Source organism: [Clostridium] aminophilum DSM 10710 (assembly GCF_000711825.1).
Classification (GTDB): domain Bacteria; phylum Bacillota; class Clostridia; order Lachnospirales; family Lachnospiraceae; genus Clostridium_R; species Clostridium_R aminophilum.
This window is the reverse complement of sequence record NZ_JONJ01000016.1, coordinates 1-57,671: the sequence shown is the minus strand read 5'-3', so window position 1 is coordinate 57,671 and position 57,671 is coordinate 1. Positions and strand designations below refer to the sequence as shown.

The following is a 57,671-nucleotide window of genomic DNA, read 5'->3' as shown; positions in this document are numbered from 1 at the left end:
ATGCTTTCCAACCTGGTTTCCCAGCTGAAGGCGATGAATCAGGAGTCCAAGTATGAGGAAGTTCTCAAGGAGATCCCGAGAGTCCGCGCTGATTTCGGTGAGCCGCCGCTGGTAACTCCGTCTTCCCAGATCGTTGGTGCACAGGCTGTGTTCAACGTAATGATGGGCGAGAGATATAAGATGATCCCGAAGGAGTCCAAGAAGTTCCTGAAGGGTGAGTTCGGTAAGACGGTTAAGCCGTTCAATCCGGAAGTACAGAAGAAGGCTATCGGCAATGAAGAGCCGATCACCTGCCGTCCGGCAGATCTGATCGCTCCGCAGCTGCCGGATTACGAGGCAAAGATTGCGCAGTGGAAGAGACAGGACGAGGATGTTCTGACCTATGCTCTCTTCCCGCAGGTTGCCGAGGAATTCTTCAAGAAGAGAGAGGCCGGCCAGACTACCTGATCGCGCTGACAGGACGATAATCGAATAGGATTCGGTAAGCCTGCTGTTTTTTCGCTTTCAAAAAAGCGGAAGAGCAGCAGGCTTTTTTCTGTCATAGGAGCTTTCTCCGGGCTCTTCTGCAACTTTTTCTAAATGAGGATCTTGTACGTGTTATTTCACAATCTTACAAAATTCTTACAAATGCGCAGAAAACGGGGGCTGGATTTTAAACATTTCTAACTCTCGTTGCACAATTCTACACAAAACTTTATAATGTTAGCGAGAAAACAATGCGCATTTTATGTGTTTTGTCTGCATTAAAACAGGAAAAGAATGCTGCCGGACAGGGCAGAACGGAGATATAAGATGAAAAAACCGAATTTGAAAGGGATCTGCGCGGTGCTTCTGAGCACGGCGGCGGTTTTCGCGCCGGCTTCAGAGTGCACGCGGAATCCGTTTGGCATTGTCGCCTATGCCGAGGAACGTTCCGGAACCGTGAACGCGACCAATCTGAACGTCCGAAAGGGGCCGGGAACGTCCTATTCCGCTCTGACAAGGCTGAACAAAGGCGCAAGAGTTGCCGTTCTTGAAGAGACACAGGGGACGGACGGCAACCGGTGGTATAAGATCCGCTACGGAAGCACCGTCGGATATGTATCTTCGTCCTATATCCGGATCGGAAGCACGGCCACCGTGTCGGATGCGGGATTTGACAGTCAACTGAGTTCGGAAGGTTTTCCGGAAAGCTACCGGCCGATGCTGCAGGAACTGCACGCATCCTATCCGAACTGGACATTCAAGGCATATAAGACCGGTCTTTCCTGGAATACGGTCATCAGTGAAGAGAGCAAAGTCGGAAGAAATCTTGTCGGGAGAGAAAACATTTCCTCCTGGAAATCGACCGAAGACGGCGCATACGACTGGAATAACGGAACGTGGACCGGTTTCGACGGTTCCACCTGGGTTGCGGCATCGAGAGAGATCATCGAGTACTACATGGATCCGAGAAATTTCCTGAATGACAGCTACATTTTCCAGTTTATGGATCAGAGCTATAATGAGTCCCTTCAGTCGGCGGAAGGACTGACGGAGATGGTGAAGGGAACCTTCCTGGCGGGAACGGTGTCCTCGTCGGGCACGTCTTCCGGCAGTTCGGCACCGGGATCCTCTTCCGGCCAGGCGACCGGCCCGGCAGCGGGACCGGGCATGGCGGGCGGCGGATTTACCGATTCGACGGTTCAGACTTCGCCGGATGCGCCGGAATCAGAATCCGGTTCCCAGCCGGGCGGGACTTCCGGTGAGACCTATGTCAGCATCATCATGGATGCGGCGAAGGAATCCGGCGTCAATCCGTATATCATCGCTTCCATGATCCTTCAGGAGCAGGGGGCACAGGGACAGGGCCGCAGCATTTCCGGTACCGTGACGGGATACGGCGGTTACTATAACTTCTTCAATATTGAAGCGTACACATCCGGCTCGATGAGTGCAGTGGAGCGCGGACTCTGGTGGGCTTCCCAGTCCGGTTCCTATGGGAGACCCTGGAACAGCGTGAGGGCGTCCATTGTCGGAGGAGCAAAATGGTACGGCGAAAACTATGTAAAACGCGGACAGGTCAATCTGTACCTCAAGAAATATAATGTGACGTCAGACGGAACCTACAAGCACCAGTACATGACCAACGCGCTGGGCGCCGCGGCGGAGGGCCTGAGTCTCGCAAAGATCGGCGCACTCAAAGAGTCGGCGGCAGTCTTCACCATTCCGGTATACAGCGATATGCCTTCGGAGCCGCGGCTGAAGCCGACCGGCGACGGAAGCCCGAACAACAAGCTGCGCGGCTTTGGCATCGAGGGATTCAGCATCACCCCGTCTTTCGTTAGAGATACGCAGGAATATGAGGTTTCGGTGAACTCCTCTGTATCGTCTCTGAAGGTGTGTGCGGCGGCCATCGATTCCTCTGCGGCCATCGCCGGAGCGGGTGAGATTCCGATCTCAGACGGCAGAAATTCCGTGTCGGTACAGGTTACAGCGGAGAATGGCTCTGTTCGGACGTATACGATCAAAATCCACCGTTCGGCAGACGGACCGGTGTATAACAGTGCGATTCAGCCGGATATGAATGCGGCCGCATCGAATTCTTCTTCGTCGAAGACTTCGTCCGCGGAAGGGTCCGCAACCGGACCGGGAATGTCTTCGGCAAGCTGGACGACCAGGACCAGTTCTTCTTCGGAGAGCAGTTCTTCAAACAAAACTTCCACCGGCAGTTCTGACAGCTCTGTCAGGGTTACGACAGGCTCGTCCTCGGGGCCGGCAGGAAGCGGTTCCACGTCCATTCAGCCGATCGAACAGTCCGCCGCAAACGGATCACCGACCGGGACAAATGCTGTGACAAAGGGACCGGGAGAAGGCGAAACAAAAGAAATTACCGGCTATCATGCCTGGCAGGTGGAAGGCCCGGGACTCGGGAAAAGAAACTGACGTCCGGCAAATAGAGTTTCCGGACGCTTTCCGGATATGGGCACGGGGAAGTGAATGATCACCTGCGGACATTGTTCTACAGAAACCAGAAAACGGTCCTTTGGGGAACGGACTGCACGGAAAAGGAAGAGGTTAGAACGCATGAAGATGAGATTGAATCACGTAAAGTTTGCCGCGGCGGCGCTGCTTGCCGCCGGCATACTTTCCGTCGGATCACCGGTTGGACGGATCACCGCCTGGGCATCCAGCGCTGTGATCTCATTCTCCGATCCGGACACGAAAGTCGGAGACACCTTTAACGTCAATGTAAAAATCACTTCTACGGACGGTACGCTCGGATCTTCCAAAATGATGCTCAAATACGATTCTTCCGTGATTGAGTTTCAGGGCGGAAGCAACGCCAGCGGCGGCGCGGGAGCAGTCAAACTCTCCGGAAGCGTCGACTCCACCAATGCGAAGTCTGTCACCTATCAGCTGAAATTCAAGGCTCTGTCGGAAGGCAGCACCACCATCAAAGTGGACGACTATGAAGTGTATGACGCAAATTCCAAGAATGTGGATGTCAGCAAGGTCGGAAAATCCAGCATTCGCGTGAAAAAGGGCAGCGGCAGCACTTCCGGGAAGACTTCGCTGAAAACGCTGAAAGTTTCCAGCGGATCGCTGTCACCGGCATTTTCTCCGGATATCACATCTTACACGGTGAATGTCGGAGAGGATGTCACTGATTTTACGGTGAATGCGGAGGCGGAAGACAGCTCGGCGAAGGTTCACATTACCGGAGACACGATTCTCAAGGACGGCGTCAATACGGTTGAATGCGAAGTGTCCTCACCGGACGGCGCGTCAACCCGCAAATACATTATTACCGTGAACAAGGGCGCGGCGGCGACGACGGCGTCTTCCGGCGAGAAGACCGCATCGGCGGTGCTGAGCAGTGAGAAAGCCACCGTGGACAGCACGGAGTATACCGTTGCGCAGTCGTTTGATTCCAAACTGATTCCGGCAGGATTTGAAGAGGGATCGGTCGAATATAAATCGGCCAGCATTATGTGCGCGAAATCGGACAGCCTGTGCCTTCTCTATCTGGTGGATGCGGCAGGAACCGGAAATTTCTACATTTATGATCAGCAGACCGACTCGTTCTCACCGTTTGTGACCATCAATGTAATCGAGAAGTCAATCGTAGTGCTTACGCCGGATGATACGGTAGCCATTCCGAAGGGCTTCTCGCAGACGACGATTCAGCTGAACGGAAACTATGAGGTGGTCGGATGGACGCCGGATTCCGGAGAATCGTCCTCGGATTACTGTCTGGTTTACGGAATGAATTCGGCAGGCGAAAAGGGGCTTTACAGCTACGATCTGTCAGAGAAGACCATGCAGCGGTATTTTGAGAAGCCGGGCGGTCTCTATGATGATGCGCAGATTGACGAAATCATCGACAAATACAATACGCTTCAGGACAAATACAATCACCGTTTCCTGATAATGGCGGCTCTCGCCTTCGGATGCGTGATCCTCTTCATCACCATCATTAATCTTCTCCTTCACCGGCATGACCGGATTGAGGAGGCCAGAGAAGAGGCGATGCGGAGAGATTACTCTGATGAGGACAAGGGGCGCAGGGGCCGCGGCAGAAGAACGGCGGAAGACGGACCGGAGATTCCATTTGCGGTGAAACGCCGTTCCGACGGTATGGACAGTGAGAAGCGAGAGAAACGGCTGGATCGAAGAACGGAGCCGGAATCGGTTCACACTTCCAAAAAGGCGTTAAAGACCGAATATGCGGAGCACCGGGCGGAAAAGGAATCCGGAAGCCGGAATTCGGCAGGACATGACACTGAGCGGCCGTCCCGATCCAGAGGAAAAACCGTTCGAAATCATCCGCATTCCGCTTCAGAAGATGATATGGATGTATTGGATCTTTGACGGATCCGGTCCGCGCTGAAACAGTGGCGCGGAGCAATGCCGTATCAGCGCGGTAACGGGAGAGACCGATGCAGAAGATCTGCCGCGGTCATGAAACCGGGAACTCAAGAATTCGGGAACTCAGGAATCTATGAAAGGATGAAGTTACGATTTCATCGATCCGTGAATCCCCAATATGACAGAATGACAGCAAGACAGGCCGCCTTCGGGCGGCCTGCTTTTGCGTTACAGAACATTTCTGCGAAGTTTCATAATACAATATGATCAGATTTTTCTCTGCGGATTTTTTCGTATTCAAACCCGTGTTATTGACGATACATATATTGGGGAACAGACGGGCAGATGAAAGTGACCGGATGTTTGTCAAGGTAGACAAAAACAGTTGATTGTTATATAATCAATAGAACAATTAATGGAGCCATGGATCGGTTCCCGTAAATTCAAAAGGGGGCGAAGCATGATCGTCGAGGTCGATTTCAATAGTGATGAAGCGCTGTATATACAGCTGCGAAACCAGATCATCGTCGGCATCGCCTGCGACAGGCTGTTGCCGGGCGATACATTGCCGTCCGTGCGCCAGCTCGCCAGTGATATCGGAATCAATATGCATACGGTCAACAAGGCATATGCGGTGCTGAGGCAGGAAGGATTTGTCAAGCTGGACCGGCGAAAAGGCGCAGTGATCGCCGTGGATGAAGATAAAATGAAAACGCTGGCGCAGATCCGCCACGATATGGGGGTTCTGCTGGCAGCTGCGTCCTGTAAAAATGTGACCCGGGAGGAGATTCACCGTCTGGTGGATTCCATCTATGACGAGTTCCCGTGTCAGTGCAGGAAATATCAGGAAAAGAAACAGGAGGACCAGACGAATGTTATGTGAACGATGCAAGATCCGCGAAGCGAATGTCCGTTACACAGAGATTATGAACGGCGTCAAGACAGAGCATAACCTCTGTATGCAGTGCGCCGGCGAGATGAATCTCGGACAGGGCGGTTTTGTGGTAGACGGCGATATGACGATCGGCAAGCTTCTTTCCGGACTTCTCGGGCTTTCCTCCGTGACAGACAGCAACGAGAGACTTCGTGAGGTTGTCTGTCCGACATGCGGTACGACATATGAGGAGTTTGTCAGCAACAGCCGCTTCGGCTGTGCAGACTGTTATCATGTGTTTGACCTGCTGATCGGCGAAAAGATCCGTCAGCTGCAGGACAACGGATCGCATAAGGGAAAGCATCCGAAGATGCGGCCGATTGCGCAGAAGGCAGGAGAGAAAGCACCGGAATCCGGGAATGAAAAAGAAAAACCGGATTCTCTCCGGGAGGAAATGCGCCAGATGGAGCGGGCGCTGAAAGACGCGGTGGCCGCGGAAAACTATGAGATGGCTGCCGTTTACCGGGATAAACTTCATGAACTTCGCGAAGAACTGGCGGCATCGGCCGGATCGGCGGAGGAATCGGGAAAGAAAGGCGGTGATCCGGCATGAGTACATGGATTGACTGTGTCAAAAACGATCCGTCCAATGTGGTGGCGAGCCGGGTACGGCTGGTCCGGAACTGGGACGAGTACCGGTTTCCGTCAAAGCTGACCGACGAGGAGGCGGATGAGCTGGTCCGCCGTCTCAAGGACCTGTTTCGCGATCTTCCCGACCGCGACGGAAAGGACTATGAGTATCACAGTTTCCGCAGTCTGAAGGAGATTGACCGGATTGCACTGCAGGAACGAAGACATCTGAATAAGACGCTGGTGGACAAAAAAACACCCGGGGGCATCATTCTCTCCGAGGATGAGAGGGTCGGGCTTGTACTGAATGCCGACGACCATATCCGCCTTTCCGTTCTCCATGAGGGGGCCGGACTTGAGGAATGCTGGGAAGAGGCGGACCGTCTGGACGATTATATCAACGAGAAGATCTACTATGCATTCAACGAAAAATACGGATATATGACGTCCTATCCGACGAATGTCGGAACCGGGATGAAGGCATCCGTGATTCTTCATCTTCCGTCTCTGAACGCGAGTCAGCGGTTTCAGGGATTTATGTCGGATATGTCCCGTTTCGGCGTGGGTGTCCGCGGTGTGTACGGAAGAGGAAAGGAAAACTACGGAGATCTCTACGAAATCTATAATCAGAAGACTCTTGGCGTAACCGAACAGGAGATCCTTGACCGTGTCGGCTATGTGGCGGGTCAGATCGCTGATCAGGAGCGTAAGATCCGGACGGGAACACTGCAGAAACATCATCTGATGATGGAGGATGAGGCATACAAGGCTTACGGCGTTTTGAAATACGCGCGGAAGCTGAGCGTAAAGGAAGCGATGATCTTCCTGTCCCACGTGCGCTGCGGAACGGAGGACAAGCTCCTGACGCTGTCCAGCCCGGTCAGCATTTACAGCATTATGATCGGAGTACAGCCGGCAAATCTTCAGCGGTCTGCGCAGAAACCGCTGGATCAGGATGAACTGGCAATGGAGCGCGCAAGATATGTCCGGGAAAAACTTCCGGACCTGGAATGATCATTGAGATGCATTGAGACAGAAAGGAAACGACATGTTTGATCGATTTACCGAGAGGGCGAAGGAGGCAATTCGTCTGGCGGTGGAAGCAGCACAGGAAACCAGCGGCGGTTATGTCGGAACCGAACATCTTCTTCTCGGCCTGGTGAGGGAAGGAAACGGAACCGCAGCGGTAGTGCTGAACAGTCACGGAATCACCGAGCAGAGAATTCTGGATGTGATGGAGAAACTGGTCTCTCCGGAGACACCGACCGCCGTGTCCGGCGACGCGGAATATACGCCGGGTGCCAAAAAGATTCTGCAGAGCAGTTATGAGGAGGCGGTCTTTTTCAAGGCACCGCTGGTAGGCACCGAGCATATTCTGATCGCGATCGTCAAGAGCGGAAGCTGTACCGCTTCCCGGCTTTTGTACACGCTGAATGTCAATCTTCAGAAGCTTTACATTGACCTGATGGGAGCGATGGGCGGAGATACTTCGGAGGACTCGGAAGACGGTGCGGCTTCCGGCCGTGCGTCCGCGCGGGCAAAGGATAAGAACGCCGGTTCCGACACGCCGACCTTGGACAAATACAGTGTGGATATGACGGAAGCGGCCAGAGAAGGAAAAATGGATCCGGTCATCGGCCGGGACAAGGAAATGCAGAGGGTTATTCAGATCCTCAGCCGCAGAACGAAGAACAATCCATGCCTGATCGGAGAACCGGGTGTCGGAAAGACCGCGGTTGCCGAGGGTCTTGCGGAGGCGATCGTGAACGGCGATGTGCCGGAATCGGTGGCGGATAAGCGACTGATCCGTCTGGATATCTCGAGTATGGTGGCAGGAAGCAAATACCGCGGTGAGTTCGAAGAGCGAATCAAAAAGGTGATTGAAGAGGTGAAGAATGCCGGTGACATTCTCCTGTTCATCGATGAAATTCATACGATCATCGGAGCCGGCGGCGCTGAGGGCGCCATCGATGCGTCCAATATCATGAAACCGTCGCTGGCCCGCGGAGAGATTCAGCTGATCGGTGCGACCACCGTAGACGAGTACCGAAAGAGAATCGAGAAGGATGCGGCTCTCGAACGCCGGTTCCAGCCGGTTATGGTGGATGAACCGGAAGAGGATGCCTGCATTGAGATTCTGAGAGGATTAAAGAGCCGCTACGAAGACCATCATCAGGTACGGATCAACGATGAGGCGGTGGAGTCCGCCGTGCGCCTGTCCAAGCGCTACATCAATGACCGGTTCCTTCCAGATAAGGCTATTGATGTCATCGATGAGGCGGCGTCGAAGGTTCGTCTGACCGGATACACCGAGCCGGGCGAGATCCATGAACTTGAGGAGGAACTCAAAGAACTCGAGGTGGATAAGGAACAGGCTGTCCGCGAAGAAGAGTTTGAGAGAGCCGGCGAGATCAAGAAGAAGCAGGCGGAAAAGACTGCAAGAATTCAGGAACTCCGCGAAAAGTGGAAAGCCGAGAAGGATTCACGGAAACTTGTGGTGGGAGCCAATGAGGTCGCGGATGTCGTGTCGGAGTGGACCGGCATTCCGGTGAGAAAACTCAATGAAGGAGAGGCGGAGCGCCTCATGAAGCTGGAGGAGGTTCTCCACGCAAGAGTTGTCGGCCAGAATGAAGCGGTCAGCGCGGTGGCGAAAGCGATCCGCAGAGGAAGGGTCGGCCTGAAAGATCCGAAACGTCCGATCGGTTCGTTCCTGTTCCTCGGACCGACCGGTGTCGGAAAGACCGAGCTCTCCAAGACGCTTTCCGAGTCGCTCTTCGGCACGGAAAATGCCATGATCCGTGTTGACATGTCGGAATACATGGAAAAACAGAGTGTGTCCAAGATCATCGGATCGCCGCCGGGATATGTCGGCTACGAGGAGGGCGGACAGCTGGCGGAGAAAGTAAGAAGACATCCGTATTCCGTAGTACTGTTCGACGAGATTGAGAAAGCGCATCCGGACGTATTCAATGTTCTCCTTCAGATTCTGGATGATGGACACATCACCGACGCGCAGGGACGCACGGTTGATTTCAAGAATACCGTGATCATTATGACCAGCAATGCAGGCGCAGCCAACATCATTTCCCCGAAGCATGTCGGTTTTGCATCGGAAAATGACGAGAAGGCGGATTACAATTTCATGAAGGGAAAGGTCATGGATGAGGTAAAACGGATGTTCCGACCGGAATTCCTGAACCGAATCGATGAGATCATCGTGTTCCATCCGCTGACGCAGGAAGACATCAGCGAGATTACCCGCATTATGATCCGGACCATCAATCACCGCACATCCGCCCAGCTGGATATGAATCTGATCTTCAGTCCGGCGGCTGTGGCATGGCTTGCCAGAAAGGGATTTGATCCGAAGTACGGGGCAAGACCGCTTCGCAGAACATTCCAGAACGAGGTGGAAGACCGGCTTTCGGAGGCTCTTCTGGAAGGAAAAATCAGCCGCGGCGACGATGTCCGCGTCACCGCGCCGAAGGATGCGCAGAAGCTGACATTTTCCAGGGCAAAAAAGAAATCCACTGGCAATAAAAAGGTTAGTGTGATAAGATAACCATACCAACAGATGACTGCGATGGCAGGAATACTTCAGGAGGACATGAGAGATGTCGGTAGTGAAAGATTTACTTCAGGTTGAGAGCGACGGAACCATCAGCTTCGGAAACTATGAACTGGATACAAAGCAGAAACTCTCCGATTTTGAATATCAGGGAGATATCTACAAGGTTAAGACCTATGCGGACATCACGAAACTGGAAAGAAATGAGACCTTCGTCTATGAGTCGGTCCCGGGAACCGCAGTAAATCACTTCAAAGTGGGAGATGGATTTGTCGAGTTTACGGTAGAAGGTGTTCAGGATGCGCAGATCACTCTTCAGATGCAGGAAGACAGCGAGTACAGTGTGCTGGTCAACGGAGAGGATGCAGGAAAGATGCAGACGAACCTGAGCGGAAAACTGGTGATCAGTGTAGAACTGGAAGCAGCGAAGCCGGTCTCCATCCGTGTAGAATCCAAATAATTCTGACTCGGTCAGAAAATGTTTCGGCGGTCAGCGAATTCCATGCCGGACACCGGAATAACTTAAAGGACAATCATTTCAGCGGATATCGGTCACAGATCGGTATCCGCGTTTTTGTTCTAATAGAGAACCGAACGCGTCTGCCAGGCCGGCATGAGCAGCTGTTTACACGGCGGAACCGTTCAAAAACCATATCTGCTTTCATCCAAAACCTGTCAAAAGCAGGGATGTGTTGTGCTGTTTAGAAACCATAATGAAATTTGACATAAAAAAGACAAAAAAATGTTTGCGGTTTTTTTACACATTTAACGAAAAGTAGGGTAAAATAACAAAGATGGTGTCTGCACATACTGTGCGCAAGGATGATTTGGCTTCGAGAATGTGGAGGATACATGGCAAAATCAAAAAAGACCGCATTCTTCTGCAGTGAATGCGGACATGAATCTGCAAAATGGATGGGGCAGTGCCCGACCTGTAAAGCATGGAATACCATGGTGGAAGCACCGGCAGAACCGGTGAAGATTGCGGGACATGCCGGAAGAAGCATTGCAATCGGCGGCTCCCATGCGGAGCCAATGCGGCTGGATGAGATCGATCTGGATGAGGAAGACCGCACATCGACCGGTTACGGGGAACTGGACCGTGTTCTCGGATCCGGTATCGTGAAAGGGTCGCTGGTTCTGGTCGGAGGTGATCCGGGAATCGGAAAATCGACGATTCTTCTGCAGGTCTGCCGGAATCTTGCGGGAAATGAGAAAAAAGTTCTCTATGTTTCGGGAGAGGAGTCTCTCAAGCAGATCAAGATCCGGGCAAACCGGATCGGAGAGGTAAAAGGGCCGCTGGCATTTCTGAGCGAGACCAATCTCGGTACGATTGCAGAGGTTCTCCGGAAGACCAGACCGGATATTGTGGTCATTGACTCGATTCAGACGATGTTTATGGATGAAGTTACATCCGCTCCGGGTTCGGTCAGTCAGGTCCGGGAGTGCACGAATGTTCTGATGCAGATTGCCAAGGGCGAAGGGATTACGGTATTCATCGTCGGTCATGTTACGAAGGAAGGCGTTGTAGCAGGGCCGAGAGTGCTGGAACATATGGTGGACACGGTGCTCTATTTTGAGGGGGACCGCTATGCGTCCTACCGGATTCTCAGAAGCGTCAAAAACCGTTTCGGATCCACGAACGAGATCGGGGTATTCGAGATGAGGGAAGACGGTCTCCGGGAGGTCGAGAACCCGTCGGAATTCATGCTGGAGGGAAGGCCGGAAGATGCATCCGGTTCCGCGGCGGCGTGTCTTATGGAAGGCACGAGACCGCTCATGCTGGAAGTTCAGGCGCTCACGACAAGGACCAATTTCGGAATGCCGCGAAGAGTGGCAGCAGGTGCGGACTACAACCGTGTGAATGTCCTGATGGCGGTTCTGGAAAAGCGCTGTCATCTGGAAATGTCCTCGTACGACGCTTATATCAACATCGCCGGCGGTATGAAGATGAACGAGCCGGCGCTGGATCTGGCGATCGTGATGGCGTTGGTGTCCAGTTATAAGGATATCCCGATCAGTGAAAAGACCGTTGTTTTTGGTGAGGTTGGTCTCGCCGGAGAGGTGAGGTCGGTTTCGATGGCGGAACAGAGAGTGAAAGAGGCGATCCGGCTTGGGTTTACAACCTGTATTCTGCCCCGTTCCAATATGACAAGAATGGATCTGCCCGACGGTATCGGACTGGTCGGCGTCAGAAATGTGCGTGAAGCTATTGATCTTTTGAAAAGAGTCTAATCAAGGGTGATATATGGTTGGAAAATTCTTACGGAAGTATGCGTACGCATTTTTTCCGGTGATCGCGGCGCTGGTTCTCAATACGGCCGGCTACGTGCTGATCGGCAAACATGCGCTCGTCGGTCCGCTGCATGATTTTTCAATTCCGCTGGATCACCGGATTCCTCTGGTTCCGGTGTTTATCTTTATCTACATCGGAGCGTTCCTGCAGTGGGCGATCGGATATCTGACAGCCATGGCGGAGAATCCGACATTTTGCTACAAAGCGTTCAGCAGCGAGATTTATGCAAAAATACTCGCACTGGTCTGTTTTGCCGTCATTCCGTCGACGATTATACGGCCGGAAGTGGACGGCGCGGGGATCGCGTGTGCGCTGACCCGCTTTGTGTATGCGAAAGACTTTGCGGTAAATCTGTTTCCGTCCATCCACTGTCTGGAAAGCTGGTTCTGTTTTCGGACGGCGATGGCGGAACACCGGCCGGACTGGTATAAGATTGCGATGGCCGTGATGACGGTTCTGGTGTGTCTGTCCGTCGTTTTTGTGCGGCAGCACGTGATTGTGGATATCATCGGCGGCATTGCCGTCATGGAGATCGGCTTTCTGATCGCACGGCGATGGGATCTGTCCTGGATTTTCCGCAGGATTGGAAGGAGAGTTTATCAAAAGCTCACGGAGCTTATGGATTAAAACAGAGTGAGACAAAGAGGGGGTGATTCGTTGCGGGAAGATGGTAAGGATCCACGATACGAAACGGATATCCTTCCGAAACATGATATCGAAAACAGAGCCGTAAACGGCGACGAAGCCACCGGCGGGACTGTTCCGAACGATCCGGCGGAAACGGATGAGGAAAAGGAAAATGTGATCGGCAGGGAACTGAAGCGAAAGGCACTTTGGAGTGTCGCGGCGCTCGTTCTGGCTGTTCTCAGTGTGTGGGCGGTGGCGTCACAGGCGAGAACCCTGACGGAGGGTTCGGTCATCCGTGATCTGAAGCATCTGAAGCCCGGCTGGACCGTCTGCGCGGCGTTTTCCATGATCGGGTTTATCTGGTTTGAAGGTGAGGCGATTCGGGCGATTCTTCAGGGAATGGGAATCCGGATTCCATATCGACGGGGATTTCTCTATGCTGCCGGAGACGTCTATTTTTCAGCCATTACACCTTCTGCATCCGGCGGTCAGCCGGCGAGTGCATTCTTTATGATGAAGGATGGAATTTCCGGAGCGATGACCACTGCGGTTCTGGTGATGAATCTGGTTTTTTATACCGAAGCTCTTCTTGCATCCGGGATCATCGGTATGCTCTGTTTCCCGGGAGTGTGGCAGTGTTTCAGTATTTTGTCAAAAATACTGATCGTGTTCGGCTGCATTGTGATTGTCGGACTGGCGATCGGTTTTCATCTGTTTCTTCGGATGCCCGGTATGTTGGAGAAGGCCTGGATGGCCTGTATTCACGTCGGATATCATTGGCATCTGATAAAAGAGCCGGACAAACACATAAAAAAACTGCATGAGACGATGGATCGCTACCGCCGCAGTGTCAGCATGATGGCGGGACAGAAGCGTTTTCTGACCAGGGCCTTCTTCTGCAATCTGGCGCAGCGAATCTCCATGATCTCCGTCACCGCCTTTATCTATCTGGCACAGGGCGGAAAAATCTCCCATATTCTTCAGGTCTGGTCTGTCCAGTGCTTCGGGACCATCGGAAGCTATTGTGCGCCGATTCCGGGAGGAATGGGCGTCGCGGATTTCCTTCTGCTGGACGGGTTTCAGGGAATTCTGAACCGGGAGGCGGCGGTTCGTCTCGAAATTCTCAGCAGAGGATTGGCGTTTTACGTCTGTGTTCTGATCAGTGGCATTGCGGTCGCGATCGGAGCGGTCCGGCGCTATCGGAGAGAGAAGAAAAAAGAAACTGATAACAATATTTAATGATAAGAGTAGGGATTTAACATGATAGGATTCTGGGATTACACTGTGTGGCTTACATATTTGTCACTTCTTTCCGCTTTCTGCGGAGTGCTTGTCACACTTCACGGAAACGGTCATCCGTTTATGGGCGCATTTTTTCTGATGTTTTGCGGCCTTTGTGACTCATTTGACGGAATGGTGGCAAGAACGAAGAAAGACCGCTCACAGATGGCGAAGGATTTCGGTGTACAGATCGACTCCCTTGCGGATCTGGTTGCATTCGGATTTCTTCCGGCTGCGATCGGTGACGGAATGCTCAGAGCCGGAGCACAGCTCTCGGATGTGCCGCACATCCGGAGCGGTCAGCCGACCATATTCCTGTTCGCTATTATGATGTTCTATGTGCTGGCTGCCATGGTGAGGCTGGCATACTTCAATGTCACGGAAGAAGAGCGTCAGAAGATGACGGTGGGATCGAGAAAGTATTATATCGGTCTGCCGGTTACCATCTCCGCGCTGATCTTTCCGACGGTGCTGCTGTTCCAGTATGTGCTTCCGCAGGATGTGACGTATGCATATTTTGCGGTTCTTTTGATCACGGCTCTTCTTTTTCTTGGAAAATTCCGTGTGCCGAAGCCGAAGCTGAAAGAAATTCTGGTTCTGGTCGGAATCGGCGGAGTTGAGTTTGTGATTCTTCTGATTCTTCGCATGATTATTTCCTATCGCGGGAGGTAATGAATGACATCACTGGAATTTCTTTATCACACCGTTTGGGGACGCCGTATCCTGAAAATACTGACGGCGAGAAAACTTTCACAGGCAGCCGGGATATTTCTGGATTCTCCTCTCTCGGTACCGCTGATTGCGCCGTTTGTCCGTATGAATCATATCGATCTGTCGGTCTGTCAGAAGCGGCATTTCCGGAATTTCAACGAATTCTTTACCCGTGAATTAAAGGAAGGAGAGCGTCCGGTCGACATGGATCCGGACATTCTGATTGCGCCCTGCGACGGACTTCTGTCAGCGTATGAGATTAAGGATGACACGGTGATCCCGGTGAAGCAAAGCCGGTATCGTATTCCGGATCTCCTGCGTGACCGTGAGCTGGCAAAACGGTTTCGCGGAGGAACCTGTCTGGTGTTTCGGCTCTGTGTTACGCATTATCATCGATATTGTTATGCCGACAGCGGCGTGAAGGGGAGGAACATCTTTCTTCCGGGCATTCTTCATACGGTTCAGCCGATTGCTCTTCGGGAGTTTCCGGTATTTACCGAGAACTGCCGTGAATACACGTTGATTGAGTCGCCGAATTTTGGATCCATGATCCAGATGGAAGTCGGTGCAATGCTGGTGGGGAAGATCCAGAATTATAAGGAATATGGTCCGGTGACCCGCGGAGAGCAGAAGGGACGGTTCCTTTACGGCGGTTCCACGATTATTCTTCTTCTGGAGAGGGGCAAAGCCCGCATCAGTCCCCGCGTTTTTGAGCAGACGGCCGGCGGACGGGAGATTCCGGTCCGTATGGGGCAGATGATCGGAAGACGTGCGCAGGGTGACAAATGATCTTCGGCGATGATGCTGCAAAAGGAATCATGACATGAGGACTGCACGAGCGTTTGAAATAAATTTCTGAATTATACGGAAAAAAGATTTGACAGATACAATTCAATGTGGTAATATACTCAAGTCGGCACGAAATGCCGACAATACGGGAATAGTTCAATGGTAGAGCTACGGTCTCCAAAACCGCCGATGGGGGTTCGAATCCCTCTTCCCGTGTAAATTGTGAAACCGTTCAACTGAGCCATGAAGCTTGGTTGGGCGGTTTTTTTTGCTTTGAAATGTGATTTATTGCAGAATAAAACGTCAAAAATGCGGTATTTTGGTATCATCTGAACCACAACTGAACCAAAAAACAGATCAGGGAATCAAAGCGATCCAGGATCTTTCAATGTTGTTTCGGAAAGCCTGATTATTCATAGTGGCCACGACAGGAGATGATTCGCAATTGCTCATCTTTGTACTCATAGACAAGTCGATCTGCATCATTGATCCGTCTGCTCCAATATCCGCTGAGATTTCCCTTCAATGGTTCTGGTTTTCCAAGCCCGGTGAAAGGCGTTCGCTGCGCGTCTTTTATAAGCAAATTGATTCGCTTTAATATTTTCTTGTCTTCAGACTGCCAGAAAAGGTAGTCTTCCCATCCTCGGTCTTCCCACAGTATCCCCATTAGTCATCGTCCTCCAGAAGTTCGTGCTCTGCGAAATGAGCCTTACCGGTTTTGATGTCATTCACGATGGTGTTCAGGTATTTCATATTGCTTTCTGAATAGAAAGGATCTGCCGAGACTTCAAACGGGATGCGATGTTCTCGGGTCATTTTTTTTGCGAAAATGGTAAATGCAGTGGTCATGGACATGCCCAGTTCATCGCAGAGCTTCTCCATGCTTTTCTTCAGTTCAGCATCCATTCGGAAATTGATATTTACAGCGTTGGACATATGATTAACCTCCGTTTATCTAAGACCTTTTGAAATAGCTTATAATTCTATTATATGTATAGTTCATTAGGAATCAATGATTTTCTTTATATTGTAATGAAAAATCATTACTTCTCTGAGCGGTAAGCGGATAAAATTCGAAAGGAATTTTTAAAATTCTATATCCGAACGGAAAAATTCAACATTTTATGTTCGGCTCGTTATCAGGATTTCCTGAATTCGGATGTCTACAAAATGATTGAGTTTTATGAAATTCAAGAAATCGGAGTTATACATATTGTTTATCTAGATTCAAGTCGGAACTTGCGAAAACTGGATATAATAAAGCCATCATCGAGTGGAAAAAGTATTCCGGAATTGTGGAAAAACTATTCGCCGCGAATGATGATAGTGCGCAGTGTTAAAACAGATTGGCGATATATAATCAAGAGAGATCCAATTAAACAATACGAGAAGTATAAACGTGTATATGGATACAGACAGAAGCAAAAAGATAGCAATGTTTTTTTGGAAAAACCTGAATGGATTAAAACAGGAACAGAGCCATGTTGGGTATGTGAATCATTCAATAAGTTGTAAATATTGGAGAAAGATTTTTATTAGGATTCGTCGGATTAGGAATTGTAGGTAAACGAACCGGAGTGAAGCTATGTGGCTATTCGGACCTGAGAAATACGTTTAATAGAGTTCATGTTGACGGAATAGAAAAAAAATATCAGCACTCACTATTGACGAGTGCTAACAAAAGTGCTATACCATAATTGAACAAAGGAAAGAGAGAACAGACATCCGGAAACGATGAGAATGGGTGTACCGATCCGATCTCCCCTTTGTCCGAAAATACAGGAAGTCAGGAAATGTTTTTGACCGTACAGAATGGAGGAATGATGTATGTTAATGCCTAGTATTTTTGAAGACAGCTTATTTGATGACTGGTTCGATTTCCGTATGCCGAAGATGCCGGATGTGGATCAGACTTTGTATGGAAAGCACGCCCGCAATCTTATGAAGACCGACGTTCAGGAAAAAGACGGAAACTACGAGATCGCGATTGATCTTCCGGGATTTAAGAAAGAGGATGTTCACGCGTCTCTGGAAAACGGTTATCTGACGATATCCACGGATAAGTCTCTGGACAAGGAAGAAAAAGACGAGGATAAGAAATATATCCGAAGAGAGCGTTATGTCGGGGCAATGTCCCGGAGCTTTTATGTCGGCAGCCAGGTTCGGAAAGAAGATATCAATGCGGAATTTAGGGACGGTGTATTGCATCTGACCATGCCGAAGGAGGAGCCGAAGCAGATTGCCGCACAGAACAAATATCTGGAGATCAAGTGAGTTTTTCAAAAGATCTTGGAAGTATTATTCTGACAGCAGAAAAAACAGATAAACACAATAGCGCCGCACACCGGTTGGGTTTCATCCGGTGCGCGGCGCTACGATTATATTCTTATAGATCAGTCATTCTCTTTCGTATGCTGTGAAACTGCAAAGATGGTTCCGGAAGGCGAAACCATGATATTGAACCGGGAGGAGCCGGTGTCCACCGTCTTGTTGGCAGCCTCATGTCTTGCTTTGTGGAAACCGCGGGCTTCGAGAAAAGTGATGGCCTCTTCCAGATTATCGACATTGATCCGGATCATTGTCCATTCACCGTTTCCCTCGGCGATGTCCACATGGAAACCGTTGGCATCCTTCATGCGAACATCTGTGACATTGTTCATGCTGATGCCTTCTTTGGTGTGACGGCGCTGAAAGCCCAATTCCTCAAATAAAGCGATTGCCGATGGCGCGTCTCTGGTAACGATGAGCGGGTTGAAAGTTGTAATTTTCAAGGTGATACCTCCTTATAAAGTACGACTTTAAAGACTCAATGTTTCCGGTTTTGACATGGTTTTTGTGCGGTTTTGGTTGCAGGAAAACGCCGGGATATTTTCGGAGGTGAAAAGCCTCCTGCGGACTTTGTTTTCTGTAATTGTAACATGATTTGTAATAAAACAAGTCAGGAAAATGACATAAATTTAGTTTCGTTTTGGGTATAATAAAAAATGTAACTGAAATGATATACAGGCGCAGGAAGAAACATGGGGAAATGAGATGAGAGGATACAGATACATAGCAGCAGTGCTGATGGCGGCCGGAGCAGTCGTTTTGATGAACGGATGCGGTTCCGCAAAGAAGGCTTCGGATGGCGCTTCGTCCGTGAGTACGGCGGAGAATCGGATGGAAGAGAGCAGTTCGGCAGCAAAGGAAGAAAGTATAGATACAGAGGAGACGAAGGCGTCAGAAGCGATTTCAAAAGAGAACGATTCCGGCCATGCCGTCTCAGGCGAAGCATCCTCAAAAGAAAAAAACAATACAAAATCGGCACTTCCGGCCTATGAATATCCGGGACCGGAACTGTATTACACGGTTTTGTATGATTATATGGCGAAAGAACTGGGACAGTATTTCGATGCTGCCGATGTCGGAATCCCCTGTCCGGTCATAATCTATGAGGATGAGAGCAATAAAGAAGATATCCGGGTTTACGGTGATTTCCAGTTTTACAATTACTCTCTGGACGGCGACACACTGAAGACCGAATCCGGCGGTTCGTTTCCGGGATGCATTCATATCAAATCGACGGACAGCGGTTATGAGGTGACCGGATTTGACCGGGTGGAAGACGGTTCCGGTTTTACCCCGAGCGCGAAGAAGATTTTTGGATCTCACTATGATGCGTATATCAGCCGGGATGAGAAGGAGGCGGAAAAAACGCGCGCACAGATCATCGCCAACTATGTTGCGGCGAACGGACTGGGCATTACGCAATATCAGGATTACGGATGGGATCCGGTGAAACTGCCGGAGGAGAATATCGACAGCTTTTACAGCAATTTAGACGGATGAAACATGGGGCGGCTGCGCTGACATAAGTCGGTGCGGCCGCCCGTTTTTCCGTCATGGGAGATTTCTCCGACTTTTCCTATGACAGAAAACGCTCCGCGAGGATGTGCATGCCGTTGAAGGGAAAGGGCTTTGCGAAATGTGTTTCGCTCATTGTACGAAGATGATCAATAATCCCGGTTCTGGTCATTGATGGGACTGAAGCCGTGATAACGGGTGTCCCAGAAACTCCATACATCAGAATACCCCTGATTGGATTTGACGTAACTGTAGGAGAGATTTCCCTGCTTGTCAATCACAACCGTATATCCGTTTTTCCAGATTGCCTTTGTGCTGTGGATTTTCATCTGGTCAAGTTTGAGCCCAAACTGTGAATTCAGTTTTTCTTCCATGGCAGTGCTGACACCCTGACCGTCGATAAAGACTACCGTTGACTTCGCTGCATCTCCTTCGGTTTTTTCATCCGAGAAGACCGTAACGGAAATGTAGTTTTTCGGAAAAGTCAGGTCATTGCTCAGATATGCGACAGATAAGCCATCGGAGATAACTTTCATGTTGCTTAAGTCAACCGCACGGCGGGATTTTTCCAATTGAGAAGAAAAAATCGGAATACTGACCGCGACAAGGACTGCGATGACAGCGACAACAATCAAAAGCTCTGCAAGAGTAAAACCCCGCTTTTGTTCAGACATGGTGAAAGGCTCCTTTTTCAGTATTTGTTTAACCCCCAAATGCGTGATTATATTCTAACATAGATCGGGAGAATTGTGAGGTCTGATTCATATCCGGCGCGTGGAAAACATCCACAATACCTTTGCTGGGCATGGCCGGATGGGAGCGGAAGAATATTGTATTTGAAAAGTTTCTGAGAAGGAAAATGATCCGCATTTCACTGAAAAAGCAGGATCCGGACCGGAAAAAACGGTTTCGGTTGACGTAGAGTTAACTCCATGTTTTACAATCCGGCTTATAGTGCTGAAAAATGGACCTGGAGGAAAACAATGAGCGGGATTGTGGTTGGAATTATGATGCTGTTTATGATGATCGGCGCGGCGGATAAGATCCTTTTTGATGGCAGATACGGATATGGAACGGAATTTGAAAAAGGGATTCGGACAACCGGGGATCTGATTCTGATGATGGCCGGAATCATGTGCGCTGCGCCGCTGATCGGAAAAAACATCGGTCCCGCACTTGAGGGCGTGTTTCGAATGATCGGATCGGATTCGTCGGTGTTTTCCGGGATGATGCTCGCAATTGATATGGGAGGTTTTTCGATTGCGCGCGAAATGACCCGGGATCCGGATTATCGCATGATTTCCGGCGTCCTTCTTGCGGCGACGATGGGAACGGCAATTTCTTTTACGATCCCGGTGGGAATCGGATACTGCCCGCCTGAGAAGCGTGACATAGCCCTGAAGGGGATTCTGATCGGGATAATCTGTTCACCGGTCAGCATACTTGTGGGAGGACTGGTCGGCAATCTTCCACTGGAGAAGGTGATTCGCGGAAGTGTTCCCGTTCTGGTGGCCGCTGCGCTGCTGACGGTAATGTTATCCCTGAGACCGCAGAAGACCATTGCGTCATTTCTTGCCTTTTCCCGCATCCTGTCCGGGCTTGGTATTTTATGGCTGGTGTTCGGTATTCTGGAGCAACAGTCCGGGATTACGATCCTGCCCGGGATGAGTCCGCTGAGGGAACAGATCGGGCTCATCTGTGAGATCGGTTTGACTCTCTCCGGGGCCTATCCCCTGGTACATTTTCTCCGGAAATCGTTTTCAGCCGTTTTTTCGGGAGCGGCGCAGGTTTTGCGCGTCGATGAAGATGCGGTGATCGGAATGATATCCGGTATGGCCAATCCGATCCCCGCGTTTGAACGATTGCAGCATATGAATGATCGCGGAATTGTCATGATGCTGGCATTTCTGACGCCGGCGGAAACTCTGCTGGGAGATCATCTGGGATACATTTCAGCAGTGTATCCGCAGGGCGTTATGCCGATGATTGCCGGAAAATTTGCGGCGGGAATAACCGGTATGGCGATTGCCGCAGCGGTGGGATGTCACTCTTCCGCCTGTTTGCGGGATAAGGAGAGGACCGCAGGCATTCCGGGGAAAGCGCGCTTAAACGAAAGTGCAAATATTCGGTGATTTCGATGGAAAATCGGTATAATGAGGACGGGAGGATCGGCAATGAAGATAGGTGCATTTTGTGAATTATACGATATCTCGAGAGATACGGTTCGTTTTTATGTAAAAAACGGACTTCTTGCGCCAAAGGTGCAGGGAAGCCGCATGGATTTTTCACAGAAAGATCAGGAAGATCTGGATTTCATCATGAAGTTGAAGGGAATGAAGTTCAGTCTGGAAGAAATCAACAATTTCATGTTTTTGCGCCGGATGGCCAGTATGACAGATCCGGCAACGCTGAACCAGTGTCTGGAACTGCTGGTGCGAAAGAAAAATGAGATCGCGATGCTGCGGGAACAGTTGGACAAAAGCATTGCGCAGATCAATGAGGAAATACGCGAAATTACGATCCGAAAGAACAGTACCAGCAAGGGAATCAGCGGCGTTCCGCTGCGCTGTGTCGAAATGCTGTACTGCCCGAAATGCCGAAAACAGCTGAATATTGAAGATGCGCATATCGCGTCCAGATATATCATTGCCGGTGCGCTGACGTGCGAATGCGGTTATTGTGCAGAGATTCGAAATGGCATTGTCCGGACCGGAAACGTGTATACCGGTGCACATGATATGCCGGATCTGGAGAGAAAACTGTATCATGATACGGGATCGGAGTTTAATACAGCGGCTCTCCGATGCACTGATTATATGAGAGAAAAGATTGAAAAAATGGACCTGCGTGGAAAAACAGTTTTTGAGGCGAACATCAACGGTTTTTTCTTTACGTATAATTTTTTGTCGTCGCTTCCGCATGATGTGACGTATATTATTGTTGACAAATACGCAGAGACATTGGAAAAATACAAATCCAATATCGAATCACAGTTTCAGGGACTGGATATTCTGTATATTGCGGATGCGGGGGAGGCACTTCCGCTGGCTCCGCAATGCATTGATCTTTATCTGGCGCTCTTCGGAGAAAATGAATACGGTTTCTATCACAAACAATGTCAGATCCAGGATATTCACGAGTGTCTGAAAGAAGATTCAAAAATTATCGGTGCTTACATCGGGCTTCCTCCGCAGTCCGAGAGCAGAGTCCGTCTGAGGAAAAAATATCCGGAGGGTCTGGAACACATGCTGGATCCCAGAGATTTTGCGGAAGAATACCGGAAAAACGGATTCCGGTTGAATATGGAAAAGATGGGAGTTGCCGTGAAAACGCTGAAGCATCATATGTATACGGAACATGTAAACGGAGAACCGCTGACACTATATGCATATTATGGTGACCGGTTTTTTCGGGAGTAAAAGAGAAACAAAAATCACAAAAAAACGAAATATAAGTGATACGGTTTAAATTTACAGATAAATGGATTGAACTCCTTTTTTTCTCCCGAAAGTGCTGACATTCTGTATTGACATCGAGCGAACTGCCGGATTTAGCATGAAACAGAAGGAACGCGGAAAGAAAGATCCGGTCTGTATTCAGCGCGCGGCATTCCGGTAATTCTTTCCGTCGGTATAGGATGAGAAAGTACAGGACAAAAAGGAGAAAGTGAAAATGCAGATGATTCTTGACGGTATTATGGCATTTACCAACTGGCTCTGGGGAATCCCGATGCTGATTTGGGTTGTGGGCGGCGGAATTGTAATGTCTGTCCGGTTAGGTTTTCCGCAGTTTACAAAGCTTGGATTTATCCTGAAGAACACGATCGGAAAATCCTTTGGGCAGAAAACGGAAGAGGGTAAGATTTCCGGATTTAAGGCCGTGACGGGCGCGTTGGCGTCCACGCTCGGCGCCGGAAATATTATCGGAACGGCAATGGCAATTGCATACGGAGGGCCGGGCGGAGTGTTCTGGCTGTGGCTTTCCGGACTGTTCTGCAGTATCGTAAAATACTGTGAGACAACCATGAGTATGAAGTATCGCCATCTGAATCCGGAAGGCGAGTGGGAAGGCGGACCGCAGTTTTATCTGACGGAAGGAACCGGATGGAAATGGATTTCTCCGGTGTATGCTGTGATTTGTATTGTATGTCTGTTCCTTGCCGCATCGGCGCAGATCGGTTCCGGTGTGGACAATCTGGTCGGACTGGGCACACCGAGACTGGCGACCACGGTTGTCCTGACAATTCTGGTCGGTATTGTTGTCATCGGCGGAATCCGTTCTCTGCTGAATGTTACCGAGAAACTGGTTCCTCTGATGAGTGCAATGTATATGATCGGATGTGTCATTGTCATCCTGATGAATGTTCAGAATCTTCCGGCAGCAGTGGGATCGATCTTTGCGGGAGCATTTACCGGAAGAGCGGCCATCGGCGGATTTGCCGGCGCAGTGGTCACGCAGTCGATTCGCTGGGGTGTGGCGAGAGGATGTTTTTCCAATGATGCAGGAACCGGTGTGACGACCATTCTCCATGCAGTAGCGGATGTGAATCATCCGATTCAGCAGTCCATGTGGGCGGTATTCGAGGTGTTCTTTGATACGATTGTGGTATGTACCATGACCTGTCTGGTTATTTTGACGACCGGAGTATGGACGGAACCGATTGACGCGGCAGTCATGACATCTACGGCATTTCAGAGCGCACTGGGAACCGGAGGCGGACTGCTTGTGACAATCTCGGTGGTGCTGTTCACCTTTACGACCGCCTGCGCACAGATTGAATTTATCGAAGCGATGTTCCGCCGGTATGTCGGAGAACATGCAGGGCACGCATCCAGATGGCTGATGCTCGGGCTGATTCTTGGCGGAGGCCTGATCGGAATATCCGCTTTGATCAGTTATGTGGATTTCTTTGCGGGACTGTATACTCTGGTGAATCTGCTTGGGGTGTACTGGTGCGGAAAACAGATTGTGGATCTTACACGGGAATATTTTGCGGACCCGGTGAAATGGGAGCGGGAAATGTGGCCGAAGTGGGAAGAAATGAAGAACTCTTTTGCGCGTACGCACGCTTCACAGAATAAACGGGAACACAGAAATCATGCAGCCGGCTGAGGAACTCTGTTCAGCCGTCTGCACGCTGGAGAATCAGAGAAATACAAAATATATCCGGGACATGGCCGGAAATGGAGGGAAAGCAATGAAACCGGTAATCGGAATCACCTGTAATTATGACTCGAAAGACACCGTCGGAATGACTTCACACATGGGAATTGCCGGTCAGGACTGGAATTTTGTCGCGGGAGATTATATCTATGCGGTGGAGAAAGCCGGAGGCATTCCGGTGATCCTGCCGCGGTTAAACGATATGGAGGTGCTCGCGCCGTTTATGGAAAGACTGGACGGTGTGATCATCACGGGCGGTCATGATGTAAATCCGAAAGACTACGGAGCGAGAATTACCGGAAAGTGCGGCCGGATTGTTCCGGAGCGGGATGAAATGGATCTGATGATCACACATTTTGCATATGATCACAGGATCCCGATGCTTGGAATCTGCCGCGGGGCTCAGATCATGGCGGTCGCATTCGGCGGGACTATGTATCAGGATGTGGAAGCGGAAGGCGGTTTTCAGCATCATTTTATGGACAACAGTCCGAGAGAGTATGCAGTTCATAAGAATAAGCTGATGAGAGGAACCGCATTGTGGGATATTTTCGGAAAAGATGAGATTGAGGTGAACAGTTATCATCATCAGGCAATACGCACGGTGGGGGAGAATACGACGGTTGCAGCGGTCTCGGAGGATGGCGTGATTGAGGCGGCTGTCATCGGGGGAGGTCCCGAATTCTGTCTTGCGGTTCAGTGGCATCCGGAAATGATGTTTGCTTCGGCGGAACAGCAGAAAATTTTTGGGGCCCTGATAGAGGCCTCCAAAAAGAAATGTGACAGAAAGAATTGAGAAAACGATCCGGATCGCATGATAAGGATCGGAAAACGGAAGTAAAGTTTGAAAGTAAACTTTCAAACTTTGATTGACGGCTCAAATAGACAAGCAAGCTTGCCTGCTTGAGCCTGGAGGACAAAAATATGATAAACCGGCAGTGCGGAGAAGCGAATCTCCGCACTGTTTTTTGTCATGGGAAAGAGTACCGCACTTCCTGTGGCACAAAAAATGCTCCGCGAGGTCCCCTCAGGAATGAGGGGAGGGAGGAGCCGGAGAAGGCTTGCGGACTTTGTCAGGCTATCAGGAGGGCGTACTTCAAGCGTGGATGATCTGGATGGAAATAGTCAGGTCTGAAAAAAGATGTAAAGCTTACTTGACATTGCGGATGAGAAACACTATGATCAAAATGTAAAGTGAACTTTACACAAAACATCGATGGAGGAGAATCGTGAGAAACCGGATTGAGGAATTGAGAAAAGCGCGGGGGCTCACACAGCAGGCCCTCGGGGAGGCTCTCGGCGTTTCAAGGCAGACGATCATTTCGCTGGAAAGCGGAAGATACAATCCGTCGCTGATTCTGGCGCACGCGCTGGCGGTATTGTTTCAGACGTCAATCGAAGAAATTTTTATGTTTGATGAGGAGGAAAAGTCATGAAAAACGGGTATTATAATAACAGAAGGATGGCATGGAGCATCATTTGTATTCTTCTCGGATTATTTCTGCTGATTCTGACGGACCGAAGCCTCATTCCGGATGACGGAATGAGCGGATTCGGATATGGTCTGATCGCGGTAGGGGCGATAAGGCTGTTTCAGGTGATCCGTTACCGAAAGGATGAAGCATTTCAGAAAAAAGTGGATATCGCCGCATCGGATGAGAGGTACTCTTTCCTGAGCATGAAGGCATGGTCCTGGACCGGGTACATCAGTCTGATCGGCGCAGGAATTCTGATGATTGTAATGCGTATCACCGGAAACCACGAGATCTCACAGATTCTGTCCTATTGCGTCTGCGCGGAACTTTTGATCTATTCGGGGACATTCTTTGTGCTGAGTAAAAAATACTGATGCTGCTGTCTCTTGCTGTATCAAGGGAGAAACTGTGAGTGTGAAAACGGAGAGATGCGGCGTATCGGCACCGGTGCAGGGGCCGTACATCGAAAAAAAAGATAACGGAGAAGACGGTATGGAGAAAAAACTGAAGGTTACGGTGCTGGCGGACAATCATCAGAAAGGAAACTGCGGCTGTGAACACGGTTTGTCCGTATATCTGGAGTATGGTGGGGACACCATTCTGCTGGATGCCGGCCAAAGCGCACTGTTTGCGGAAAATGCCGAAAAACTCGGGGGGGATCTGCGGAAGGTAAATGCAGCGGTGCTGTCTCATTCGCATTACGATCACGCCGATGGCCTGGAGACGTTTTTTGAGATGAATCCCACCGCAAAACTGTATCTTCGTCAGGAATCCGGTGAAAACTATTATTCACTTCATGCGGACGACGAAATGATATATATCGGGCCGAAAAAAGGAATGCTCGAGCGATACCGTGACAGGCTGGTCTATGTGAAGGACCATGTGAGCGGGCTCGGAATGGACGGCGCGGTTCTTCTGTCGCATTCCACCTCCGGTCTGGAAAAGATCGGAGAAAAGGCGAACATGTTCCGCCGGATGGGAGAGTGTATGAAAGCGGACGATTTTTCTCATGAGCAGTCGCTTCTGTTCTATGTCCACAGCGGAATGGTGATCTTTAACAGTTGTTCCCACGGCGGCGCGGCGAATATTATCCGGGAAGTACGGGAATATGATCCGGAGACACCGATCCTTGCCTATATCGGCGGGTTCCATCTGTTCCGCTCGTCGGATGAGGATGTGCGCCGGTTTGGAGAGACTCTGCAGGATGTGAAGGTTCAGCGCATCATTACCGGACACTGTACCGGAGACAGGGCGTACGCGATTCTCCATGAAATGCTCGGTGACCGGGCGGAGGAAATGTACGCGGGGATGCGGCTGGAGTTCTGAATGAAGGAATCGGACGGCTCAAATAGACGGGCAGACGAGCCTGCCTGAGCCAGGAGGACAAGAATATTATGAGGGTATGGGCATTGATAATGGGAGCCGTGTTTCTCGGAATGACCGGCGGAACGATCTATCTCAGCTTTACGGTTGGAAAGTTCGGATTGATCCGCCGCCTTTCCGGTGACCGGATCTGGCTGAGGAGGATCATGGGATTTGGCGCGGTACTGTTGGGATTTTGTCTGGCTGCGCGCGTGACATCGGTTATTAATGCCATCATCATTTTCCTCCATACACTGGCTTTTTTTCTGATTTTCGGACTGATTATGAGAATCGTAAAAAAGATCACCGGCCGTGATACCCGGATTTTCTGGCAGGGTTGGCTTGCGATTGTTGCAGCGGCTCTGACGATGACCTGGGGATATTACTCCTGTATGCATGTGATAAAAACAGAATACCGGCTCACAACCGAAAAAGATATCGGAAGTCTGCGGGCGGCATTTATCTCCGATTCCCACATCGGCGCAACGTTTGACGGCGACGGATTTGCGGAGGAACTTCGGAAAATCGAGTCGGAAAAACCGGACATTCTTCTGATCGGCGGTGATTTTGTGGATGACTGGTCGAAAAAAGACGATTTCGTTCGGGCGTGTGAAGCGCTCGGACAGACGAAGTTTCCGTACGGTGTCTGGTATGTATTCGGCAATCACGATGCGGGATCCATGGCAAACCGTGACTTCTCGGCGGATGAACTGCGCTCCGTCATGGCGGAGAATGGGATTCATGTGATGGAAGATGAAAGTGAACTGATCGACGGACGGTTCTATGTGGTCGGAAGAAAGGACAAAAGCAATCGGTCGAGAAAAGAGATCGCGGAGCTTGTGGCCGGTCTTGACACCTCAAAGTTCATCCTTGTCCTTGACCACCAGCCGCATGATTACGCGGCGGAGGCAGATTCACCAGCGGATCTCGTCCTCTCCGGACATACGCACGGCGGGCAGTTTTTTCCGTTCGGCTATGTGGGAAAGCTTCTCAATACCTATGACCGGGCATACGGATATGAGCGCCGGAACGGCACGGATTTTATCGTTTCGTCCGGAATTGCCGACTGGGCGCTGCTGTTTAAGACCGGAACCCGGTCCGAGTATGTGATTGCAGAGATCGAGGGAGCGAAGAAACCATGAGAAGTGCGCGGAAAACACTGATATAGACAGAAATGAAGGATATGGTTTCCGAATCAGAGAGACACGGCGAAAAGGAATGAAACAATGAAAATCGTGATTACAGGTTCAGGCCGGGGAATCGGCCTGGCTGCAGCAAAAAAATATATTGAGATGGGGCATGACGTGACCGGTCTGGATGTGCGGGAAGCCGGCTTTACGCATCCGAATTACCGGCATCTGGTTGCGGATATTACCGGTCCTCTTCCGGAGATTAAGGATGTGGAGGTTCTGGTCAATAATGCCGGCGTGCAGGATGGCGGGCGGGAAATCGAGATCAATCTTCAGGGGACGATCGCCGTGACGGAGGCGTTTGCATTTCAGCCGTCTATCCGCTCGGTGGTGTTCATGGCTTCTTCCAGCGCGTCCAACGGCGCGGAATTTCCGCTCTACGCAGCCTCCAAGGGCGGTGTGGTAACGTACATGAAGAATACGGCACTTCGCCTCGCTCAGTACGGGGCGACCGCGAACAGTATTTCCGCCGGCGGGGTCTATACCGAGCTCAATCAGCATATCATCGATGATCCGGGGCTGATGGAGGCAGTCCTGAATGAGACGCTGCTTCACCGCTGGGCTCAGCCGGAGGAGATCGCGGAGTTATGTTATTACCTCACCAATGTCAATCGCAGCATGACCGGTCAGGACATTCTGATCGACAACGGAGAGCAGCTGAAGTCGAATTTTATCTGGTAGTCATTAGAGAAGAACAGCGGCCCCGGGCGGGCCGCTGAAATTTTATCCGTTATTCAGATTTGTCCGGAATACCGGCACGCGCAGCACTGCCATGACGGCATAGAGAGAGATCACGCGGTCCAGAAAATCCGTCAGGATCTGAACTGCAAAGATGGAACCGGTGAGACCGAGGGGCGTGTGGGACAGCGCCTGTACCAGAACCGTCGAGCCGGAGGATGTTACGCCGCCGAAGAGAACCGCATTGATGATGGAGCTGACGACGGTTCCCGGGATGGTGATGAGGAACGCGGAGAGCACAAGCTTCCATCCGAAACTGCTGTTGTTCCTGTGGACAATGCCGGCGGTCAGACCGAGAATCATGCCCACCGGCGCAAAATACAGAGAGTAGATGTCTCCGGTCAGCGCCATCAGCATTCCGGAGATGAGCGGTGTCAGAAGTCCGGTCACCGGACCGTAAATGCAGGCGATGAGGATGGTTCCCATGGAATCCAGATAGATTGGAAGGCGGAGAAGAAGCGCAAGCTGTCCTCCCGCATAGTTGATGCAGATCGCGAGGGCGATCAGGCAGATTTCAGCTGCCGCCATTTTACCTTTGTTCATGTTTCTATTTCTCCTTTTTGATGCGTTCTGATGATGCTTTTGATTGATGTTTTCTGATGGTGCCTTCTGTCAGAATCCTTTTTCTGACTTCAATTCATGTTTCTCCTTCGGCTGTGCTGTCATTGACCGCAGCAGTCAGTGAAGGTCTTCAGCAGCGGAAGCTCGGCTGCATCTCTGTGAAACAGCCTTGTGAAGAATAAGGTCCAGAATGCCGGTACATCCACTTGAGTGTAGATGAAGGCATTGGCCGGTTTCCGGTAGAACTCTTTTTCATCGACCACGGTCTGACCGATTGCGATGCCGTCGGTGACCACATCGGTAAATGCCGCAATTCCTTCGGCCATATCCGGCTGAAGGAAGATGGCGACTGCCAGCGGGTCATTGATCACACATCCGATGATATGTTCCCATTCCCAGTGAAAATCAAAATAGAATTTCGTGATCCGGCGGATGAAATCCCCGGTTTTCGGGTCGAGCCGTTCCATATAATTCAGCAGATCCGGCGTCAGGACGATTTTTCGCGTCACGTCCAGGCCGACCATGCGGATGGTTTTTCCGAGTCCGGCCATCTGAGAAAAGACGATCCGGGCGGCGTCCGGGTCTTCCCAGTAGTTGTACTCGGCAACCGGGGAGCAGTTTCCGTGGCTCTTGAAATTGCCGCCCATGGAGATGATGTCTTCCGCTTTCGCAAAGCTTTGCGGTGCCACCCGGATCAGTTCGGCGAGATTGGTCATCGGGCCGAGCGCGATGACGGAGCAGTCCCCCTCGGAGAGCCTGCGGGCGAGAAATTCGACCGCCGTTTCGGTCTCTTCGGAGAAATCCTTCACATCCGGGAGAAAACTTTCCCCGAGTCCGTCGCTTCCGTGTGTGTCAAGCGCATTCACGTACTCCCGGCGAAGCGGTTTTTCCGCGCCGCGGAAGACAGGGACATCCATCCGGTCCATGAAATGAAGTACTTTCCTTGCATTCTGATATCCCATCTCACAGGGACAGTTTCCGGCAACGATGGTGATGCCGGCGACCTCCAGCTCCGGACTTTCCAGCGCCAGCATGATGGCCAGGGCGTCGTCAATTCCCGGATCGCAGTCAATAATCACGTTTCTTTTCATCGTGTTTTACCCATGTAATACTCAGATGTTGTTCAGCCGAATCAGCATAATCTTTCTGCGGAATAAAAAAAGCTTATGTTCCCTTCCGGAAAACATAAGCAAAGATAAGCGGGACGGTATAAAAAGCCGTTTCTGCCGATTTATTCGCCAGTGACGGGTCAAAGCCGGTGGTATACGGCGCAGACACGCTGTCACGGTCACGGGCGGAATCCATGATGCGGGATTCCACTCATTTCATTGCATAGTTTTTTATACTGGGAGGGTTTCGAACCAGTGCTCCAAAAGCGTGATTAGTTTACAACAGGTTTTGGGGGAATGCAAGAAAAACCGGCAGCCGGAGAGAATTTCTCCGATTGCAGACGTCAGCGAAGGCTGCATCGGATGATCTTTGTATGAGAAAAATCATGAAATGTCAATAAATCAACAAACGTGTACGGAATTTTGTACACAAACTTGTGCGCAAGAAAAAGATTGTTAAGAATTCAAAGAAATCTGCCATAAAAATGCACAAAAGAAGAAAAACAAAATGATAACGAATCGACAAAATTACAGCTTTGTCATTCTTTTCCATTGACTTCACGGTTATAGAAGGTATAATACGATTGTTGAAACGCGTTTCATCGACGGAATGGCATACTTCGGACAGAGAAAAGAATAAGCGTTTCAAAAGGGGGAAAGCGGGGAATCACATGGCGAGTATTCGAGATGTAGCTCGGCTGGCCGGCGTTTCACCGTCGACCGTTTCGAGAGTTATGAACGGAACAGCAAATGTAAACGATGAAAAAGTGAAGAGAGTGCAGCAGGCAATTCAGGAAACCGGGTTTCGGCCGAATGAGCTGGCCCGGATGCTGTACCGGAAATCTTCCAATATCATCGGCGTCATTGTTCCGAATATTGAGAATCCATTTTTCAGTGAGATTGCGAGATCCATTGAGGAAGAATCTTATAAACACGGATATCGGATTCTGCTCTGCAGTTCGAATGACGACACGCAGAAAGAGCAGATCAATATCCAGATGCTTGTCCGGATGAAGGCCGACGGCATCATTTTGATGACGAACAGCACCACCGAAGATTACGCGAACATCATTGTGGATGTTCCGGTTGTGGTGGTGGACCGGCGCGTTGTCATGGGCAATGAAGTTGCCTATATTCAGGCGGATCACTATGAGGGCGGCCGCCTTGCTCTGAAGCATCTTCTGGAGTGCGGCTGCAGAAGCATCGTCTGTATGCGCGGTCCGCTGGAACTGACGTCAGGCCGTGACCGCTACCGCGGATATGAAGCTGCCGCGAAAGAAAACGGCATTCGGATTCAGGTAGTGGATGCCGGTTACAGCTTTAAGGACGGCGACGAGGCGACGGAAATTCTTCTCCGGGAATATCCGGATGTGGACGGAATTATCGCGCCGAACGATATGGTGGCTCTTTCGGTCTATAAAAACCTGTTCCGCCGGGGCATTCGCGTTCCGGAGGATATTCAGCTGATCGGCTTTGATGACATTCCGCTGGCGGAACTTCTCACGCCGGAACTGACAACGATCGAGCAGCCGATCCGCACAATGGGACGCATGGCAGTGGAGATCATTGTGAAAAACAGCGAGGGAGAGCCCTTCGAAAAAGATAACATACTTCCGGTAAAGCTTGTTCGCAGAGAGACAACCGGATGTTTGACGGAAATGAAGTGAGCCCGATGGCGGAACCATTTTCCATAACAGAAAGAGAAAGCAGGAAAACCTATGATGAAAATTGCAGTTGTAGGAAGCATCAATGTAGACATGACAGTTACGGCAGAGAGAATCCCGAAGAAAGGGGAGACGCTTCGCGGTGACAGTCTTCACTACATTCCGGGAGGAAAGGGCGCAAACCAGGCGGTTGCCATGGCAAAGCTCGGCGCGGATGTAGAGATGTTCGGCCTTGTGGGCGATGACGCGATGGGCGTGAAGATGATTGATAATCTGAAGGCGCAGGGCGTCAGATGTGATCATATCGGCACGGTAAAAGGCGAGTCCACTGGAACGGCGGTCATCACCGTCGGCGAGAGCGACAACACCATCATTGTGGTGGCAGGAGCAAACGGCAGAGTGGACAGGACCTATATCGACGGCGTGAAGGATGCGCTCCTCTCACAGGATATGGTGGTCCTTCAGCACGAGATCCCGCTGGAGACCGTGGCATATATTGTGAACCTTCTGAACGAGCACGGGGTTCCGGTGGTTCTGAATCCGGCTCCGGCAGCCAATGTTCCGGCGGAGATTGTGGAGAAGGTAACGTACCTGACGCCGAACGAGCATGAGGCGGTTCTGATTTTCGGTGAGGGAGCATCCACCGAGGAACTTCTGAGAAAGTATCCGGAAAAGCTGATCATCACTCAGGGATCAAAGGGCGTTTCCACCTGTCTTGCGGACGGCACGATTCTGACGGTTCCGGCACGGAAAGTGGATGTCGTGGACACCACGGGCGCAGGCGATACACTGAACGGTGCGTTTGCGGTTCGGCGTGCGGCCGGTGATGATATGGAAAAGGCGCTGATCTATGCCAATGTGGCGGCAAGTCTTTCCATCGGAAAATTCGGCGCGCAGGGCGGGATGCCGACAGCGGCGGAAGTTGAGGAGGTTCTGAACAAATGAAGAGAAACGGAATTTTGAACGCGGATATTTCCAGAGTTCTTTCTTATATGGGACACACCGACACCATCTGCATCGGAGACTGCGGTCTTCCGATTCCGGAAGAGGTAGAGCGGATCGATCTTGCACTGAAGTTCGGGGAACCGAAATTCATCGATGTTCTGGAAGAGGTTCTGAAAGATATGAAGGTGGAGAAGATTGTTCTCGCCGAAGAGATCAGGGAACAGAACCCGGAGCAGCTTGAAGCGATCCGTGCCCTGTTTGAGAGATACGAAAAAGGTTTTGACGCCGTAGAGTTTGTTCCGCATGCAGAGCTGAAGAGACAGACGCTGGACTGCCGGGCTGTGATCCGCAGCGGCGAGACAACACCGTATTCGAATATTATTTTGCAGTCCGGCTGCATTTTTGCTTAAGCAGAGCAGGACTGGATACAGGAAAGGAAGAATTACGATGCAGATTGAAATGCGCGGCATTAACAAATCCTTCGGCGGCAATGCTGTTCTGAAGGATGCCGGCTTCGTTCTCGCAGACGGTGAGATCCATGCCCTTATGGGGGAAAACGGAGCGGGAAAATCCACTCTGATGAAGATTCTGACCGGTGTCTACACCAGGGACGGCGGTATCGTCAAAGTGGACGGAACGGAAGTGGTATACAAGAATCCGCAGGAGGCGGAAGCAGCCGGAATCGTCTTTATCCATCAGGAGCTGAATGTCGTATTCGACATGACGGTTGAGGAAAATATGTTCCTCGGAAAAGAGATTCACAACGCCTTCGGTATCTGTGACCAGAAGGCCATGCGGGCAAAGACAAAGGAGATTCTGAACGGACTCGGCGTGGATATCAACCCGCAGACCGTCATGAGTGATCTTTCTGTCGGACAGCAGCAGATGATTGAGATTGCCAAGGCACTCATGGTTGACGCGAAGGTCATCATCATGGATGAGCCGACGGCGGCACTCAGCCAGAAGGAGACGGCGGTGCTGTTCGAGGTTGCAAGAAACCTCCGGGAAAAGGGCGTTTCGATCGTCTACATTTCCCATCGAATGGAAGAGATCTTTGAACTCTGCGACCGCATCACCGTTCTTCGGGACGGCCAGTACATCGGCACGAAGATGATCAAAGACACCGACATGAATGACATCGTCAAGATGATGATCGGACGTGAGATCGGGGAGCGTTTCCCGGAGAGGGATGTGACCATCGGCGACACCGTGATCGAGGTAAAGAATCTTTCCTGCGGGAAAAACTTTCAGGATGTCAGCTTTAAGGTCCGCGCCGGCGAGGTGCTGGGCGTATCCGGCCTGATGGGCGCGGGGCGCACCGAGATCATGACGGCGATTTTCGGAAATATGCCGAATGTAACCGGTGAGGTCTTCATCGAAGGAAAGAAAGCGGATATCCGCAATCCGTGGGATGCCATGAATTACGGCATCGGCATGATCACGGAGGACCGGAAGATCGAAGGACTGATGCTGGACAAGAGCATCCGCGAGAACATTACCATCGCAAATCTGAAGCGCCTTTCGAAGAACGGCGTGATGAATAAAAAGGCGGAGGCGGATCTGGTTGCGGAGGGAATCCGTGAGCTGCACATCAAGTGCACGGGAAGCGAGCATGAGGCGAGCAACCTGTCGGGCGGAAACCAGCAGAAGGTTGTCTTTGCAAAATGGATTTTCACCGAGCCGAAGGTGCTGATTCTCGACGAGCCGACCCGAGGTGTGGATATCGGTGCAAAGAAGGAGATCTACAGCATTATCAACGATCTTGCGGCAAAGGGAGTTGCCATTATCATGGTATCTTCGGAACTTCCGGAGATTCTCGGAATGTCGGATAATATTATGGTCGTTCATGAAGGAAAAGTCAGCGGCTTCATCGGCAAGGCTGACGCGAATCAGATGAATGTCATGACGCTTGCAACAGGAGGAACCCTTTAATGGATAACAAGAAATCACTTATAAAGCTTCAGGATATGGGCGCGCTGATCGCGCTGATCCTTCTCATTGTCGGTATCAGTATCATCAGCCCGCAGTTCCGCACGGTAGACAACTTCCTGTCGCTGCTGCGTCAGTCGTCCATCAACGGATTTATCGCCTTTGGTATGACCGGCGTTATTCTGACCGGCGGCATTGACCTTGGCGTCGGCTCGATTCTTGCGCTGACGACCGCGCTGGCAGCATTCTTTATCAAGGGAGGCATGGCGGTCGGACTCGCTGTCATTCTGGCATTAGTGCTCGGCACAGCGTTCGGCGTGATCAGCGGTATCATGATTACCAAGGGAAAACTTCAGCCGTTCATCGCAACGCTGATTACCATGACGGTATTCCGCGGTCTGACCATGATCTTCATGGACGGTAAGCCGATCTCCAACCTCGGCGACAGCTTTACGCTGAAGTTTATCGGTAAGGGAAACCTCTTCGGCATTCCGTTCCCGGTAATCCTGTTCATCCTGGTGTTCGGCATTTTCTATTTCCTGCTCCAGAAGACCACCTTCGGACGCAGAATCTACGCGACCGGTTCCAACCCGCAGTCCGCGAAACTGGCCGGCGTCAACATTGACCGCACCAAGATTATGGTATATGCGATTTCCGGATGCATGGCCGCACTTTCCGGCCTGATCCTTCTGTCCAGACTTGGTTCCGCGCAGCCGACCCTCGGGCAGAGTTACGAGATGGATGCCATCGCGGCAACCGCGCTCGGCGGAACCAGCATGAGCGGCGGACGCGGCAAGATCGCCGGCACTTTCATCGGTGTCCTGATCATTGCCGTTCTGAATAACGGTCTGAATATCCTCGGCGTCTCCTCATACTGGCAGGCGGTTGTAAAGGGCATCGTTATTCTTATCGCGGTTCTTTCGGACAGAAAGCGCGGATAATTGGATTGTTCTATAAATTAATTATAAATTAGGAGGAGAACAGAACATGAAACTCAACAAACTTTTCGCAGTAGGAATGGCAGCAATGATGACCATGTCCATGGCAGCTTGCGGCGCAGCAACCGTAGACGGCCAGAAGTCCACAACACAGGCAGCAGCAGAGACAACCGCTGCTGCGTCCGAGGCAGCTTCTGAAGCTTCCAAGGAGTCCGGAGCAGCAGTATCCGGTTCCATCGGACTTTCCGTTTCCACTCTGAACAACCCGTTCTTCGTAACTCTCGAAGAGGGTGCAGAGGCAAAGGCTAAGGAACTCGGCGTTGAGCTGGTTTCCGTAGACGCAGGCGATGATTCCGCAAAGCAGGCAAGCGATATCGAGGACCTTATCTCCAAGAAGGTAAGCGTTCTGATCGTAAACCCGGTTGATTCCGATGCCGTTGCTCCGGCCGTAAAGGATGCAATCGCAGCAGGTATCAAGGTTATCGCGGTTGACCGTGTTGTCAACGGTGTTGAAGTAGACTGCTCCATCGCTTCCGATAACGTTGCAGGTGCAGAGTCTGCTACAAAGTTCCTCACAGAGCTTGTAGGAAAAGATGCCAAGGTTGCAGAGCTTCAGGGTACTCCGGGCGCTTCCGCAGCAATCGACCGCGGAACCGGTTTCCACAACATTGCTGACACCAATCTGAAGGTTGTATCCAGCCAGACCGGTAACTTCAACCGTTCTGAGGGTATGACTGTTATGGAGAACATGCTCCAGGCAGATGCTGAGATCAAGGGCGTATTCGCTGCAAACGATGAGATGGCACTCGGCGCAATCGAGGCAATCGGCGACAAGGATATCGCTGTTGTAGGTTTCGATGCTACCGACGACGCTCTGAAGTCCATTCAGGACGGCAAGATGAAGGCTACCATCGCTCAGCAGCCGGACCTCATGGGAGCTACCGCTGTTGATACAGCTGCAAAGCTGATGAACGGCGAGGCAGTAGAGAAGTCCATCCCGGTAGAGGTTACTCTTGTAAGCAAGGATAACGTAAGCAGCTACATCAAATAAGATATAGTTTAAAATGTTATGATGCGGATCATCCGGATCCGCTTATCCGATTCTCTCGGAGTTTATAGGACAATAATCGAAAGGCATCCCGCCGGTGTGCGGGGTGCCTTTTTCTGTGAATCTGCGCTTTTTGATGGAAAATGTGATTGAGCCGGGAAGAAATCAAGGACTTCAGCTTATATCGGACGGCGCGGAACCGATGATATTTTATATTGTGCATTGAGCTATGGAAAAAAGAAACCGTTCAGAGCAGATGAAGTCTGAAAGAGAAGGTTCATACTTCATTGACGGCCCGGACACGAGTTCCGATCAAACCGGTTCCGGTCGGGCCAGGAGAATAAAACTATGGGAGAGTTGTATCAGTTCCGTCCTTACATTCGGAAAGCGTATGAGGAGGCGGTTATTCCGTTTGCCGTATATCAGTACTGTAATGGGAAAATTCATGTTCTTTTCGTCACGCGGGGGCTCTGTGAGCTGACGCGGATGTCGAGAGAAGAACTCATGGACCGGCTGGAAAATGATATGTATGCGAATGTTCATCCGCAGGACGCATATGTCATTGCCCAGGCGTCGCTTCGCTTTGCAACGGAAGGCGGAGAATACGATGTGGTCTACCGTGAAAAGTTTTCTTTTTCGGAAGAGTATCAGGTTCTTCATGCGGTGGGGGCCCATGTCCGCACGCCGGAGGGAACGGTTCTCGGCGTGGTTCGATACAACAATATCACCCGGGCGATTACTTCCACGGAAAACGTAAAAAAGGTTTTCAACTCATCGCTGGAAGATTTTTATAATCTGGATCCACAGGCGACCTGTATTGTGACCCGGGACCGGTCCCAGGTTCTGTATGCCAATATTGCGTTTACGCAGATTCTTCCGCCGGTCAAGGGATATGACAGCGGTGTGAATTTCTGGGAATATTTTTTTGGGAAAAAATCCGGGGGAAAAGAGGGGTATTTCCGTTCGGTCTGCGGAAAAGGCCCGCAGATCGCCACCGAGATTGCTGCCGGCCGTCCGATTGTTCTCAATGTCAGGGAAGCCGTCTGGGCGGGAGAGGAAGCCTTTGTCATCCGGGCAGATGAATTGGACAACGTCTACATCGACCGGCTGACCGGTCTGGTCAATCAGGCGTATTTTGAACTGAAAGCCGGTGAAAGGATTGCAATTCTCCGTGGCAGCGGTGAGATACCGGTCTGTCTGTTTTACGACATCAATGAGATGAAACTTTATAATGCCAAGAACGGATTTCAGGACGGAGATGAGCTTTTAAGGAGAGTTGGAGAGGTTCTGCGGCAGGTGTACGGAAACGAGCTGATCGCGCGTCTGTCCGATGATCACTATGCGATTATTACATCGGAAAACGGTCTGGAGGAGAAAATGATGTCGGCCGCACCGATGGCGGCGCAGCTGGACCGCGTCGTCAGGATCGTGATCAAGGCCGGCGTCCGGAGAATTCTTCCGGAAGAGGAGATTGATATCTCCATGATTCTGGATCAGGCAAAAACCGCTTGCGATCTGATACACGAAGATGTCACCCGCAGCTATCAGTACTATGATGCGGAGATCGAACGGACGCTTCAGGATCGGAAATATATTGTCGACCATATCGATGACGCGATTGCAAACGGTGAGATTGAAGTGTTCTATCAGCCGCAGATTCGAACTCTGAGCCGCGAACTGTGCGGATTTGAGGCATTGGCCCGGTGGCACAGTGCAGAGCTCGGCTTTCTTCCGCCCTACCGCTTTATTCCGGCGCTGGAGCGCTCCCATCTGATTCACAGGCTGGACTGTGAAGTGATCCGCCAGATCTGCGTCCGATACCGGCAGATTCTGAGAGAAGGCGGGACGCCGGTTCCGGTGTCCTTCAACCTGTCACGGCTGGATTTCCAGATGTGTGATATGTTCCGGTTTATTCTCGAGACAACGGAGCGATACGGTGTGCCGCACGAAATGCTTCATGTGGAGATCACGGAGACAATGCTTGCGTCGAACGATGAGATGATCGAGCGGGAGATCGGTAAATTTCACGGGGCAGGTTTCCAGGTCCGGATGGATGATTTCGGAAGCGGTTATTCGTCCCTGAATGCGCTGAAGGACTATGACTTTGATCAGCTGAAGATCGATATGGTCTTCCTGTCGAAGTTTAATCAGCGATCCAGAAAAATCATCGAATCCATTGTCCAGATGGCAAAATGCATCGGCATTCATACGCTGGCGGAAGGCGTGGAAACGGAAGAGCAGTTTGAATTCCTGAACCGGATCGGCTGCGAGGAGGTTCAGGGGTATTATTTCGGACGGCCCATGCCGTACGAGGAGATCATGGAACATCTCCGGGAACTCGGGATCGGGCCGGAAAGCCGGGAAGACGCCGAATACCTGACCGGCGCGGGACTGCGTATGGTTCACGTCGAAGAGGCTTACGCGGTCATGGAGGATGACGGCACACGATTTCGCTATGTAACCATGAACGAGGAGTATCTGGCGGTGCTCCGGAAAATGGGAGAGAACTCGATTGATGAGGTTCTCGCACGGATCAACCGCTATACTCATACCTTCCGGGAGCAGATCCGGAAAGCGGAGGAAAACGGCGGAAAGACGAATTTTACCTTCCGGTACCGGGAGTATTACCTCGGGATTGGACTTCAGATTCTGAATCGCCGAAAGAATAAGACCCTTGTGAAACTGACGATGTCCGACACGGCATTTGGAACCGTGACGCGCGATGTGGTCAATGTGGAAGAGGGCAGTCGATAAAGAGAGAGAACCCCGCATTGCTGCAGCAGCGAGGACATTTCATCGTATCAATACAAAGCGATGAGAAAGAGGTAGATGGAAGGCACATCCTTCCGGCGACACGGCCGGGGATGTGCCTTTTTTAGACAATGCTTTGCACTTTCCTATAACGTAAAAAAGCTCCGCGAGGATGCGCACGCCGTCGCCATATGAGCGTAAACGTTCGCATGGCGTATGGCTTATGTGGTATAACAGCCGCTCCGCGACTGTTATGTCATGCCGTCGCCATATGAGCGTAAACGCTCGCATGGCTCGTGGCTTATGTGGTATAATAGACAGGCCTGAGCGCTAAAACTCCCGTAACGGCAACAGACGGGGAGCGGTGCGTCCGGGCAGATTGCTGCAGTGAAATGGAGAAAGAGAATGCGAAAAATCGGAGTTTTGGGAGCCGGTGCCTGGGGGCTTGCCCTTGCAGACCTTCTCTCGGAAAACGGAAATGATGTAATATTGTGGTCGTCCAGTGCCTTCAAAGCGGAAAATCTGAAGAGAGAGCGTACACCGGGGGCACCGAAACTGCAGATTACGGCGGATCTTAAGGAGGCGACGGAGGACCGGCAGATCGTTCTGTTTGTGGTCTCTTCCATATATGTGAGGAGCGTGGCGGCACAGATTCGCCCTTATATCCGGCCGGACCAGATCGTTGTCAGCGCGGTGAAGGGCGTTGAGTCCGACACCCTCTGCACCATGACGGATATTCTGCGGGAGGAACTCGGAAACGTGCCCATCGTCGCGCTGTCGGGGCCGACGCTGGCTGCGGAGGTGGTTATGCGCCATCCGACGACAATCCTCTCGGCAAGTGATGATCCGGAAGCGGCGGAGATGGTTCAGGACGCGATTATGTGCGACAGTATGCGGGCCTACACCAGCGATGATGTCAAAGGAGTAGAGCTCTGCGGCGCTTTGAAAAATGTCATTGCGCTTGCCACCGGAATCTCTGACGGTCTCGGTTTCGGCTTCAATGCGCGGGCGGCACTCATCACCAGAGGTCTGGCCGAGATGATCCGTCTTGGAAAAGCCATGGGATGCCATGAGGCAACTTTTGCCGGCCTTGCCGGGCTCGGTGATCTTGTGGCGACGGCGACCAGTACCCTCAGCCGTAACTACCGGTGCGGTCATTTTATCGGAAAAGAGGGATATGAGCCGGAGATTGCGATCGCGAAAGTCGGTCAGGTCGTTGAGGGCGTCAACATGCTTCCGGCTGCCATGAAACTGGCTGAGCGGTATCATGTGGAAATGCCCATTGCCCGTGCGGTCAACTCCATCATCAAAGAGGGAGCGGATCCGAAAGAGACGGTATCGGAGCTGATGCACCGGAGAAAAAAAGCAGAGACCGAGTAAGAATCGCAGCGCGGAACGGAATTCGCGTCAGCGCGGAGAGATTATCCGTGAAAAAAGCCGGGTTCCACAGAACCCGGCGGATAAAAAACACTGTCATCGAAACGGAAGTCTTTGCGGCAAATCGGATCGGATAGACCGCAAAGGATGACCATTATATGTGAAACTGCGGCGGGAAAACCACCTTAAACGAGATGGCTCCCCTGGAAGGATCTTCATCAATGGCATAGAGCCAGCCCATGACCTTGACGCCATTCAGTTCGTCCACGAACATTTCCCATGAATGATTTTTCCGGCTTGTCTCCACGATGGTGCGGATGACCGGACCGGCTTCAACCGCCCAGAGTTTGCGGAAGGAAGAGTCGGAAAAACAGTCTTTTTTGACACCGTGGTCATTCATAAATTCCAGAAACTCAGCATTGGAAAAGAGGAGACGGAAGTCATTGTCCGTCAGTTCAAGCGTGGCCTGAGCCGGAATCTTCATATAGCGGGCCAGTTCCTCCGGCATGGTAGCCGGTCCCGGCTCTTTAAACCGGATGGAATCGTAATACTCGGCCTCCTGTTTTTTTTCACCCTTAAAAAACGGGAAGTTCGGGTTGACCTTTGCCTGCTGCTTGTAATATGCGATCGGTGCCGGTTTCTGAAACAGAAATCCCTGCATACGGTCACAGGACAGTTTCTTCAGAAAATTGACATGCTCGTGGCTTTCCACCCCTTCCACAAGTGTCATCATATGAAGATCCTGCGCCATGGAGAGTACATGCTCCAGAACGGTTGCGGATTTCCCTCCGGAATGGAAAGACTTGAGAAAGCATATGTCGGATTTGATCAGATCAAAGTCATACTGCGACAATGCGTTCAAAGAGGAATAACCGCTTCCGAAGTCATCCATCCATACCGAAAAACCGGCTGTATGAAATTTGCGGATTGCATCCTTGAGGACATCCGGCGAATCTACGCAGGCGCTCTCGGTGATCTCAAAGATGATTTTGTCGTGCGGAACCTGAGAGAGATTCACCAGAACAATCAGCCGGTCGACGACGGATTCGTCTTTAAAATCCGTCTGTGACAGATTGACGGAGATCGGCGGTACATCGCGACCTTCGATCATGAGTTTCTGAATGTCCGTGAGAACGTTGCACAGCATCATTTCGTCCAGCTGCGCATTCATATTCATTTCTTCCAGGACCGGAATAAACTCCGTCGGATGCACAAGACCAAGTTTGGGACTTCTCCATCGGGCCAGTGCCTCGTAATTGCTCACCGCGCCGCTGGCAGTCCGTATAATCGGCTGATACCACGCTTCAAATTCACGATTCTTCAGCGCTTCTGAGATATTCTCACGTATCCATTGCTGTCGATTTTCCATATTTTACTCCACCCAAAAGACCCATTACATCAACGTGTAATTAATCAGTTATATTATTATAACATGGTCATGGTCATATTTCATCAGGTTGACAAAATAATATGAACTATTTTGCCAATTTGTATGAGGCATGGGTCAGATAAGAAATGTATCGGTGAGAAAAAGGATGCATTTCAGCGGGGTACATCAAATAAGGTGTATTTTTCTTATTAAGAGAATTATTTGAAACATCCCGATTATTCCGAAATTTTAAGGATGCGGAAGGCATCGCACTCCTCGGAGAGCTGAAACATCAGTTTTTTCATCCGGGTTTCCTTCAGGTTGCCGAGGACCGTGAGCGAAAAGGTGACGGTGCCGGCTTCTTCATTGTCTTCGGTCAGCTCCATTTTTTCCATGTTGTATCCGTAATCGCCGATCATGGAGAGCACCTCGGACATGGCATTCGGACGGTTTTCGCGGGTGACGGTCAGCGTGACGCGGCGGCAGGAATCCGGAATCGACATGCCATGCAGAAGCGGCAAAAAGACCGTTTCCTCCCCGTTCCAATCATATAGAAGGCCGTACTGATACATGCGGCTTCCTTCCATGATTTTGCGGATAATGGCAATGTACTGAGCTCTGCGGTCCTCCGGAACGGAAGCGGAGAGCTGTTCGATAATTGTTATTTCACGGTCAGCGCGATATACCTCCGTGCTGTGGTCCGCGTATTTCGCCTCTGCGACGTGGTAGGCGCAGTCCATCCGTTTCATCAACAGATCGCGGATCTGCGGGTCAATCTGGTCAATGCGTTCTCTAATTTCATCGAGTGTCATAGAAACCTCCCGTAAAAAATTTGACATTTTAAAAGATTGTGCTACAATACTTTCATGCTTTTATACTTTAAATCAAAAACGAAAGAAAAGCAATGCCGGGAAAGGAGATTTCGGGATGAATACAGTCAGAATCGGTGAAGTCGAAGTCGGAGAAGGAATGCCGAAGGTAATTGTTCCGATTGTCGCAAAGACGCGGGAGGGAATTCTGGATAAAGCGAGGGAAATCCGCAGTATTGCTTCGGGCACGGTCAATATGGTGGAATGGCGGGCCGATTTCTATGAAGAGGTCACGGACGTGGAAAGAACGGCGGAGACCGGAAGAATGCTTCGTGAAATTCTGCAGGAGATCCCGTTTCTGTTTACATTCCGGACCGCCCGCGAGGGAGGGGAAAAGGAAATCCCGGCAGAACTCTATACAAAACTGAATCAGGCGATGGCGGCCCGCGGCGGCGCCTCCTGCGTGGATGTGGAGATGTTCTCGGACGAGGAAACGGTGAGAGAAAATCTTCGGAACATTCACGCATGCGGGATTCCGGTGATCGGATCCAGACATAATTTTTCGGAAACGCCGGCGGCGGAAGAGATGGTCAGTGAACTGCGGAAAATGCAGGATCTCGGTGCGGATATTCTGAAGATTGCCGTGATGCCGAAGAGCCGGAAGGATGTTGCGGTTCTTCTGAGTGCCACTGCGGAGATGTTTGAAAATTATGCGGATCGTCCGCTGATCACAATGAGTATGGGGCCCTGCGGCATGATTTCAAGAATTTCCGGTGAGGTGTTCGGAAGTTCCATGACGTTTGGCGCATTGGGTGAGGTTTCCGCTCCGGGTCAGCTGCCGGTATCGGCACTTCAGAAGGCTCTCCGGCTGGTTCACGATGAACTGATCGTAAGTCAGATCCGGTGATCCGTTTCAGATCGTATGTAGACTATAAGGAAGCCGGACTGCCGCATCCGGAAGAACGGGGCAGGACAGGAAACGAAACGAAGGCATCATCGATGACCCGGACCGGGTGAACAGGATGAACCTGCGGCCGGCAGATGCGCCGGGGACCGGAAAAAGAGGAGAAATGAAATGGAAGAACTGCAGAAACTCCCGATTTCGGGACACACGGATATCTATTGCCTGATCGGGGATCCGGTCGCACACAGTATCAGTCCGGCAATGCATAATCTGTCATTCAAGACGAATGGGATTGATGCCCGCTATGTCGCATTTCAGGTCCGCTCTGAACATCTGGAGGAGGCGGTGCAGGGAATGCGGTATCTCGGCATCCGCGGATGGAATATCACCATGCCGCACAAATGCCGCATGGCAGAGTTATGCGACCGTCTCGAGATGGCGGGAGAGATTGCGGGCGCGGTCAATACCGTAAAAAATGTGGATGGCGTGCTGACGGGAACGACCACGGATGGCACCGGCTGGGTCGAGAGTGCGCGGGATTCCGGACATGATCCGACCGGCCGCCGCATCGTCCAGCTGGGTGCGGGAGGAGCCGGAGGAGCGATTCTCGTCCAGGCGGCGATCGATGGCGCGAAGCATATTGATGTGTTTAAACGGGTTAATGCCAAAAGCGCGGATGCGCAGAGAATGGTGGATCAGCTGAACGAAAAGACATCCTGCGAGGTGGAGCTTCATGATCTCCGGGATCTGCGCACGCTCCATGCCTGTCTTGCCGATGCCGATATTCTTCTCAATACGACTCTGATCGGTATGAGCGGAACGCCGGGATGTCTGATTCCGGATGATTCCTTTTTCCACGAGGGGCTGGCGGTGTCAGATATCATCTATGAGCCGCGCGAAACAGAACTTCTGCGGAGAGCAAAGGCGGCGGGATGCGAAACCTTCAACGGAATGTACATGTTGCTGTATCAGGGCGCTGCCTCCTTCCGGATCTGGACCGGAACCGACATGCCGGTGGATGCGGTAAAGAAAGCGGTATTTTCATGAAAAATTAAGAAGAACAAAAAGGATTAAGAAGAAAAAACGAATAAGTAGAACAAAAGAACAGAAAAAAGTCCTGCTGCGATTCATCCGGTTAATAAGAGAATCACAGCGGGGCTTTATTCTTTCGTAGACATACTCCGCCAACGCGGATGTCACCCTGCGGTGTCCGGCGGCGGTGCGCAAAGTTTGCAGGCGCTCCTCAGAAAGGAGGAGATGGAGAGCCGAAATCCGCTTGCGGTCTTTGTTTCTGTGAAGTGGGAGGTCATTGAATGCGGGCTGCGTTCCGCAGGATCTCCTTACAGATTTCCGGAATGGATTTGCCGTCGGTATCAACGATGATATCGGCGGCATTTTTATACTGGGTTTCCCGTTCTGCCATCATTGAGGCGATGTCGGCGGTATTCTTATGACCGCGCAGTTTCGGGCGGGTGTCATCGTCCTTGAGCCGGAAAAGTACGGTTTTCGGGCGGGCGGAGAGCAGGACAACGCGGCTGATCCTCTTCAGGATTTCCACATTCCGGTGACGCAGAACGGCGCCGCCGCCGCAGGAGATGACCGTGTTCTGACGCCCTTCATAAGAGCCGAGAGTCTGTGTTTCGAGGTCTCGAAAGTGTTCTTCTCCGTACTGTTCGAAAATCTCATTGATGCGCATGCCGGTCCTGCGTTCGATGTCGGCATCCGCATCCACAACTTCCATGCCGTAGATGTGGGAGAGTGCATTGCAGACGGTGGTCTTTCCCGTTCCCATGAAACCGATCAGAGCAATGTTTCCGGAAAAAGAAAAATCATCATATTTTTTATCATATTTTTGGTTTGAAATAATATTCTGATTCTCCATCACAGTACCTCATCTGCGGCCAAATCAATGGCTTAAATTACTTTAATGCTTTGAAGAGATAGCGGTAAAAACCGTATGCTGAAATTATAGATTCTTTCGGCCAATTCGTCAACTTCTTTCTTCAGAAGTCATATATTGGAACGATAGGTATGTAAATGTTTTATAATACGGAAAATCGCAAAAAAAATGTTAATTAGTATTAAGATTTAACTGATTTGACCGATATAGTTTACATAAAGATAACGAAAGTTATGCGGGGAGGAAACAATGAAAAAGGAAAAGAAACTGGCGATTATGCTGATGGCAGCGATTGTGATCTGCGCAGCGGTGGTATTTGCTCTGAAACCGCACGCAAAAAGAATCGGAGTCGAGTATGCGGATCAGCAGAATTGGATGTATTACGGCGCAGAACTTGCAGATGCGGGGAAGAAAGCAGGCCCGTCCGTAAGGAGAGATGTTGATGTCTTTTTTATTGCACCGACATCTACACTGGACGGGACAAATGCCGACATCACGGACGGACAGACGAGGGCAGCGATTCTGAATGCCACCAATATGGAAATCGGAATCTATTGTGAGAATGCTCTTGTCTACGCTCCGTATTATCGAATGGCGACTCTCGCCGATTACGACAAGGGCGGGAAAAATCTGGAGGACGCTCTGGATCTCGCCTACATCGATGTCAAGACGGCATTTGACCATTACATGACGGACAAAAACAATGGCCGGCCGATTCTGCTTGCAGGATTCTCCCAGGGGGCGGATATGATTTATCGCCTTATGGAAGACGAGTTTGGTGACGAAGAAATGCAACAGAAACTGGTCGCTGCTTATGCGATCGGCTGGCCGTGCACAAAGGAGATGACGGAAAAATATCCGCAGCTCCGCATGGCGGAAGCGGAGGATGACACCGGTGTGATCATCAGCTTCGAGTGTGAGTCGGAAAGAATGGATGACTCTCTGATCGTGCCGAAAGGCGTGAGAATGCTTTCCATCAACCCGTTAAACTGGACGACCACACCGGATAAGGCAGACAGGGAACTGAACCGGGGATTTGTCTATGTGGACGGCAGTTCCTACACCGTGAAGTCTGAGATTCCGAATTTATGTGGCGGATACATCGATGAGACAAGAGGAACCCTGAAAGTTCCGGAACTGCGGGAGGAAGATTATCCGTCCAGACTTTCGTTTCTGAAGGACGGAAGCTACCACATTTACGACTATGAGTTTTATTACAGAAACCTGCAGGACAATGTAGCAAAGCGGATTTCAGCTTACTGGAGCCGCTGATGCGGCTCTTCTGAAAAACGAGACGAAACATCGCGTAAATCAAAAAATAATAATCTTTATTATTATTTAATCGTTGGAACACTGTTTATTCAAATTGCTGTGGGATAATGATCTATATCAGAAGAGTTCGCAAGGATTACGGCAGTAAAAAATGCGGATGAATTTTCCGGAAAACCGGACATCTGCTGATCTTTACAGAAAATGGAGGACCGGCATGAACAGATGGATGAGATCGATATTGGCAATGATGACAGCGGCGGGACTGAGCCTGATGCCCTGTCTGCAGATGGCGTCTTACGCGGCGGAACCGCAGCAGAAGACCGTTGTGGAAGAGGAAAAAGAGAACGCGCTTTTCAGCGGATTTACGGCAGCAACGGAAAATGATATCAAGGAAAAGATTGAGGGCGGCGGAATGATCCGTTCCGCGGCGTACGATGCTGCGGACAGGCAGTATTATGTCATGTTTGAGGATGGCAGCCAGTATAAGATCGAGAGCACCGACAGTAATTTTATGAACTACCTGAAGGTGATGGGGGCGGAGGTCCAGCAGCTCTCCGTCGGACAGGAAGCGGTTCGCTCAGAGTCGTCGAGCAGGATCGGTCAGGCATCCCTGATCTTTATCATGATAGGATTTCTTGGAATCGGCATTTTTATGTACAGTCGTTCCAGAAAAGAGAAAGCGCTTGCGACCAACTCGAAGGAGGAGGAGCGCAAATCCAAGATCCGGGCGCAGAATACAGGGGTACGTTTTGAGGACGTCGAGGGTGTCGATGAGCTGAAACAGGATGTATTCCGCATCGTGGACTGCCTGAAAAACCCGGAAAAATACAGAGCGATCGGCGCGAGAATTCCGAAGGGTATCATTCTCTACGGACCCCCGGGAACCGGTAAAACCCTTCTGGCGAAGGCGATTGCGGGAGAGGCCGGCGTTCCGTTCTATACGGCGGTCGGATCGGATTTCATTGAGAAATACGTCGGCGTCGGCGCGTCAAGAATCCGTGAACTGTACAAGACCGCGAGAAAAACTTCGCCGTGTATTGTCTTTATCGATGAGGTTGACGCGATTGCAGGCGACCGCGACGCGATGAACAACCAGGAGTATTCCGCAACCGTCAATGCGCTCCTCTCGGAACTTGACGGATTTGATTCTTCGGAAAATGTTGTCACCATCTGTGCGACAAACCATCTGGAATCTCTGGATCCGGCATTCCAGCGCTCGGGACGTTTTGATCTGAAACTTGCGGTTGGTCTTCCGGATCGGAAAGCCCGCCGCCGCATCATTGATATCCACGGACGGAACAAGAAGTTCTCACGGGACATTGATCTGGATGATCTTGCGGTGAGAACTGCAGGATTCAGCGGAGCGGATATCGAGGCGATCCTGAATGAGAGCGCGGTTATCGCGGCCGGAACCAATAAGCCGTATATTACGAATCAGGATATTGAGGACGCATTTTTCAAGATCCTCATGAAGGGCAATAAAAAGAAACGCGAAAAGATCCACGAAGTCAACCGCGTCGTGGCATGGCATGAATCCGGTCACACACTGGCAACCAAGCTTCTGACCAGAGACAGCGTTCCGTCGGTTACCATCATCGGGAGTTCTTCCGGTGCGGGCGGCGTGACCTTCCGCGTTCCGGATGAAGAAGAGCAGCTCAAGAGCCGCAAGGATATTGAGAATATGATCCGCGTCATGTATGCGGGACGTGCGGCGGAAGAGATTTATTATGGTGATCAGGATAAGATTACCATCGGTGCTTCCCAGGATATCAAACAGGCAACTTCTGTGATCCGCGACTATCTGGCGGTTTACGGACTGGGAAAAGGCGGAATGGTGGACATCGCCCAGTTCCGTCCGAATGACTACTCCTTCATCCTCGATGAGGCGAGAGAAATGGCACAGCGGCTTTATAAAGAAACGGTGGATATTCTTGCAGAGCAGAAGGAAACGCTTCGGAAGATCGCGGAGACGCTTCTGGAAAAAGAGACGCTGCGGGAATGGGAGATCGACGATATCATCGCCGGGCGCACCAATCCGCCGAGTGACCGCCCGGGAAAGAGAGCTTCTCTGGACAGCGGAGCCGTGGAGGCTGTGGCCTACACAATGCAGAAAGAATCTGCGGAGAGCGTAATTCTCCCGTTTAAGGGCAATGCCTGACGGGTTTGATATATATAAGAAGAACAGAGTTTCCGGCCCGCTTGCCGGAAACTCTGTTCTTTTATATAGCCATGAATATGACCATAAATATAACGATTCGTATCGCCAATCCGATTACGGGATCCACTTTCCGTCCTGACCGACGCGATAGCCGTCCGGAGTGATGCAGTCTGCGAGCATGGCACCGGTGGAGCCGACATAGTAATCTCCGACCCAGGTGTTTGCGAGCATACGGCCGTCACCATCGAAGTAGTACCAGTAACCCTTGATATTGTGCCATCCGCGGAAGAGATATCCGTTATCGTTAAAGAAGTACCATGTGCCATCGATCAGTTCCCACTTCTCCTTCGGATAAGAGCCGTCGTCAAACTGATACCAGCGTGTCTTACCGGAACTTTTCCACTGCCCCGCAAATGCCGGAAGGACGGAACCTGCAGACAAAGCGAGGATCATTGCTACAAAAGCGATTCTTTTTTTCATGTTTTTCCCCTTTCATGATTGGCATGAATGAACATGCAAAATCTGAAGTATCACAATATGATGTGAACAGAATCAATTTTATAGCAAAAAAACTTTCATGTAAACTTGGCCAAAAGGTTACAAAAGGACGAAAATGCAGTAAAATCAATGGTTTTCGGGCAATCTTACAAAATGATGACGTATTTGTGACACAATGTCACAATATTGTAGCAAAAGACCGGCAATCGGCCATCCTGCGGGATCAGTCTCTTACAATTTTCACAATCTGGATTATGATCGTCGGGATGACGGCACAGAGCGCAATGAGCGCGATGTGCGGAGTGTCCAGGACTGAGACGGAAAAGAGACTCCGTCCCACTCCGGTGAATGCCGTGAAGGCAATCAGGAGAAGGCCGAGACCGAACGCACCAAGGCTGTAAGGGTTGCTGGTCAGGCCAAGCCGCAGGAGGCTGGCGTTCTGACGGCAGTTAAAGCCGTGCAGAAGTCTTGCTCCGGTCAGCGTGAGGAATGCCATGGAACAGGCCATTCGGTCGGATTCGCGAAGTCCCATCCGGTAGGCTGCGATGACGGCGCAGGCGATCAGGAGTCCCTGCAGGATCATTTTGGTGACAAAACTTTTGTCCATGAGACCTTCCTTCGGATCACGCGGCTTACGTTTCAGGATATCGGCCGCTCCCGGTTCCATTCCGATGGCGAGTGCAGGGAGCGAATCCGTCACCAGATTGATGAAGAGGAGCTGAACCGGCAGAAACGGAAGCGGAAGTGCGGACAGCGATGTGTACAGCACTGCAACGATGGCGGACAGATTTCCCGAGAGCAGGTAGAGGACGGCATTTTTGATATTTTCATAGATCGTCCGCCCGTGGGCAACCGCCTTGATGATCGTGGCGAAATCGTCATCCTGCAGAATCATGGAAGCAGCATCTTTGGATACTTCCGTGCCGGTGATTCCCATCGCCACGCCGATGTCGGCTTTTTTTAATGCCGGTGCGTCATTGACACCGTCCCCGGTCATGGATACGATTTTGCCTTTCTTCTGCCATGCCTCGACGATGCGGATCTTATTCTCCGGTGAAACTCGGGCGTAGACCGCAATCTTTTCGATCTTGTCTTCGAGTTCCTTCTCGCTCATGGCGTCCAGCTCCAGACCGGTCACGGCCAGGTCTCCGTCACGGAAAATTCCGATTGTCTTTGCGATTGCGGCGGCGGTCACCTTGTGATCTCCGGTGATCATGACGGTGCGGATACCGGCCTCCCGGGCACGGCGAATGGCGTCTGCCGATTCCGGGCGGGGCGGGTCCATCTCGGAGATCAGGCCGAGAAAGGTATAGTGATATTCGGTTTCGGCGGTCAGATCCTCATCGGATTCCTTGTAGGCGAAACCGAGAACGCGAAGGCCGTTTTCGGCGAATGTTTCATTCTGCTGAAGAATCTGCCGGCGGTCATCCTCCGTCATGGGAAGAATCCGGTCGTCGGAGATACGAATCCGGTCGCACCGCTCCAGAAGCACATCGACTGCGCCTTTGGTGAAGACCGTGGGACTTCCGTGAATGGAATGTTTCGTGCTCATCAGTTTCCGGTCGGAATCGAACGGCACCTCACCGGTCCGGCTGAGGAGGGTGCGGAGATCCTCGTAGGTCAGGCGGAGGCCGTCGTCCTCCTGGGCGAGTCCCTTCACTTTGTTATACATTTCCAGAAGCGCATATTCCGTCGGATCGCCGATTCCTTTCCCGTGGGAGAGGGTGGAATCGTTCGTAAGGACGGCTCCGTAGAGAAGATACCGGTGGGTCTGGCTGTGCATATTCAGATTCTCTGCCCGGAGAAGCTGGCCACCGACATAGATTTCCTGAACCGTCATCTTGTTCTGCGTGAGCGTTCCGGTCTTGTCCGAGCAGATGACCGAGACGGAGCCAAGGGATTCCACCGCGCTGAGTTTTCGGATGACCGCGTTCTGTCTGGCCATTTTCTGTGTGCCCATGGCCTGGACAATGGTGACGATGGAGTTCAGTGCTTCCGGAATCGCTGCGACAGCCAGAGCGACCGCGAAGAGCAGGGAATTCAGGATCGTCATTCCGCGGAAGATTCCGAGCACAAAGAGAAAGGCCGAGATGGCAAGAATGCCGGCGGCAAGTTTTGCCGAAAAATCGTCCAGACTGCGCTGAAGGGGAGTTTTCCGGTCTTTGGTCTGATTCATCAGATCGGCAATTTTTCCGATTTCGGTATTCATTCCGGTCTCTGTGACCGCGATCACCGCGCGGCCGTATGTGACGAGGGAACCGGAGTAGACCATATTGGTCCGGTCGGCGAGAGGAAGATCTTCCGGAAGAACCCCGTCGGTCTTATCCACATTGGTGGATTCTCCGGTGAGGGAGCTCTCATTGACCTGAAGAGAATAGTTCTCCAGAATCCTTCCGTCGGCGACGATCAGATCGCCGGCCTCGGCGATGAGAATGTCCCCCGGAACGATCCGGACGGAATCAATCTCCACGCGGTGACCGTCGCGGATTACTTTGGCGGAGGGGGAAGAGAGCGCTTTCAGCGCATCCAGTGACTTTTCGGCGCGGATCTGCTGAACGGTTCCGAGGAGCGCGTTCAGGATTAGAACCGTGAAGATGACCAGGGTGCTTTCCGTGTCGCCGGTCATCATTGAGATCAGAGCGGCGATGATGAGAATATTGACCATGAGATCATGGAACTGTCCGAGAAAGATGCGAAGAGCACTTTCTTTCTTTTCTTCCGCAAGCGCGTTCGGGCCGCATTTCGTCAGAAGCTCTTCGGCTTCATTTCCGGTCAGACCGCTGCGTCGGGAAGCGAGAGATTCGAGGGTTTTTTCTTCTGTGAGTGTATGCCAGTTTTTCATAAAGACTCCTGAGGGATCGATATTGGTATCGGTATCGGTATCGGAACAGATCGGCGCCGGGGAGGGCGCTTCGTTTATCGTATTAAAACATAAAGTTATCATTAGTATAAGCGGAACGTCAAGTGTTTTAGATTACTGAAATAACGCCGGTTGGCGGAGATCCGGATCCTGCGCGCAAGACCGGCGCACGGTTAAGTAAAGAAAGGAGAGAAAGTGAAACTAAAAGCCCGTAAAGCACCTCTCCGGAGGGAGAGAACTTTACAGGCTTTTCAGGTGAAAAATGTATGTGAGATTCGGGCAGGCAATCCGACGTTACTTCGGTGAGATCCCGCCGGAATTACTCCAGATTCAGACGGCGGTCAATAAAGTAATAGGTGACCGCACCGTAAATCAGTGTTCCGATCAGAAGGCTTACGATAAAGATTGCCTGAAGTCCGACGGAACTGCAGTTGTGGGCGAGGTTCCAGAAGAGCTCGCTCAGTTCCGTGACGAGGTAACCGCTCTCCAGCAGGATGGAGCCGATTCCGTTTTCAAGGATCTGAAGACCGATAAAAGCGAGAACGCTTCCGATCAGGCGGTGGCTGGTCCACTGACAGCCGATGGCGATGGACGCATAGATTCGCATAATAAAGAAAGCGAGAGCGACGGCGATCAGGATCAGGAACATGGTCAGATCCGGCAGATAAGTGCCAAGACGATCCATGATAATCCGGATCATTCGCATCAGTTCATCGTTGGAGGGGATTTCCCGAATGAAGAACATGGCGAAGATCATCATGGATAATACTCCGCTGATTGCGGAGAGCGCACTCCAGATCAGCACGGATATGGTCTTTGCCGATATGATCGTGCCGATCCCGGCCGGAAGAGAGAACATCAGGTATCCCTCATGTCCCATCAGATTTTTCCAGAACCGGGTTACCGCAAGCGTGGCGGTCATGACAAAGATCGCGATGCAGACCGAGACAAAGAGGAAGACCAGCGTGAGGAAACCGAAGCCGGCAAAGCCTCTTCCGGAGAGAACCGTTTGCGGAAAGGTCTGAAATCCGATACCAAGAATAATGGATAAAACGAGCAGCGCGCCATAGAGCGGCAGCATGATTCTGCCGAATGCTTTCATTTCATAAGAAATCAGTTTTCCGAGCATTTGAATACCTCCCTGAAATAATGATCAATACTCTGTCCGGTACGTTCACGGATCGAATCGGTGCTTTCGTGCAGATAAATCGATCCATCTTTTAAGAAAATGACCTCGTCCAGAACCGGCTCCACATCGGCGATCAGATGCGTGGAGATGAGGACGAGCGCATTTTCACTGTAGTTGGTGATGATCGTCCGGATAATGTAATCCCGGGTCGCCGGATCAACGCCGGCGATCGGCTCGTCGAGCAGGTAGACTTTGGCATCCCTGCTCATCGTCAGGATCAGCTGAACTTTTTCGCGGGTTCCCTTGGACATCTTTTTCAGCGGGGTATTGTCTCCGGTTTCCAGCTGCAGGTGAGAGAGCATGTTAAGGGCTTTTTCACGGTTGAAATCGGCGAAAAATTTTTCATAGAACGTGAGAAGATCACGCACGCTCATCCAGTCCGGAAGAAAATCCCGGTCCGGAAGATAGGATACGATCTTTTTTGTCTCCGTTCCCGGATGTTTTCCATCCACCAGTATTTCTCCGGAGGTCGGCGTCAGAAGATGCTGAATCAGTTTGATCATTGTTGTTTTTCCGCTGCCGTTTGGCCCGGCAAGGCCGACGATCCGTCCGCTTTCGAGCGTCAGATCGACACAGGAAAGCGCGGCTTTTCGGCCGTATTGTTTGGTTAAACCTCTGCATTCAAGAAGACTCATTCCAATTTTCCTTTCTTTTCGAAATTTCCTTTTCTTTTCATAAAAACATATTCTTTAAGAAACTGTATTCCGCCGCATGACGGCGTGGCAACCGTGAATCGTACATTCTGCATTGCCGGATATTTGCCGGACAAACGATCGCGGAGCACGAAGTGCGGAATATATGTGCCGGTTTGATTATGGAAGAAATACCGGTTTCCTTATTTTCCGGCAGGTGCGTCTTCCGGCTGTTTTCCCCATCGGCTGACCGCCTCCACAATGTCCCCGCGGTTCATTCCGAGCCGCTCAAGATTTCGAAAGAGTTCACGGATATAGGCTTCACTCAGATCGTCTCGAAGTTTTTTCATTACGCTCTCATCCTCCGTTACAAATCGTCCATTGGTTCGCTGTGTGTAGAGGAGCCCTTCTGACTCCAGCTGCGTAAGGGCCCGCTGCATGGTATTTGGATTGACGCCGATTTCTCCGGCAAAGGCCCGGACCGGAGGAATCCGGCTTCCGGGCGGCATGACGCCGCTGGCGATGTCATTTCGCATATGTGAAATGATCTGGAGATAAATCGGAATACCATCTTTGAATTCCCATTTCATCATGTATGCCTCCATTCAGGATAGGATTTTAGATGATTGTGTTACTGAATTAGTACAATGGGATAATAACACGCACTGATCGTTGTGTCAATGCATTAGTACAATAAAAACGAAAAATTTTGTAATAACTTATCAAGTATATTGTCAGGCGAAAGAAAGACTTGGCAGAGCAGTCTTCTGATATAATAGTGATGCATGGAAGAAAGAATAATGTCTGAAAAATGCAGTCGAACAGGAGGATAAGATGAAAAAAACAGGATATAAGAAAACAGCAGTGGCGGCAGCGGCACTTCTGATGATCAGTGCGGCCGGATGCGCCGGAGCGGGAGCAGGCGCACAGACAGCGAAGGAGCAGGCGGTAACGAATCAGATCACCGTGACCGGAAAGAGCAGCGTAAATGTCGTTCCGGATACTGCAAAGATCGTTTTTTCCGTGAACACGGAAGGCGCATCGGCTGAGGAAACCCAGAAAGAAAATACGGAGAAAATGAATCAGGTCATTGAGGTGCTGAAGTCGATGAACATTGATGAGAAAAGTCTCCGTACCTCTGATTACAGTATGTACCCGCAGTACGATTATGGATACGGAAATACACAGCAGATCATCGGATACCAGGTAGGGGCGACGCTCACGGTCTCCGACCAGAAGATTGAGGATGTGGGCACCATTTTGACAAAAGGCGTTCAGGCGGGGATCAACAGTGTCAGTGAGATCAGTTTTTCATCCAGTCAATATGATGAAAAATATCAGGAGGCGTTAAAACAGGCGATCGATGCGTCAAATGTAAAGGCAGAGGCTCTTGCAAAAGCATCCGGGAAGACGCTGGGAGAGATTAAGACAGTGACGGAAGGATACGAGGATGAGAGCTCCCGGTATTATCAGACAAACAGTATGATATCCGGCATGACGAAAGATCAGGAGAGTATGGTGAGCATTCAGCCGGGCGAACAGGCAATTCGCGCGGAAGTCAATGTGACATACGAGCTGAAGTGATGGAGAAAAGAAACGGAGAAAAGATACGGAGAAAAGAGACTGACAGAACGATAAGCACAGCGCTGTCCGCAATTCAAAAAGCGGGCAGCGTTTTTTTCGCCGGTGATTTGACAAGGCCTGTGCCTTCACGAAGTCCTGGCGATTGCCGCGATCAAGAGTAAGACAGATGCGGACGCCGCTGAGTGGCAAATGTTACCTTGCGGTGACGAACGGCGGCACGAAAAGTCCGCGGGGCTTCCTCTGAGGAAGGAAGAGATGGAGAGTGAAGTCCGGTTTCAGACGTTGTTATAACCTATGCGGGCGAGAAAACCCACGGTTTTAACCGTGAGGATGACAGCCCGCTTTTTCTTTAGGTATGTGTAGACAATATATTGTCTAACATCTACGCAGATGCTACTATATACTCATGAAGAATGAATATATACATACCAAAACAACTGTATCATTGATTAACTATCATTTTGTATTTTGCCCTCGATACCGCAGGAAAATATTCAATATCCCAGGTGTTGAAGACAGATTCAAAGAGCTTACTACCGCCGAATGTAGTAAACAGGGAATTGAAATCCTTGCCTTTGAATGTCATGTAGACCATGTACATATCTTTGTGAGTGTGTTGCCTACTATGAGTATTCCAAATATCATGAAGCAGATTAAAGGTTGTACATCATTGTTGCTTAGAGAAGAATTTCCACAGCTTAGAGCGATGCCAAGCCTGTGGACTCGTAGTTACTTTGTAAGTACAGCAGGTAATGTAAGCGCCGAAACGATTAAATGGTACGTTGATACCCAAAAGA

The 57,671-nt window shown here is 50.9% G+C and carries 53 protein-coding genes, 1 tRNA gene and 1 riboswitch (1 of these 55 running past the window's edge); of the genes, 40 read left to right on the top strand and 14 right to left on the bottom strand.

The window, feature by feature from the left end; genetic code table 11:
- From BR86_RS0111655 to BR86_RS0111590, 14 genes are all read left to right on the top strand, one after another.
- On the top strand, positions 1-447 hold the 3' end of the coding sequence (locus BR86_RS0111655; protein WP_081844252.1) for an oxaloacetate decarboxylase subunit alpha. 996 nt of this gene lie to the left of the window's left edge; 447 of the gene's 1,443 nt are visible here — the last part of the coding sequence; its start codon lies beyond the left edge, outside the window; its stop codon occupies positions 445-447.
- 345 nt (positions 448-792) lie between these two features.
- Positions 793-2,904 (top strand): N-acetylglucosaminidase, encoded by a 2,112-nt coding sequence (locus BR86_RS0111650; protein WP_081844255.1) that lies wholly within the window; start codon positions 793-795, stop codon positions 2,902-2,904.
- 141 nt (positions 2,905-3,045) lie between these two features.
- The gene (locus BR86_RS0111645; RefSeq protein WP_051684779.1) at positions 3,046-4,833 is read left to right on the top strand and encodes a cadherin-like beta sandwich domain-containing protein; all 1,788 of its coding nucleotides are present in this window, start codon (positions 3,046-3,048) and stop codon (positions 4,831-4,833) included.
- 457 nt (positions 4,834-5,290) lie between these two features.
- Positions 5,291-5,713, top strand: coding sequence for a GntR family transcriptional regulator (locus BR86_RS0111640; protein WP_031474104.1), 423 nt, complete (start codon positions 5,291-5,293; stop codon positions 5,711-5,713).
- Complete coding sequence (locus tag BR86_RS0111635; RefSeq protein ID WP_051684778.1) at positions 5,703-6,317, top strand: UvrB/UvrC motif-containing protein; 615 nt, start codon at positions 5,703-5,705, stop codon at positions 6,315-6,317. Before BR86_RS0111640 ends, BR86_RS0111635 begins: the two co-directional genes overlap by 11 nt.
- The gene (locus tag BR86_RS0111630) at positions 6,314-7,348 is read left to right on the top strand and encodes an ATP--guanido phosphotransferase (protein ID WP_031474100.1); all 1,035 of its coding nucleotides are present in this window, start codon (positions 6,314-6,316) and stop codon (positions 7,346-7,348) included. Before BR86_RS0111635 ends, BR86_RS0111630 begins: the two co-directional genes overlap by 4 nt.
- Before the next feature lie 34 nt (positions 7,349-7,382).
- Positions 7,383-9,896, top strand: a complete 2,514-nt coding sequence (locus BR86_RS0111625) for an ATP-dependent Clp protease ATP-binding subunit (protein ID WP_031474098.1) — start codon at positions 7,383-7,385, stop codon at positions 9,894-9,896.
- Between the two features lie 52 nt (positions 9,897-9,948).
- Positions 9,949-10,362, top strand: coding sequence for a hypothetical protein (locus BR86_RS0111620; RefSeq protein ID WP_031474096.1), 414 nt, complete (start codon positions 9,949-9,951; stop codon positions 10,360-10,362).
- 392 nt (positions 10,363-10,754) lie between these two features.
- Complete coding sequence (radA, locus tag BR86_RS0111615) at positions 10,755-12,137, top strand: DNA repair protein RadA (protein WP_031474094.1); 1,383 nt, start codon at positions 10,755-10,757, stop codon at positions 12,135-12,137.
- Positions 12,138-12,150: 13 nt separating this feature from the next.
- The gene (locus BR86_RS0111610; protein ID WP_031474092.1) at positions 12,151-12,825 is read left to right on the top strand and encodes a phosphatase PAP2 family protein; all 675 of its coding nucleotides are present in this window, start codon (positions 12,151-12,153) and stop codon (positions 12,823-12,825) included.
- A gap of 30 nt (positions 12,826-12,855) precedes the next feature.
- The gene (locus BR86_RS0111605) at positions 12,856-14,064 is read left to right on the top strand and encodes a lysylphosphatidylglycerol synthase transmembrane domain-containing protein (RefSeq protein ID WP_031474090.1); all 1,209 of its coding nucleotides are present in this window, start codon (positions 12,856-12,858) and stop codon (positions 14,062-14,064) included.
- 21 nt (positions 14,065-14,085) lie between these two features.
- The gene (locus BR86_RS0111600; protein ID WP_031474088.1) at positions 14,086-14,778 is read left to right on the top strand and encodes a CDP-alcohol phosphatidyltransferase family protein; all 693 of its coding nucleotides are present in this window, start codon (positions 14,086-14,088) and stop codon (positions 14,776-14,778) included.
- Between the two features lie 3 nt (positions 14,779-14,781).
- On the top strand, positions 14,782-15,606 hold the full coding sequence (locus tag BR86_RS0111595) for a phosphatidylserine decarboxylase (RefSeq protein ID WP_031474086.1): 825 nt from the start codon (positions 14,782-14,784) through the stop codon (positions 15,604-15,606).
- A gap of 145 nt (positions 15,607-15,751) precedes the next feature.
- Positions 15,752-15,822 (top strand) — tRNA-Trp (locus BR86_RS0111590).
- Between the two features lie 193 nt (positions 15,823-16,015).
- Here the strand turns inward: BR86_RS0111590 and BR86_RS0111585 are convergent.
- Both BR86_RS0111585 and BR86_RS0111580 read right to left on the bottom strand, forming a co-directional pair.
- A complete protein-coding gene (locus tag BR86_RS0111585; RefSeq protein WP_031474084.1) occupies positions 16,016-16,273 on the bottom strand; it encodes a Txe/YoeB family addiction module toxin in 258 nt (85 codons plus the stop codon).
- Positions 16,273-16,542, bottom strand: a complete 270-nt coding sequence (locus tag BR86_RS0111580) for a type II toxin-antitoxin system RelB/DinJ family antitoxin (protein ID WP_031474082.1) — start codon at positions 16,540-16,542, stop codon at positions 16,273-16,275. Before BR86_RS0111580 ends, BR86_RS0111585 begins: the two co-directional genes overlap by 1 nt.
- Positions 16,543-16,776: 234 nt before the next feature.
- Between BR86_RS0111580 and BR86_RS0111575 the strand changes: the two genes are divergently transcribed.
- Complete coding sequence (locus BR86_RS0111575) at positions 16,777-17,121, top strand: hypothetical protein (protein ID WP_031474080.1); 345 nt, start codon at positions 16,777-16,779, stop codon at positions 17,119-17,121.
- 312 nt (positions 17,122-17,433) lie between these two features.
- Positions 17,434-17,880, top strand: a complete 447-nt coding sequence (locus BR86_RS0111570; RefSeq protein WP_031474078.1) for an Hsp20/alpha crystallin family protein — start codon at positions 17,434-17,436, stop codon at positions 17,878-17,880.
- A gap of 119 nt (positions 17,881-17,999) precedes the next feature.
- On the opposite strand, the gene BR86_RS0111565 is transcribed toward BR86_RS0111570, so the two are convergent.
- The gene (locus tag BR86_RS0111565) at positions 18,000-18,377 is read right to left on the bottom strand and encodes a glyoxalase/bleomycin resistance/dioxygenase family protein (RefSeq protein ID WP_031474076.1); all 378 of its coding nucleotides are present in this window, start codon (positions 18,375-18,377) and stop codon (positions 18,000-18,002) included.
- Between the two features lie 262 nt (positions 18,378-18,639).
- Here BR86_RS0111565 and BR86_RS0111560 point away from each other — a divergent pair, with 262 nt between their 5' ends.
- Positions 18,640-19,434: a hypothetical protein gene (locus tag BR86_RS0111560; protein ID WP_143099372.1), complete on the top strand. Its 795-nt coding sequence runs from the start codon at positions 18,640-18,642 to the stop codon at positions 19,432-19,434.
- A 164-nt stretch (positions 19,435-19,598) separates the two neighbouring features.
- Here BR86_RS0111560 and BR86_RS14780 read toward each other — a convergent pair whose 3' ends face one another.
- Positions 19,599-20,123: a prepilin-type N-terminal cleavage/methylation domain-containing protein gene (locus BR86_RS14780; RefSeq protein ID WP_051684777.1), complete on the bottom strand. Its 525-nt coding sequence runs from the start codon at positions 20,121-20,123 to the stop codon at positions 19,599-19,601.
- Between the two features lie 309 nt (positions 20,124-20,432).
- Here BR86_RS14780 and eutH point away from each other — a divergent pair, with 309 nt between their 5' ends.
- The 9 genes from eutH to BR86_RS0111495 all read left to right on the top strand — a co-directional run bounded on the left by eutH (position 20,433) and on the right by BR86_RS0111495 (position 29,320).
- Positions 20,433-21,581: an ethanolamine utilization protein EutH gene (gene eutH / locus BR86_RS0111545; RefSeq protein WP_051684776.1), complete on the top strand. Its 1,149-nt coding sequence runs from the start codon at positions 20,433-20,435 to the stop codon at positions 21,579-21,581.
- 42 nt (positions 21,582-21,623) lie between these two features.
- Positions 21,624-22,868, top strand: a complete 1,245-nt coding sequence (locus BR86_RS0111540) for a MerR family transcriptional regulator (protein WP_031474068.1) — start codon at positions 21,624-21,626, stop codon at positions 22,866-22,868.
- Positions 22,869-23,121: 253 nt separating this feature from the next.
- A complete protein-coding gene (locus BR86_RS0111530) occupies positions 23,122-24,561 on the top strand; it encodes an alanine/glycine:cation symporter family protein (protein WP_031474066.1) in 1,440 nt (479 codons plus the stop codon).
- Positions 24,562-24,646: 85 nt separating this feature from the next.
- Complete coding sequence (locus BR86_RS0111525) at positions 24,647-25,408, top strand: gamma-glutamyl-gamma-aminobutyrate hydrolase family protein (protein WP_031474064.1); 762 nt, start codon at positions 24,647-24,649, stop codon at positions 25,406-25,408.
- Positions 25,409-25,841: 433 nt separating this feature from the next.
- Positions 25,842-26,048: a helix-turn-helix transcriptional regulator gene (locus BR86_RS0111515; RefSeq protein WP_031474060.1), complete on the top strand. Its 207-nt coding sequence runs from the start codon at positions 25,842-25,844 to the stop codon at positions 26,046-26,048.
- On the top strand, positions 26,045-26,461 hold the full coding sequence (locus tag BR86_RS0111510) for a DUF2178 domain-containing protein (RefSeq protein ID WP_031474058.1): 417 nt from the start codon (positions 26,045-26,047) through the stop codon (positions 26,459-26,461). Before BR86_RS0111515 ends, BR86_RS0111510 begins: the two co-directional genes overlap by 4 nt.
- Before the next feature lie 40 nt (positions 26,462-26,501).
- On the top strand, positions 26,502-27,413 hold the full coding sequence (locus BR86_RS0111505) for an MBL fold metallo-hydrolase (protein WP_051684775.1): 912 nt from the start codon (positions 26,502-26,504) through the stop codon (positions 27,411-27,413).
- A gap of 68 nt (positions 27,414-27,481) precedes the next feature.
- On the top strand, positions 27,482-28,591 hold the full coding sequence (locus BR86_RS0111500) for a metallophosphoesterase (RefSeq protein ID WP_038288617.1): 1,110 nt from the start codon (positions 27,482-27,484) through the stop codon (positions 28,589-28,591).
- An 84-nt stretch (positions 28,592-28,675) separates the two neighbouring features.
- Positions 28,676-29,320 (top strand): SDR family NAD(P)-dependent oxidoreductase, encoded by a 645-nt coding sequence (locus BR86_RS0111495; protein WP_031474052.1) that lies wholly within the window; start codon positions 28,676-28,678, stop codon positions 29,318-29,320.
- A 42-nt stretch (positions 29,321-29,362) separates the two neighbouring features.
- Here the strand turns inward: BR86_RS0111495 and BR86_RS0111490 are convergent, their stop codons facing one another.
- Complete coding sequence (locus tag BR86_RS0111490; protein ID WP_031474050.1) at positions 29,363-29,920, bottom strand: ECF transporter S component; 558 nt, start codon at positions 29,918-29,920, stop codon at positions 29,363-29,365.
- 119 nt (positions 29,921-30,039) lie between these two features.
- Positions 30,040-31,029 carry a nucleoside hydrolase gene (locus tag BR86_RS0111485; protein ID WP_031474048.1) on the bottom strand — a complete coding sequence of 330 codons (990 nt, stop codon included), beginning with the start codon at positions 31,027-31,029 and terminating at the stop codon, positions 30,040-30,042.
- A gap of 235 nt (positions 31,030-31,264) precedes the next feature.
- Positions 31,265-31,309: riboswitch (PreQ1 riboswitch) on the bottom strand.
- A gap of 409 nt (positions 31,310-31,718) precedes the next feature.
- Here BR86_RS0111485 and BR86_RS0111475 point away from each other — a divergent pair.
- The 8 genes from BR86_RS0111475 to BR86_RS0111435 all read left to right on the top strand — a co-directional run bounded on the left by BR86_RS0111475 (position 31,719) and on the right by BR86_RS0111435 (position 41,702).
- The gene (locus BR86_RS0111475; RefSeq protein ID WP_031474046.1) at positions 31,719-32,714 is read left to right on the top strand and encodes a LacI family DNA-binding transcriptional regulator; all 996 of its coding nucleotides are present in this window, start codon (positions 31,719-31,721) and stop codon (positions 32,712-32,714) included.
- Positions 32,715-32,768: 54 nt separating this feature from the next.
- Positions 32,769-33,656, top strand: coding sequence for a ribokinase (rbsK, locus tag BR86_RS0111470; RefSeq protein ID WP_031474044.1), 888 nt, complete (start codon positions 32,769-32,771; stop codon positions 33,654-33,656).
- On the top strand, positions 33,653-34,066 hold the full coding sequence (gene rbsD, locus BR86_RS0111465) for a D-ribose pyranase (RefSeq protein WP_031474042.1): 414 nt from the start codon (positions 33,653-33,655) through the stop codon (positions 34,064-34,066). Before rbsK ends, rbsD begins: the two co-directional genes overlap by 4 nt.
- Positions 34,067-34,103: 37 nt before the next feature.
- A complete protein-coding gene (locus BR86_RS0111460) occupies positions 34,104-35,588 on the top strand; it encodes a sugar ABC transporter ATP-binding protein (protein WP_031474040.1) in 1,485 nt (494 codons plus the stop codon).
- Positions 35,588-36,526 carry an ABC transporter permease gene (locus BR86_RS0111455; protein WP_031474038.1) on the top strand — a complete coding sequence of 313 codons (939 nt, stop codon included), beginning with the start codon at positions 35,588-35,590 and terminating at the stop codon, positions 36,524-36,526. Before BR86_RS0111460 ends, BR86_RS0111455 begins: the two co-directional genes overlap by 1 nt.
- Positions 36,527-36,572: 46 nt before the next feature.
- Positions 36,573-37,574, top strand: coding sequence for a D-ribose ABC transporter substrate-binding protein (locus BR86_RS0111450; protein WP_031474036.1), 1,002 nt, complete (start codon positions 36,573-36,575; stop codon positions 37,572-37,574).
- A gap of 345 nt (positions 37,575-37,919) precedes the next feature.
- Positions 37,920-40,325, top strand: coding sequence for a putative bifunctional diguanylate cyclase/phosphodiesterase (locus BR86_RS15315; protein WP_051684774.1), 2,406 nt, complete (start codon positions 37,920-37,922; stop codon positions 40,323-40,325).
- A 402-nt stretch (positions 40,326-40,727) separates the two neighbouring features.
- Positions 40,728-41,702 carry an NAD(P)H-dependent glycerol-3-phosphate dehydrogenase gene (locus BR86_RS0111435; RefSeq protein ID WP_031474032.1) on the top strand — a complete coding sequence of 325 codons (975 nt, stop codon included), beginning with the start codon at positions 40,728-40,730 and terminating at the stop codon, positions 41,700-41,702.
- A 151-nt stretch (positions 41,703-41,853) separates the two neighbouring features.
- On the opposite strand, the gene BR86_RS15310 is transcribed toward BR86_RS0111435, so the two are convergent.
- Positions 41,854-43,068, bottom strand: coding sequence for an EAL domain-containing protein (locus BR86_RS15310; RefSeq protein WP_051684773.1), 1,215 nt, complete (start codon positions 43,066-43,068; stop codon positions 41,854-41,856).
- A 236-nt stretch (positions 43,069-43,304) separates the two neighbouring features.
- Complete coding sequence (locus BR86_RS0111425) at positions 43,305-43,880, bottom strand: chorismate mutase (protein ID WP_031474029.1); 576 nt, start codon at positions 43,878-43,880, stop codon at positions 43,305-43,307.
- Between the two features lie 115 nt (positions 43,881-43,995).
- Between BR86_RS0111425 and aroD the strand changes: the two genes are divergently transcribed.
- Positions 43,996-44,784, top strand: a complete 789-nt coding sequence (gene aroD, locus BR86_RS0111420) for a type I 3-dehydroquinate dehydratase (protein ID WP_031474027.1) — start codon at positions 43,996-43,998, stop codon at positions 44,782-44,784.
- 168 nt (positions 44,785-44,952) lie between these two features.
- A complete protein-coding gene (aroE, locus tag BR86_RS0111415) occupies positions 44,953-45,828 on the top strand; it encodes a shikimate dehydrogenase (RefSeq protein ID WP_031474025.1) in 876 nt (291 codons plus the stop codon).
- A gap of 259 nt (positions 45,829-46,087) precedes the next feature.
- On the opposite strand, the gene BR86_RS0111405 is transcribed toward aroE, so the two are convergent.
- Positions 46,088-46,663: a shikimate kinase gene (locus tag BR86_RS0111405; RefSeq protein WP_081844247.1), complete on the bottom strand. Its 576-nt coding sequence runs from the start codon at positions 46,661-46,663 to the stop codon at positions 46,088-46,090.
- Positions 46,664-46,930: 267 nt separating this feature from the next.
- Between BR86_RS0111405 and BR86_RS0111400 the strand changes: the two genes are divergently transcribed.
- On the top strand, positions 46,931-47,953 hold the full coding sequence (locus tag BR86_RS0111400; protein WP_038288614.1) for a DUF3089 domain-containing protein: 1,023 nt from the start codon (positions 46,931-46,933) through the stop codon (positions 47,951-47,953).
- A 214-nt stretch (positions 47,954-48,167) separates the two neighbouring features.
- Positions 48,168-50,111: an AAA family ATPase gene (locus BR86_RS15305; protein WP_161767325.1), complete on the top strand. Its 1,944-nt coding sequence runs from the start codon at positions 48,168-48,170 to the stop codon at positions 50,109-50,111.
- A 114-nt stretch (positions 50,112-50,225) separates the two neighbouring features.
- On the opposite strand, the gene BR86_RS0111390 is transcribed toward BR86_RS15305, so the two are convergent.
- From BR86_RS0111390 to BR86_RS0111365, 5 genes are all read right to left on the bottom strand, one after another.
- Entirely contained in the window at positions 50,226-50,591 is a 366-nt protein-coding gene (locus tag BR86_RS0111390) for a hypothetical protein (RefSeq protein ID WP_038288611.1), read from the bottom strand.
- 241 nt (positions 50,592-50,832) lie between these two features.
- Positions 50,833-53,451, bottom strand: coding sequence for a cation-translocating P-type ATPase (locus tag BR86_RS0111385; protein ID WP_031474015.1), 2,619 nt, complete (start codon positions 53,449-53,451; stop codon positions 50,833-50,835).
- Positions 53,452-53,788: 337 nt separating this feature from the next.
- Positions 53,789-54,598, bottom strand: coding sequence for a hypothetical protein (locus BR86_RS0111380; RefSeq protein ID WP_031474013.1), 810 nt, complete (start codon positions 54,596-54,598; stop codon positions 53,789-53,791).
- Complete coding sequence (locus tag BR86_RS0111375; protein ID WP_031474011.1) at positions 54,583-55,293, bottom strand: ABC transporter ATP-binding protein; 711 nt, start codon at positions 55,291-55,293, stop codon at positions 54,583-54,585. Before BR86_RS0111375 ends, BR86_RS0111380 begins: the two co-directional genes overlap by 16 nt.
- A gap of 200 nt (positions 55,294-55,493) precedes the next feature.
- Positions 55,494-55,883 carry a GntR family transcriptional regulator gene (locus BR86_RS0111365; RefSeq protein ID WP_242841607.1) on the bottom strand — a complete coding sequence of 130 codons (390 nt, stop codon included), beginning with the start codon at positions 55,881-55,883 and terminating at the stop codon, positions 55,494-55,496.
- A gap of 241 nt (positions 55,884-56,124) precedes the next feature.
- Here BR86_RS0111365 and BR86_RS0111360 point away from each other — a divergent pair, with 241 nt between their 5' ends.
- Together BR86_RS0111360 and tnpA are read left to right on the top strand one after the other, a co-directional pair.
- Positions 56,125-56,874 (top strand): SIMPL domain-containing protein, encoded by a 750-nt coding sequence (locus BR86_RS0111360; RefSeq protein ID WP_031474007.1) that lies wholly within the window; start codon positions 56,125-56,127, stop codon positions 56,872-56,874.
- 406 nt (positions 56,875-57,280) lie between these two features.
- A partial coding sequence (gene tnpA / locus BR86_RS15755; RefSeq protein WP_081844246.1) for an IS200/IS605 family transposase occupies positions 57,281-57,671 on the top strand: 391 nt, incomplete at its 3' end.

Bases quoted from the DNA above. Each gene is read 5' to 3' on its own strand.
- BR86_RS0111650 (WP_081844255.1), top strand. From the start codon at position 793: ATGAAAAAACCGAATTTGAAAGGGATCTGCGCGGTGCTTCTGAGCACG.
- BR86_RS0111645 (WP_051684779.1), top strand. From the start codon at position 3,046: ATGAAGATGAGATTGAATCACGTAAAGTTTGCCGCGGCGGCGCTGCTT.
- BR86_RS0111640 (WP_031474104.1), top strand. From the start codon at position 5,291: ATGATCGTCGAGGTCGATTTCAATAGTGATGAAGCGCTGTATATACAG.
- BR86_RS0111635 (WP_051684778.1), top strand. From the start codon at position 5,703: ATGTTATGTGAACGATGCAAGATCCGCGAAGCGAATGTCCGTTACACA.
- BR86_RS0111630 (WP_031474100.1), top strand. From the start codon at position 6,314: ATGAGTACATGGATTGACTGTGTCAAAAACGATCCGTCCAATGTGGTG.
- BR86_RS0111625 (WP_031474098.1), top strand. From the start codon at position 7,383: ATGTTTGATCGATTTACCGAGAGGGCGAAGGAGGCAATTCGTCTGGCG.
- BR86_RS0111620 (WP_031474096.1), top strand. From the start codon at position 9,949: ATGTCGGTAGTGAAAGATTTACTTCAGGTTGAGAGCGACGGAACCATC.
- radA (WP_031474094.1), top strand. From the start codon at position 10,755: ATGGCAAAATCAAAAAAGACCGCATTCTTCTGCAGTGAATGCGGACAT.
- BR86_RS0111610 (WP_031474092.1), top strand. From the start codon at position 12,151: ATGGTTGGAAAATTCTTACGGAAGTATGCGTACGCATTTTTTCCGGTG.
- BR86_RS0111600 (WP_031474088.1), top strand. From the start codon at position 14,086: ATGATAGGATTCTGGGATTACACTGTGTGGCTTACATATTTGTCACTT.
- BR86_RS0111595 (WP_031474086.1), top strand. From the start codon at position 14,782: ATGACATCACTGGAATTTCTTTATCACACCGTTTGGGGACGCCGTATC.
- BR86_RS0111585 (WP_031474084.1), bottom strand. From the start codon at position 16,273: ATGGGGATACTGTGGGAAGACCGAGGATGGGAAGACTACCTTTTCTGG.
- BR86_RS0111580 (WP_031474082.1), bottom strand. From the start codon at position 16,542: ATGTCCAACGCTGTAAATATCAATTTCCGAATGGATGCTGAACTGAAG.
- BR86_RS0111575 (WP_031474080.1), top strand. From the start codon at position 16,777: ATGATTGAGTTTTATGAAATTCAAGAAATCGGAGTTATACATATTGTT.
- BR86_RS0111570 (WP_031474078.1), top strand. From the start codon at position 17,434: ATGTTAATGCCTAGTATTTTTGAAGACAGCTTATTTGATGACTGGTTC.
- BR86_RS0111560 (WP_143099372.1), top strand. From the start codon at position 18,640: ATGAGAGGATACAGATACATAGCAGCAGTGCTGATGGCGGCCGGAGCA.
- BR86_RS14780 (WP_051684777.1), bottom strand. From the start codon at position 20,123: ATGTCTGAACAAAAGCGGGGTTTTACTCTTGCAGAGCTTTTGATTGTT.
- eutH (WP_051684776.1), top strand. From the start codon at position 20,433: ATGAGCGGGATTGTGGTTGGAATTATGATGCTGTTTATGATGATCGGC.
- BR86_RS0111540 (WP_031474068.1), top strand. From the start codon at position 21,624: ATGAAGATAGGTGCATTTTGTGAATTATACGATATCTCGAGAGATACG.
- BR86_RS0111530 (WP_031474066.1), top strand. From the start codon at position 23,122: ATGCAGATGATTCTTGACGGTATTATGGCATTTACCAACTGGCTCTGG.
- BR86_RS0111525 (WP_031474064.1), top strand. From the start codon at position 24,647: ATGAAACCGGTAATCGGAATCACCTGTAATTATGACTCGAAAGACACC.
- BR86_RS0111510 (WP_031474058.1), top strand. From the start codon at position 26,045: ATGAAAAACGGGTATTATAATAACAGAAGGATGGCATGGAGCATCATT.
- BR86_RS0111500 (WP_038288617.1), top strand. From the start codon at position 27,482: ATGAGGGTATGGGCATTGATAATGGGAGCCGTGTTTCTCGGAATGACC.
- BR86_RS0111495 (WP_031474052.1), top strand. From the start codon at position 28,676: ATGAAAATCGTGATTACAGGTTCAGGCCGGGGAATCGGCCTGGCTGCA.
- BR86_RS0111490 (WP_031474050.1), bottom strand. From the start codon at position 29,920: ATGAACAAAGGTAAAATGGCGGCAGCTGAAATCTGCCTGATCGCCCTC.
- BR86_RS0111485 (WP_031474048.1), bottom strand. From the start codon at position 31,029: ATGAAAAGAAACGTGATTATTGACTGCGATCCGGGAATTGACGACGCC.
- BR86_RS0111475 (WP_031474046.1), top strand. From the start codon at position 31,719: ATGGCGAGTATTCGAGATGTAGCTCGGCTGGCCGGCGTTTCACCGTCG.
- rbsK (WP_031474044.1), top strand. From the start codon at position 32,769: ATGAAAATTGCAGTTGTAGGAAGCATCAATGTAGACATGACAGTTACG.
- rbsD (WP_031474042.1), top strand. From the start codon at position 33,653: ATGAAGAGAAACGGAATTTTGAACGCGGATATTTCCAGAGTTCTTTCT.
- BR86_RS0111460 (WP_031474040.1), top strand. From the start codon at position 34,104: ATGCAGATTGAAATGCGCGGCATTAACAAATCCTTCGGCGGCAATGCT.
- BR86_RS0111455 (WP_031474038.1), top strand. From the start codon at position 35,588: ATGGATAACAAGAAATCACTTATAAAGCTTCAGGATATGGGCGCGCTG.
- BR86_RS0111450 (WP_031474036.1), top strand. From the start codon at position 36,573: ATGAAACTCAACAAACTTTTCGCAGTAGGAATGGCAGCAATGATGACC.
- BR86_RS15315 (WP_051684774.1), top strand. From the start codon at position 37,920: ATGGGAGAGTTGTATCAGTTCCGTCCTTACATTCGGAAAGCGTATGAG.
- BR86_RS0111435 (WP_031474032.1), top strand. From the start codon at position 40,728: ATGCGAAAAATCGGAGTTTTGGGAGCCGGTGCCTGGGGGCTTGCCCTT.
- BR86_RS15310 (WP_051684773.1), bottom strand. From the start codon at position 43,068: ATGGAAAATCGACAGCAATGGATACGTGAGAATATCTCAGAAGCGCTG.
- BR86_RS0111425 (WP_031474029.1), bottom strand. From the start codon at position 43,880: ATGACACTCGATGAAATTAGAGAACGCATTGACCAGATTGACCCGCAG.
- aroD (WP_031474027.1), top strand. From the start codon at position 43,996: ATGAATACAGTCAGAATCGGTGAAGTCGAAGTCGGAGAAGGAATGCCG.
- aroE (WP_031474025.1), top strand. From the start codon at position 44,953: ATGGAAGAACTGCAGAAACTCCCGATTTCGGGACACACGGATATCTAT.
- BR86_RS0111405 (WP_081844247.1), bottom strand. From the start codon at position 46,663: ATGGAGAATCAGAATATTATTTCAAACCAAAAATATGATAAAAAATAT.
- BR86_RS0111400 (WP_038288614.1), top strand. From the start codon at position 46,931: ATGAAAAAGGAAAAGAAACTGGCGATTATGCTGATGGCAGCGATTGTG.
- BR86_RS15305 (WP_161767325.1), top strand. From the start codon at position 48,168: ATGAACAGATGGATGAGATCGATATTGGCAATGATGACAGCGGCGGGA.
- BR86_RS0111390 (WP_038288611.1), bottom strand. From the start codon at position 50,591: ATGAAAAAAAGAATCGCTTTTGTAGCAATGATCCTCGCTTTGTCTGCA.
- BR86_RS0111385 (WP_031474015.1), bottom strand. From the start codon at position 53,451: ATGAAAAACTGGCATACACTCACAGAAGAAAAAACCCTCGAATCTCTC.
- BR86_RS0111380 (WP_031474013.1), bottom strand. From the start codon at position 54,598: ATGCTCGGAAAACTGATTTCTTATGAAATGAAAGCATTCGGCAGAATC.
- BR86_RS0111375 (WP_031474011.1), bottom strand. From the start codon at position 55,293: ATGAGTCTTCTTGAATGCAGAGGTTTAACCAAACAATACGGCCGAAAA.
- BR86_RS0111365 (WP_242841607.1), bottom strand. From the start codon at position 55,883: ATGATGAAATGGGAATTCAAAGATGGTATTCCGATTTATCTCCAGATC.
- BR86_RS0111360 (WP_031474007.1), top strand. From the start codon at position 56,125: ATGAAAAAAACAGGATATAAGAAAACAGCAGTGGCGGCAGCGGCACTT.